Annotated in this window: 40 protein-coding genes and 1 pseudogene (1 of these 41 cut by a window edge); 22 read left to right on the top strand and 19 right to left on the bottom strand. The window is 71.4% G+C overall.

Annotated elements, in window-relative coordinates; all coding sequences use genetic code 11:
- Both DQ384_RS32575 and DQ384_RS43830 read left to right on the top strand, forming a co-directional pair.
- The coding region (locus tag DQ384_RS32575; protein WP_281274153.1) for a carboxyl transferase domain-containing protein at positions 1–307 on the top strand (307 nt) is incomplete at its 5' end.
- Between the two features lie 69 nt (positions 308–376).
- Entirely contained in the window at positions 377–505 is a 129-nt protein-coding gene (locus DQ384_RS43830; protein WP_281274151.1) for a hypothetical protein, read from the top strand.
- On the opposite strand, the gene DQ384_RS32570 is transcribed toward DQ384_RS43830, so the two are convergent.
- The 3 genes from DQ384_RS32570 to DQ384_RS32560 all read right to left on the bottom strand — a co-directional run bounded on the left by DQ384_RS32570 (position 498) and on the right by DQ384_RS32560 (position 2,509).
- Positions 498–1,331: a permease-like cell division protein FtsX gene (locus DQ384_RS32570; RefSeq protein ID WP_114032708.1), complete on the bottom strand. Its 834-nt coding sequence runs from the start codon at positions 1,329–1,331 to the stop codon at positions 498–500. The two genes, DQ384_RS43830 and DQ384_RS32570, sit on opposite strands and share 8 nt — an antisense overlap.
- A gap of 138 nt (positions 1,332–1,469) precedes the next feature.
- Positions 1,470–1,697, bottom strand: coding sequence for a DUF397 domain-containing protein (locus DQ384_RS32565; RefSeq protein ID WP_114032707.1), 228 nt, complete (start codon positions 1,695–1,697; stop codon positions 1,470–1,472).
- Complete coding sequence (locus DQ384_RS32560; protein ID WP_114032706.1) at positions 1,673–2,509, bottom strand: helix-turn-helix domain-containing protein; 837 nt, start codon at positions 2,507–2,509, stop codon at positions 1,673–1,675. The genes DQ384_RS32565 and DQ384_RS32560 overlap by 25 nt, the downstream gene beginning before the upstream one ends.
- Positions 2,510–2,838: 329 nt before the next feature.
- Here DQ384_RS32560 and DQ384_RS32555 point away from each other — a divergent pair, with 329 nt between their 5' ends.
- Together DQ384_RS32555 and DQ384_RS32550 are read left to right on the top strand one after the other, a co-directional pair.
- Positions 2,839–3,090, top strand: a complete 252-nt coding sequence (locus tag DQ384_RS32555; RefSeq protein ID WP_114032705.1) for a hypothetical protein — start codon at positions 2,839–2,841, stop codon at positions 3,088–3,090.
- On the top strand, positions 3,087–3,542 hold the full coding sequence (locus DQ384_RS32550; RefSeq protein WP_114032704.1) for an ATP-binding protein: 456 nt from the start codon (positions 3,087–3,089) through the stop codon (positions 3,540–3,542). The genes DQ384_RS32555 and DQ384_RS32550 overlap by 4 nt, the downstream gene beginning before the upstream one ends.
- Before the next feature lie 136 nt (positions 3,543–3,678).
- Here the strand turns inward: DQ384_RS32550 and DQ384_RS32545 are convergent, their stop codons facing one another.
- A complete protein-coding gene (locus DQ384_RS32545; protein WP_245966938.1) occupies positions 3,679–4,074 on the bottom strand; it encodes a VOC family protein in 396 nt (131 codons plus the stop codon).
- 310 nt (positions 4,075–4,384) lie between these two features.
- Between DQ384_RS32545 and DQ384_RS32540 the strand changes: the two genes are divergently transcribed.
- Positions 4,385–5,341 (top strand): alpha/beta fold hydrolase, encoded by a 957-nt coding sequence (locus DQ384_RS32540; protein ID WP_114032702.1) that lies wholly within the window; start codon positions 4,385–4,387, stop codon positions 5,339–5,341.
- Between the two features lie 11 nt (positions 5,342–5,352).
- A pseudogene (locus DQ384_RS32535) lies at positions 5,353–5,682 on the top strand (AbfB domain-containing protein); the annotation flags it as partial.
- A 184-nt stretch (positions 5,683–5,866) separates the two neighbouring features.
- Here DQ384_RS32535 and DQ384_RS32530 read toward each other — a convergent pair.
- Positions 5,867–6,511 carry an SRPBCC family protein gene (locus DQ384_RS32530; RefSeq protein ID WP_114032726.1) on the bottom strand — a complete coding sequence of 215 codons (645 nt, stop codon included), beginning with the start codon at positions 6,509–6,511 and terminating at the stop codon, positions 5,867–5,869.
- A 485-nt stretch (positions 6,512–6,996) separates the two neighbouring features.
- Here DQ384_RS32530 and DQ384_RS40600 point away from each other — a divergent pair, with 485 nt between their 5' ends.
- The 4 genes from DQ384_RS40600 to DQ384_RS32510 all read left to right on the top strand — a co-directional run bounded on the left by DQ384_RS40600 (position 6,997) and on the right by DQ384_RS32510 (position 10,512).
- A complete protein-coding gene (locus DQ384_RS40600; RefSeq protein WP_147268972.1) occupies positions 6,997–7,272 on the top strand; it encodes a hypothetical protein in 276 nt (91 codons plus the stop codon).
- Between the two features lie 1,087 nt (positions 7,273–8,359).
- Entirely contained in the window at positions 8,360–8,743 is a 384-nt protein-coding gene (locus DQ384_RS32520; RefSeq protein WP_181871544.1) for a group I truncated hemoglobin, read from the top strand.
- On the top strand, positions 8,744–9,865 hold the full coding sequence (locus DQ384_RS32515) for a globin domain-containing protein (protein ID WP_114032699.1): 1,122 nt from the start codon (positions 8,744–8,746) through the stop codon (positions 9,863–9,865).
- The gene (locus DQ384_RS32510) at positions 9,862–10,512 is read left to right on the top strand and encodes a DivIVA domain-containing protein (RefSeq protein WP_114032698.1); all 651 of its coding nucleotides are present in this window, start codon (positions 9,862–9,864) and stop codon (positions 10,510–10,512) included. The genes DQ384_RS32515 and DQ384_RS32510 overlap by 4 nt, the downstream gene beginning before the upstream one ends.
- A gap of 61 nt (positions 10,513–10,573) precedes the next feature.
- On the opposite strand, the gene DQ384_RS32505 is transcribed toward DQ384_RS32510, so the two are convergent.
- The 3 genes from DQ384_RS32505 to DQ384_RS32495 all read right to left on the bottom strand — a co-directional run bounded on the left by DQ384_RS32505 (position 10,574) and on the right by DQ384_RS32495 (position 13,173).
- Positions 10,574–11,560 carry an NAD(P)-dependent alcohol dehydrogenase gene (locus tag DQ384_RS32505; RefSeq protein WP_114032697.1) on the bottom strand — a complete coding sequence of 329 codons (987 nt, stop codon included), beginning with the start codon at positions 11,558–11,560 and terminating at the stop codon, positions 10,574–10,576.
- A 373-nt stretch (positions 11,561–11,933) separates the two neighbouring features.
- On the bottom strand, positions 11,934–12,440 hold the full coding sequence (locus DQ384_RS32500) for a DinB family protein (RefSeq protein WP_114032696.1): 507 nt from the start codon (positions 12,438–12,440) through the stop codon (positions 11,934–11,936).
- 238 nt (positions 12,441–12,678) lie between these two features.
- Entirely contained in the window at positions 12,679–13,173 is a 495-nt protein-coding gene (locus DQ384_RS32495; RefSeq protein WP_114032695.1) for a DUF3145 domain-containing protein, read from the bottom strand.
- A 192-nt stretch (positions 13,174–13,365) separates the two neighbouring features.
- Here DQ384_RS32495 and DQ384_RS32490 point away from each other — a divergent pair, with 192 nt between their 5' ends.
- From DQ384_RS32490 to DQ384_RS32475, 4 genes are all read left to right on the top strand, one after another.
- Positions 13,366–14,397 carry a S8 family peptidase gene (locus DQ384_RS32490; RefSeq protein ID WP_114032694.1) on the top strand — a complete coding sequence of 344 codons (1,032 nt, stop codon included), beginning with the start codon at positions 13,366–13,368 and terminating at the stop codon, positions 14,395–14,397.
- A 43-nt stretch (positions 14,398–14,440) separates the two neighbouring features.
- Complete coding sequence (locus tag DQ384_RS32485; protein WP_114032693.1) at positions 14,441–14,962, top strand: RNA polymerase sigma factor; 522 nt, start codon at positions 14,441–14,443, stop codon at positions 14,960–14,962.
- Positions 14,959–15,486, top strand: coding sequence for a hypothetical protein (locus DQ384_RS32480; RefSeq protein ID WP_114032692.1), 528 nt, complete (start codon positions 14,959–14,961; stop codon positions 15,484–15,486). The genes DQ384_RS32485 and DQ384_RS32480 overlap by 4 nt, the downstream gene beginning before the upstream one ends.
- 146 nt (positions 15,487–15,632) lie before the next feature.
- Positions 15,633–18,227, top strand: coding sequence for a CHAT domain-containing protein (locus DQ384_RS32475; protein ID WP_147268970.1), 2,595 nt, complete (start codon positions 15,633–15,635; stop codon positions 18,225–18,227).
- A 67-nt stretch (positions 18,228–18,294) separates the two neighbouring features.
- On the opposite strand, the gene DQ384_RS32470 is transcribed toward DQ384_RS32475, so the two are convergent.
- The 3 genes from DQ384_RS32470 to DQ384_RS32460 form a co-directional block, all read right to left on the bottom strand.
- Entirely contained in the window at positions 18,295–19,101 is an 807-nt protein-coding gene (locus tag DQ384_RS32470) for a sulfurtransferase (RefSeq protein ID WP_114032690.1), read from the bottom strand.
- Between the two features lie 195 nt (positions 19,102–19,296).
- Positions 19,297–19,887 carry a DUF5998 family protein gene (locus tag DQ384_RS32465; RefSeq protein ID WP_114032689.1) on the bottom strand — a complete coding sequence of 197 codons (591 nt, stop codon included), beginning with the start codon at positions 19,885–19,887 and terminating at the stop codon, positions 19,297–19,299.
- 221 nt (positions 19,888–20,108) lie between these two features.
- Positions 20,109–22,739, bottom strand: a complete 2,631-nt coding sequence (locus tag DQ384_RS32460; protein ID WP_114032688.1) for a bifunctional acetate--CoA ligase family protein/GNAT family N-acetyltransferase — start codon at positions 22,737–22,739, stop codon at positions 20,109–20,111.
- 154 nt (positions 22,740–22,893) lie between these two features.
- Here DQ384_RS32460 and DQ384_RS32455 point away from each other — a divergent pair, with 154 nt between their 5' ends.
- Positions 22,894–23,787: a carbohydrate kinase family protein gene (locus tag DQ384_RS32455; protein WP_114032687.1), complete on the top strand. Its 894-nt coding sequence runs from the start codon at positions 22,894–22,896 to the stop codon at positions 23,785–23,787.
- Positions 23,788–23,950: 163 nt separating this feature from the next.
- Here DQ384_RS32455 and DQ384_RS32450 read toward each other — a convergent pair whose 3' ends face one another.
- The gene (locus DQ384_RS32450) at positions 23,951–26,290 is read right to left on the bottom strand and encodes a RecQ family ATP-dependent DNA helicase (RefSeq protein ID WP_245966937.1); all 2,340 of its coding nucleotides are present in this window, start codon (positions 26,288–26,290) and stop codon (positions 23,951–23,953) included.
- A gap of 175 nt (positions 26,291–26,465) precedes the next feature.
- Between DQ384_RS32450 and DQ384_RS32440 the strand changes: the two genes are divergently transcribed.
- A complete protein-coding gene (locus tag DQ384_RS32440; protein ID WP_220183255.1) occupies positions 26,466–28,973 on the top strand; it encodes a DNA gyrase/topoisomerase IV subunit A in 2,508 nt (835 codons plus the stop codon).
- A gap of 45 nt (positions 28,974–29,018) precedes the next feature.
- Here DQ384_RS32440 and DQ384_RS32435 read toward each other — a convergent pair whose 3' ends face one another.
- Positions 29,019–29,390 carry a VOC family protein gene (locus DQ384_RS32435; protein WP_114032685.1) on the bottom strand — a complete coding sequence of 124 codons (372 nt, stop codon included), beginning with the start codon at positions 29,388–29,390 and terminating at the stop codon, positions 29,019–29,021.
- Positions 29,391–29,567: 177 nt separating this feature from the next.
- A complete protein-coding gene (locus tag DQ384_RS32430) occupies positions 29,568–29,897 on the bottom strand; it encodes a hypothetical protein (RefSeq protein ID WP_114032684.1) in 330 nt (109 codons plus the stop codon).
- Between the two features lie 139 nt (positions 29,898–30,036).
- On the opposite strand from DQ384_RS32430, the gene DQ384_RS32425 reads away from it, so the two are divergent.
- On the top strand, positions 30,037–30,537 hold the full coding sequence (locus DQ384_RS32425) for a beta-class carbonic anhydrase (protein ID WP_114032683.1): 501 nt from the start codon (positions 30,037–30,039) through the stop codon (positions 30,535–30,537).
- A gap of 63 nt (positions 30,538–30,600) precedes the next feature.
- Here the strand turns inward: DQ384_RS32425 and DQ384_RS32420 are convergent, their stop codons facing one another.
- Positions 30,601–32,673 carry a DNA gyrase/topoisomerase IV subunit B gene (locus DQ384_RS32420; RefSeq protein WP_114032682.1) on the bottom strand — a complete coding sequence of 691 codons (2,073 nt, stop codon included), beginning with the start codon at positions 32,671–32,673 and terminating at the stop codon, positions 30,601–30,603.
- Positions 32,674–32,917: 244 nt separating this feature from the next.
- Here DQ384_RS32420 and DQ384_RS32415 point away from each other — a divergent pair, with 244 nt between their 5' ends.
- From DQ384_RS32415 to yaaA, 3 genes are all read left to right on the top strand, one after another.
- Positions 32,918–33,145, top strand: coding sequence for a DUF7455 domain-containing protein (locus DQ384_RS32415; RefSeq protein ID WP_114032681.1), 228 nt, complete (start codon positions 32,918–32,920; stop codon positions 33,143–33,145).
- Between the two features lie 245 nt (positions 33,146–33,390).
- Complete coding sequence (locus tag DQ384_RS32410; protein ID WP_114032680.1) at positions 33,391–34,149, top strand: GNAT family N-acetyltransferase; 759 nt, start codon at positions 33,391–33,393, stop codon at positions 34,147–34,149.
- Positions 34,150–34,315: 166 nt separating this feature from the next.
- Positions 34,316–35,083, top strand: a complete 768-nt coding sequence (gene yaaA / locus DQ384_RS32405) for a peroxide stress protein YaaA (RefSeq protein WP_114032679.1) — start codon at positions 34,316–34,318, stop codon at positions 35,081–35,083.
- Between the two features lie 6 nt (positions 35,084–35,089).
- On the opposite strand, the gene DQ384_RS32400 is transcribed toward yaaA, so the two are convergent.
- The 3 genes from DQ384_RS32400 to DQ384_RS32390 form a co-directional block, all read right to left on the bottom strand.
- Positions 35,090–36,061: a hypothetical protein gene (locus DQ384_RS32400; RefSeq protein ID WP_114032678.1), complete on the bottom strand. Its 972-nt coding sequence runs from the start codon at positions 36,059–36,061 to the stop codon at positions 35,090–35,092.
- A gap of 156 nt (positions 36,062–36,217) precedes the next feature.
- On the bottom strand, positions 36,218–37,933 hold the full coding sequence (locus tag DQ384_RS32395; protein WP_220183254.1) for an RNA polymerase sigma factor: 1,716 nt from the start codon (positions 37,931–37,933) through the stop codon (positions 36,218–36,220).
- Positions 37,934–38,168: 235 nt separating this feature from the next.
- Positions 38,169–40,265, bottom strand: a complete 2,097-nt coding sequence (locus DQ384_RS32390) for a SpoIIE family protein phosphatase (RefSeq protein WP_114032724.1) — start codon at positions 40,263–40,265, stop codon at positions 38,169–38,171.
- A gap of 497 nt (positions 40,266–40,762) precedes the next feature.
- Here DQ384_RS32390 and DQ384_RS32385 point away from each other — a divergent pair, with 497 nt between their 5' ends.
- Together DQ384_RS32385 and DQ384_RS32380 are read left to right on the top strand one after the other, a co-directional pair.
- Positions 40,763–41,050: a hypothetical protein gene (locus tag DQ384_RS32385; protein ID WP_245966935.1), complete on the top strand. Its 288-nt coding sequence runs from the start codon at positions 40,763–40,765 to the stop codon at positions 41,048–41,050.
- Between the two features lie 195 nt (positions 41,051–41,245).
- Entirely contained in the window at positions 41,246–42,841 is a 1,596-nt protein-coding gene (locus DQ384_RS32380; RefSeq protein WP_114032676.1) for a hypothetical protein, read from the top strand.
- 24 nt (positions 42,842–42,865) lie between these two features.
- Here the strand turns inward: DQ384_RS32380 and DQ384_RS32375 are convergent, their stop codons facing one another.
- A protein-coding gene (locus DQ384_RS32375; RefSeq protein ID WP_245966934.1) for an ABC transporter family substrate-binding protein crosses the window boundary here: on the bottom strand, positions 42,866–44,568 show its 3' portion. It continues 64 nt past the right edge of the window; only the last 1,703 of its 1,767 coding nucleotides appear in the window; its start codon lies beyond the right edge, outside the window — the gene reads right to left on this strand; it ends in the stop codon at positions 42,866–42,868.

Genomic DNA, 44,568 nt, shown 5'->3' with positions numbered 1-44,568 from the left:
CTCCCGCGCGCTCGGCGCGACCAAGGTCTTCGCCTGGCCGACCGCCGAGATCGCCGTCATGGGCTCGCTGGCCGCCGTACGGGTGCTCAAGCGCCGCGAGATCGCCGCCGCCCCGGAGGACGAGCGCGCCGCCCTGGAGACGCGGCTCGCCGAGGAGCACGAGAAGGTCGCAGGGGGGCTCGACCGGGCGATCCAGATCGGGGTGATCGACGAGGTGATCAAGCCCGCCGAGACGCGCGGCGCGATCGCCAAGGTCCTCGCCCAGGCCACCCCCGCCCGTGGCGCCCACGGCAACATCCCACTCTGACCCACCGCCTCGACGCCCCGCCCGGCCATACGGGCCGCGGGGCGTCCGCGTCGTCCACGGACCCCGTCCTTGAAATGGTCCTCGCTACGCTCGGGATGCGCCGCCGAGCGGCACAAGGCGAACAGCTTCATGCCCCTCACCCACTCCGCGCACGACGTGCTGGAGAACGAGGTCTGGTTCGCCGAGGCGGTCAGGTGAGCTCCTTTTCGACGCTGTTCACACCGGGGAGCCGACCGGCCGCGCGCCTGACGCGGTCGACGGCGTCGAGACCTTCGAGGACCAGATGGAAGCTCTCCGGGATGTAGCCGGCGGGCTTGGCGTCCGGCGATGTGGCCGACGCCGCCCAATAGGCGTCCTTGATGGCGTGCCCGCGATCCTCCAGATAGATCGCTTCGACACCGTCCAGCGCCCGGACGGCCCGGTGGACGGCGGCCTTCTCGTCCGCGCTCGCCGCGCCGCGCCCGGTGCACCCCGCGTCCCTTTCCAGAGGCTCCGGCGGGCAGAGCCGGATGACCACATCGGTCTTGTCGGCCCAGAAGCTCGTCCCGCGCAGGAAGACGTTCGAGATTCCGGGCATCGCCTCCGTTTTTCGCCGGAAGTCTCCCAGCGTGGTCAGGCCCACCACGAATGATTCCGGCATATCCGATTCACGGATCGCATTGCGGAGCGCCGCGCTCAGGGTCTGGTTCGCCTTGAAGTCCCTGAGCGCCTCCGCGCGGGACTTCAATCGCAGGCCGGACACCTCGGGCAGGCCCCGGAGGGCGCGTTCGATGGTCAGGCGCCGCGCGGCCGTGACCTCACCGTCGCCGCAGTTCCCCTGCGCGCTGTCGTCCCGGCACAGGTACACCCCCGCCTCCCCCGTCCTCGGCCACGGTACTTCGGGCGGCGGCAGCGGCCCCTCCGGCGGCCGGCGCAGCACCCACACCCCCGCGCCGAGCCCGGCGAGCAGCGCCACCACGACGGCCACCACGGCCCACGGACTCCAGCGGACGCCGGGCTGCTCCAGGACTTCTTCGGAGGACATGCGCACGACTGTGTCGCGCCGAACGCCGCAAGGTCAACTCGAAGGCCGTGGCAGGGCTGCCGAAAGAAGAGCCCTCGTTCATGGCGAGGGCTCTACTGCCACTGCTGTTCGCGACAGCCGACGGGCCAAGAGCCGAACCTAGATGCCGAGCCCTCCGGCCTTGACGGCGTTCACGAACGTCGACCACTCGCCCGGAGAGACGACGAGTACCGGTCCCGCGGGGTTCTTGCTGTCCCTGACTCCGACCGCTTTCCGCAGATTCGACGCCACCTCGACGCAGTTGCCTCCGGTGTTGCCGCTACGCGAGCTCTTCACCCATGCGGCCTCGGCGAGGTCCACATTCAGGTCTCTTGCTTCCGCTGCCATTGGTCTCTTACTTCCTTAATCATTTGGAGGGATGGACCAGGGCGGTACGCCTCTGCTCGTATCCTGTCATATTGCCCCCAGACGGCGGCCACAAGTTCATGCGCGGCCGATACCTCACCTGTCCCCGCCGACTCTATGGACACGGCCGTCGGCGCGTCCGGCAATTCCGCGATCGTGAAGCTCGACAACAACCCGTCCGTACACGGGCTGTCGAAAGGGACGATCTGAACCCGCACCGCGGAGCGGCCGGCGATGTCCACGAGGTGGTCGAGCTGTTCGGCCATCACCTCCGGGCCTCCTATAGGACGGTTGAGAACCGACTCCTCGATCAGGACCCACAATTCCGGCGGGTTGTCGCGTTCGAGAATCAGCTTGCGCCGCATGCGGGCCGTCACCCGCTCCTGGATCTCCGCCTCCGGTGCCGCGCGGCCACCCCGGAAGACGGCTCCCGCGTAGCTCTCGATCTGAAGCAGGCCGGGAATGAGCAGTGGATCCCAACTGCGGAGGACGCGGGCGCGGGGTTCGATCTCGTCGGCCCACTCGATGAACCAGCCGGGCCCGCTGGACGGAAAGGTGACCGAGCGGCAGAGGCGGCGGAAGAGGTCACCCGTTCCGAACACTTCATCACACCGGGCCGCCAGATCCGGCTTGGGGGTCCTGTCGCCGATCTCGATGTGCGCCACCAGCGACGACGAGCACCCCAGGCGTTTACCGAGGGCGACCTGAGTCAGGTCCGCCTCTTTGCGGGCACGGGCGAGTTCCCTGCCGAAGCGCTGGAGTGGCGTTAGTCGTGGATCAAATGCATTCGCCATTTTCGTCCGTTTTCATCTCGCCTCCGTCGATGACGCTCACTGACAGATCTATGACAACTCACGCCCGGCATCGGGGCTTTTTGTGGGCCTATTGTCCAGCGGTACCGCCCTTACTTCAAGCCGCTCACAGGCACTCTAGAAGCGCAGGGGCGCCGCGCATACGTCCACCTGACACAAAACGGACACCAAGGCCAGCGCATTCGCCACTTACTGACAGGCGGGAGGCCATCTGTGAGCGGGAATCAAATATGAGACGACATGAACCCGGCCATATCCATCCAGAAGAAAGCGAAACAGTGGGCACGGCCAAAACAGGGAGAACTCAGACCATGGGGGAACAGCGGTACCACCACCTCGTCCGGCTGGCCTGGGCTCTGAACAGGCGAGGACTGCGAGCGGTGGTGGAGTTGCCCCTCAAGAGCGAGCCGGTGCTGGTGGTGCCCCGGGAGGGCGGAGCGCTGCGGGTCATGGCGTTCTCGCACAAGGGGGCGTGGCTCTACACCTGGGGCCGGGGTCAGGGGCAGCGGGTCCAGGTGTCGGCGGACGACGCGGCGGACCGTATCTGGGAGGTCGCCCAGTGACGACGATCGAACTCCTCGGAAAGGCCGACCTCCTCGGCACCCCCGGCTCGATCATGCTCGCGCGGATGTACGTCCGCGAAGTCCTGCTGAGGGCCGGGCATCCGGCCTCTTCCCGAGCAGACGACATCGTGCTCATCGCCGGCGAGGTCGTCGCGAACGCGATCAAGCACTCACGGTCGGGCAGCAGGCCCGGCGGCGTGGTGAACCTGCTGGTGTACGGGGACGCCCGGACGGTACGGGTCGAGGTCGCCGACGAGGGCTCGTCCGACACGATCCCGCGGATCCCCGCCCAGACCGACCCCCTGAGCGAGAGCGGCCGAGGCCTGTGGCTGGTCCGCGAACTGTCATCGGCCTGGGGCTGGCGGCAGGACGACACGGGCCACACGGTCTGGTTCGAACTCTCCACGACGCCGGGCACACCGGCGGGGACTGCCGCGCCGGGAGGCGGATGACGCCGAGGGGTGACGTCAGTCGCCGACGACGGCGTGGCCCGGAACTCCCTGTGACCAGGGCCGTAGGCCCCCGCACGACCGCGGACGGCACGGAGGCGCGGCCACCGTCATCGTCATAGGGCCACCGCGCGAACGGTCAGTCCCAACGCTGGGCGTTGGTGTCGTCCAGCGACCCCGGCGGATCCGGCAGCACGCAGAACATCATGCCCGCCGGGTCGCGCATGACCCACCACCGGTCGTGCACGAACCGCACCCGCGCGGCGCCGAGCCCCTCCAGCCTTGCGACCTCCGCCTCCAGGTCGTCGGTGTGGATGTCCAGATGAACCCGGCTCTCGCCATCCTCCAATTGCTGCACCAGCAGGCCGAACGCCTCACCCGGCAGCAGGGCGCCGTGGTATTCCGGATGGCGTTCGAGCCGGAGAAGAGGCCGGCCGATCGCCCCCTGCCAGAATCGCACCTCCTCGTCATGCGCCTCCGGGGGAACGTCGATCACGACCTTGCGAAGCCTGCTGTAGTGCGGCACCCCTGTCACCTCACGTCATCGTGTGTCGGCGGACTCGGCGCCGACCCACGCGGCACGCGCGATCAGCCGGAGCGAGCATCCGCCCGCACGCTACGACCAACCCGCCACCCCCGCAACGCACGCCGGGCGTGCCGGCCGGGTCATGGGACATGGTCCGCCCAGGTCCGGGAGAGCCGCCCCCGCCCGGCGGCGCCGTGAGTGCCGTTCGGCTCATCAGTAGTGGGAACGAGAAGGCGCCGGCGGATGGGACGCCGGTCGCAGGCCAGGATCCTCTGCCAGGAGGGCGCCAGGCGGATTCGCGATCCTTAGCCTTCGGGACATGGCAATGATCAGGCGGCGGTGGTCGCGTATCGCCCTCCGCTCCGCGTTGGCGCTCGCACTCGTGGCGGTGGCGGGATTCGGATACGAGACGATCGCACGATCCGGGGACGGTGAGCGCCGGCCGCCGCCGGGACGGCTGATCGCGGTCGAGGGCCACCGCATGCAGCTGGACTGCTCGGGCCGGGGCGGGCCGACCGTCGTGCTGGAGGCGGGGCTCGGCGAGTCGAGTGCGAGCTGGGCCGGCATTCAAGCTCAGCTCGCCCAGCACGGCCGGGTGTGCAGCTACGACCGGGCCGGCTACGCGTGGAGCGAGGATGGCCCGGGGCCGCGCACCGCCGGGCGCGCCGCACGGGAGCTGCACGCGCTGCTCGCGGCAGCCGGGGAGGCAGGGCCGTACGTCCTGGTCGGGCACTCCTACGGCGGAGCGGTCGTGCGCCTGTTCGCCGCCGAGCGGCCCGGGGAGACGGCCGGGCTGGTGCTCGTGGACGTCATGGACGAGACCGGCACCGCCGAGCTTGGCGCGGCCAAGCCCTTCATCGCCGCGCAGTTCACGCTCTACCAAGCCGCCGCGCGCCTCGGCCTGGTCAGGCTGCTCGGCGGCGACGCCGTCACGCCGTCGGGAGCGCCGGAGCCTGCCCGCAGGGCCGCCCCGATCGTGTACGGCGCGGGCACCATGGCGACCGCCCGCGCCGAAGGCCTGGCGTCTCTCGACAGCGCGGCCGAAGTGCGGGCGACCGTGCGCCCGGGAATGTGGCGGGACATGCCGGTGGTCGTGATCGCCGCCGCCGGGCAGCCGGATCGGGTGTTGGGCCACTACCGCGACATGGCCGCGCTCTCGACACGGGGCCGGCTGGTGGTGGCGAAGTCGCCTGAGCACTACGTGCAGTACGCCGAGCCGCGCCTGGTGCTGGACTCGATCCAGGAGGTCGTCACGGAGGCACGGCCGTCCAAGTAGATACATTCGACCCCTACCAGGACCAGCTGTGGCGGATGGTCCCCGGCCTCGCCGACTCCAACGGGGTGTCGTTCGAGTCGGTGAACGTTCCCGGCCGCTATCTGCGGCACTACAACTACGCGCTCCGGCTCGACCCCAACGACAACACGTCGATCTTCCGGGCCGACGCCACGTTCTACCGCACCGCAGGGCTGGCCGACTCGTCGTGGTCGTCGTTCCGCTCGTACAACTTCCCCACCTACTACCTCAGGCACAGGGACTACCTGCTGCGCATCGACCCGCTCAGCGCGTCCTCCAGCCTGTCCGACCGGCAGGACGCCACCTTCCGGGTCTCCTCGTAGCCCGCACGGGTTCCCCCGGAGTGTGGACGCGGGCTGTTCAGGGACTGTGAGACCAACGGCTCTGTCTCTCTGGCCGGCGGCTCGACAGACCCGGCCGCGGTTCGCTCTGGGCCGTTGGCGTGGGCTCCGTTCGGGTAACGGGCCCACGCCGGAACCGGGCCGGCTCAGGGATCGGCGGGATGGGTCAGAGCTCGCCGGACTCGATGGCCTGCTTGAGGCCCGCCTGGGTCTGCTGGTGGGAGGCGACGCCGTTGGCGACGACGAAGTCGATGAGCGAGGTGTCGGCGTCGAAGGTGAGTTTCTCGGTCACCTTGGTCGTGCCCTCGTCCGTCTCATCGAAAATGATCTTCTGGTGGGTGACGACGTTCGGCTCCGACCAGGTGTCGGTCTCGTAGGAGAAGTCCCGCGCGTTGACGCGCTGCTGGGCGTGCGTCTTCAGGGTCACCACGGCGCCCTGGTAGGGGACGTCCTCGATGGCCGTGAAGTCGACGTACCGCAGCTTGCCGCACATCCGGTCGTGGTGGGTGACCACCCGCTTGAGGAAGGCGGCCCTGCCGATGTGGTTGGGGATGTGGGAGTAGGCGGCGAAGACGCGCTCGATTGGCGCGTCGATCTCAATGGAGATCGCGGACTTGGCCCGTGTCCTGCCCGAGCCGGGCTTGGGAGGCGAGGAATCGTAGAACCTGTAGGTGTCCCAGGCGGTCTGCCACTGCGCGGCGATCTCCGCGTCGGTCTCGGTGGTGTCGGCGCCGGCCGGGGCCGGCAGGACGACTAGTGCGACGGTCGCCGAGAGAAGCGACGCCGCGAGAAGCCGGAGAAGATTCTTCACGTGCACCTCGAGTGGAGTAGGTCAACTGCGACTGATCTTCTCCCTCAAACGGCCCGCAACGCCTTGACTCGCCTCAAACCGTGATCAATCCGACTCCGACGCCCGCCCACGGCCCCGACCGGCGCCCAGCCCAACGGCCCTCTCCTCCGGCCCCGGGCCGTACTCCTCAGGGAGCGGTACAGGCGCTCGGCGTACTCGGCGCCGTAGTACCTTTCCAGCTCCTCAAGGGTCTCCTCGGTCCGCTGGACGCTCTGACACCCTCAGCGCTCTGCACCGTTTTGACCGGATTAGCGACATGAGGGCGGATAGAGCCAGAACTGGTATCCGCTGATTTCCGGCGGAAGTAGAGCCACAAGCCACCCTCCGGGCTCAATGCTCACATGGGCCTGCCCGAGCGGCACAAATCACGCCAAAGGGGACACTTGGCCGGTTATCGCTAAGCCGGCGCCTCCTTTGGGTGCCCTCCCCGTCCCTCGGCGGGTCTGTTGATCCAAGCTGCGTCCGGGGTCTCGGGCAGACCGGGCACCTGGGCGAGCCGTTGGCCGTTCGGCCGCCCGGAACGCCGCGAAGGTGGCGGCACGCTGGTCCTGAACGGCGCCGGCGGTGCCGAGGTGGGCCGTGCGGGGCGTCTGCGGGCCGATCCCGGAATGGTCGTGTTCGTGGTTGAATACTCGAAGGATCGGCGGCGGAAAGCGCCGATGTCGTGGGCCGGCCCGAACTTCTCGGGAAACGCCGTACAGTACTTCATTGTTTTGACCTGAGCATCGGAGAACGAGTTGTCGTTGCCGACGTTCGGTCGGGAATGACTCTTGGTGATCCCGAGGTCCGGCCGTAGTGCCGAGGCGGAGATCGAGGTCATATCACGCCTACCGTGCAAGTGATGCCTTTACTCCAGGCGAGATGTAGCGGCTTTCTCTGACGAGACCTAGCGGCTTCTCCAACCAGATCAACCAATTGCGTAGATTCGCATTGGTCTTGGGCGAGGACGCTCACCGGCCCGCCAGGAAAGAGGCACGCTGTAACCGGCTGGTGTCGCTCCCGCACAGCGAAGAGCACCACAACGGCCGGCCCTCTGCTAAGCCGTCATGTCCTGCCAAGTGGGCTGATACCCGCTCAGACCGGCCTGATCGTCGTAGGCGTCCGCACGTACAGACGGCAATCTGATGGCAAGGGACGGGCCCCCACACCCACGCCTCAAGGCGCTGGAGTGTTACGCCCTGCACGCGAACTCGCCGCGGGCGTTCGGCTGGATACGCTCTTTGCAGAGCTCGCGCACGTAATCCATCGCACTTAAGCCACGCCGTTGGAGCTCACCTGTCTGCCGCTTCACCACGCCATCGCAGGTCTGCTGACTTTCGCTGACTCCGGCTGTGGGGTTTCACCGGGAGGTGATCGGGGACAGGCAGGTCCAAACCGTCGCGGTGAGGCTCGTCGAGCACCTGCGCGCCCTGGCCGCCGCGATCAACGACGGGGCAGGCCGGGGTCCGAGGGGGCTCCGGACAAGCGGGTGGACCGGTCGTGAGCGCGGAAGTCATACAATTGGCCGAAACGGCAGTTGATGGTGTGACATATGAGGCAAATGCTGCTTAGATGGCCAAGGTCTGAGGCGGTGTCCCACCGTGACCCTGTGTCGCGGCATCCGTCTCGGCGTCCGTGCTCTGGCCTCGACGGAGGGTGACGGCAGGAAACACAGACCATCACTCACCTCTCGAGGGCGCCCTGCTTTCCGGCGTCCCGAGCGCCAGGGTGCGTCCATTCACCATGCCCCGCGTCGTGACCGCGCCGAGTTCGGGGGTCATCCGAACCCTGCCGGCCGGTCCTGCGACGCATGGCCCACTTGGAGGCTCTGTGACAACCACGCCGTCCTTCTACGACCAGGTCGGCGGCGCGTCTGCTGTCGGCGACGTCGTCGACCTGTTCTACGTGCGGGTCCTCGACGACGCCGACCTCAAGCCCTACTTCGCCGGCGTCGACATGCCACGGCTGAAGCGGCACATGGTGGTGCTGCTGTGCTCCGTCCTCGGTGGCCCCGAGCCGTACGAGGGCCGCGACCTGGCAGAGGCGCACCGCGGCATGGGCATCACCCACCAGCACTACGCGAAGGTAGGCGAGATCCTCCTCTCGGTCATGCGGGAAGCCGGGGTGAGCGAGGAGATTCAGCGGCACGTCGTGTTGACGCTGGACAAGGTGGAGTCGTCCATCGTCGCCGAGCCCATCGAGACGGCCGACTGAGTGGACGCGCAAGCCCTGAAGGACAGCTGGCGCCTCGTCGCCCGGTCGGGCGACCAGGTGCCGCTGTTCTTCTACTCGGCCCTGTTCCTGGCGAACCCGGAGACACGAGACCTGTTCCAGGTGTCGATGGCGAGCCAGCGCGACCGGCTCGTCGGCGCGCTCGGGCACATCGTCAGCAACGTCGACCGGGTGGAGGAGCTGGTCCCGTTCCTGCAGCAGCTCGGCCGGGACCACCGCAAGTTCGCCGTGGTGACGGAGCACTACCCGGCCGTCGGCAGGGCGCTGCTCGCCACCCTGGAGCACTTCCTGGGCGAACGGTGGACGCCCGCCCTCGCCCACGACTGGGCCCAGGCGTACGGCCTGGTCGCCCAGGTCATGGCGGACGCCGCCGCCGACGCGGCCAAGACCTCCCCGCCCTGGTGGGACGCGGAGATCATCAGCCACGAGCAGCGCGCCCTCGGCATCGCGGTGATCCGGGCCCGGCCGAACTATAAGTATCCCTACCGTCCCGGGCAGTCGGCGTCGGTCTCCTACGCCCTGCGGCCGCGCGTGTGGCGTTACTACTCCTTCGCCAACGCGCCACGCCAGGACAACACCATCGACCTGCACGTGCGCATGGTCGACGGCGGCGTGCTGAGCTCCGCGCTCGTCATGGGCGCGCGCCGCGGCGACGTGCTGCGGGTGGGAGCGCCGGTGGGCGAAAGGCTGGCGATCTCCGCCGATATCACCGGGGACCTGCTCCTCATCGCGGGCGGCACGGGCCTCGCGCCGCTCAAGGCGCTGGTGGAACAGGTGATGTACGAGGGCCCGACACGCAGGGTCGACCTCGTCGTGGGCGCCCGGACGTCCCGGGAGTTCTACGACCTCGAGGCGCTGTCCAAGATGGCCGCCGAGCACCCCTGGCTGACCGTCGTCCCGGCCGTCTCCCACGACCGCTTCTACCGCGGGACGCGCGGCAACGCGGTGGACGTCGCGCTGCAGGCATGGCGTGGACAGCACGTCTTCGTCTGCGGCTCGGAGGAAATGGCTCAGAGCACCGTCGGACGTTTGCTGGACGCCGGCGTGCCCCACGAACAGATCCACTTCGACGAGTTCACGAGCGACAAAGGTGGGGAGTCATGACGGCAGAGACGCCTTGGGGAGATCGCGCGGAGCGCGAACGCCAGCCCCTCACCCCGGATCAGGTACGCAAGCAGGACTTCTCGCGCACATCGCTCGGGCGCCGCGGCTACAGCGAGGAGGACGTGCGCGCGTTCCTGTACCGGGTCGCGGACGACATGGCGGCCGGTGACAAGGAGAAGGCAGACCTGCGAGCGTACATCGACCGCATGAGGCAGTGGTACAAGGAGCGCGGAATCAACGCCGAGCACGCCGCTCCCCAGCAGCAGGCCCTGAGCGTCGACGCGATCAACATCCTCTCCCGCGCTCAGCAGAGCGCCGACGCCCAGATCGCGGAGGCGGGGGACTACGCGCGGCGGATCATCGGGGACGCCCGCCGGCAGTACGAGCAGATCCTGACGGAGGCGCAACGGCAGGCGGAGGAGGCCGCCGACGCGGCGGTCGGCGCATACCGCTCGGGCGGCGGCGTGCACGGCGCCGAGGCCGAGGAGCTGGAGCGGCGGATCGCTTACCTGCGAACCTTCGCCGACGTCACCCGGGTCCAGCTGCGCGCCACGCTCGAAGGGCTGGCCCAGGAGATCGACAAGCTCGGCCACATCCCTGACCAGGGCGGGCAGGCCCTCAACGGCTTTTCACAGGTACACCGCTGACCGGCCTGCGGACGAGCTCGTTCGCGGGAGCCGCACCGGCCCGGCGGCGCCATGAGCCCGCTCAGGTCGTGATGACGACCTTGCCGGCGGCGTGGCCCCGTTCTTGGTAGGTGACGGCTTCGGGGATGTCCTCGAAGGGGTAGGTGCGGTCGATCACCGGGGTCACCCGGCCGGTTTCGATGAGGTCGGTGAGCGTCAGCAGGTTCTGCTTGGTGGTGGTGCACCGGACGACGTCCGCGAGGACGGCTCTGTGGGACATGAGGGGCGACAGGGCGAGGGTCGCGAACATGTGACCGGCGGGCTGCGTCCAGCGGCCGGGCGGGCCGCCGATGAGGACCTGGGTTCCCTTGCGGGTCAGTGCCCGGCGGCAGGCCCAGGCCGGGTGGCCGCCCGCTATGTCCAGCAGAAGGTCGTAGCGCAGACCGTCACGGGTGAAGTCCCGCGTCCCGTAGTCGATGACCTCGTCCGCGCCGATCGACCGGACCAGGTCCAGGTTGCGCGGGCCGCAGACCCCGGTGACCTCCGCGCCGAAGGCCTTGGCGATCTGCACGGCGAACGTGCCCACGCCTCCCGAGGCGCCGTTGACGAGAACCGTCTGGCCCGGCCGCAGCCGTCCCTTGTCGCGCAGGCCCAGCAGGGCCGTGCCCGCCGCCATCGGAACGGCGGCGGCCTGCTCGAACGACAGGCTCGCCGGTTTCGGCGCCAGCTCGCTCTCCCGAACGCACACGTACTCGGCGAAGCCCCCCTGCTTGGGCATTCCGAACACCTCGTCGCCGGGACGGAACGCCGTCACCTCCTTGCCGACCGCCTCGACCTCCCCCGCCACGTCGGCCCCCAGGATCCTGATCCTCGGCCGGCGCGGCCCTAGCGAGCCGCCCATCAGGCGCGCGGCGTACGGCTGCCCGCGCATGTGGTGCCAGTCGTAGGGCTGGACGGAGGTGGCGCGCACCCGGACGAGCACCTCGCCGTCGCCGGGCGCGGGCGTGGGGACGTCCGCGAGTTCGAGCACGTCGGGCGAGCCGTACGCGCGCAGGACGAAAGCCTTCATGGGATTCTCCTCGTCCACCAGGTGCGGGGGGGCCGGTCCGCGGGTGGAGGGACCGGCGCGACCATCGGGGAAGCGCCACACGCGTCGGCCCTGGCGGACCGGACGGCACCGGGCGTGTTTCCCTACGAGGAAGTGTCGCGTCGACCCGCATGTGGCACTACGGCCGGAAGTACGACCATGCGGTCGGCCTATAGGCCGGATCGGGGGCGGATCCGCGCGAGGCCGCCCGCTGCGGCCCGTGCTCGGGCAAAGGCGGACGGGCGGCCCTGGAAGGGGAGGGCCGCCCGTCCGGGTCCGGGGAGGTCAGGCGGCGGGCTTCTTGGCGACGCAGGTCAGGTAACGAGGCCCATTTCATGAGGGCCCCTGTGCCCTTTCAGGGGCCTACGGTGCCGTCGATCGCCTCGCGGAGGAAGTCGGCGTGGCCGTTGTGGCGGGCGTACTCGTGGATCAGGTGGAGCATCACCAGGCGGAGGGAGACGTCCTCGCCCCAGCGGGGGTTGTGGGCGACGACGTCCAGGGACTCGGCCTCGCGCTCGATGCGGCGCGCGTGCTCGACCTCCGTCTGCCAGGCGTCGAACGCCTCCTTGCGCGTGGCCTCGCTCGCGTCGTAGGCGACCTGGTAGTCGCCCTCGTCGGACCACACCAGCGGCAGTTCCTCGCCGTTGATCACCCGGCGGACCCAGGTGCGCTCCACCTCGGCCATGTGCCGGACCAGCCCGAGCAGCGACAGGGTGGATGGCGGCATGGACCGGCGGCGCAGGTCCTCGTCGGAGAGGCCGTCGCATTTCATGGCGAGCGTCGCGCGATGGAAGTCGAGGAAGGAGCGCAGCATCTCGCGCTCTCCCGCGATCAGAGGCGGGGCGATCCGCTCTGTGGTCACGATTGCTCCTTTCACCCCGGCAGGGCCGCGTCACACCGGAAGGGCCACGCTAGCCCACCCTCCCCGTGCGATCGGACGGCCACTCCGGCGCGCGGGCCTCGCGGACGCCGGGACGCGCCTCACGCCTGCCGGCCGCCCGGGACACGCGGATGGGACGTGTCCACGGGAACGGTCCAGCCAAGACACACCCGGCGCACGCGTCAGGAAACCAGGGGCCCGCGGGCCGGGGCGTAGAAGGTCAGACGGCGGCGTGGAGCCAGCGGACCGGGGCGCCGTCGCCGGCGTAGCGGAAGGGTTCGAGCTCCTCGTCCCACGGCTTGCCCAGCAGCTTGTCCAGCTCGTCCTCCAGGACGGCCCGGCCCTGGGCCGCCATGAGCATGACGTTGCGCAGACGGTCCTCGGGGATCATGATGTCGCCCGAGACGCCGACCACGGCGGTGAAGGCGCCGAGCGTGGGCGTGTAGGCGTTCCGGGAGCCGTCCACCCCCGGCGAGGCGTCCTCGGTGATCTCGAAGCGGATGCGCTGCCAGCCCATGAGGGACGACGTGATCGCCCCGGCGGTGCCGGGACGGCCCTCCCACTCGGCCTGGGTGCGCACCGTGCCGGGCTGGGCTGGCTGAGGGGTCCACGACAGGTCGACGGGTATGCCAAGGACACCCGCGACCGCCCATTCGATGTGCGGGCACAGCGCGGGCTGAGCCGAGTGGACGTACAGCACGCCACGAGCAGACACCGGACCTCCCGTTTCGTACGAGGTGCGCCTTCCCCAACGTCCTCATACTGGGATGATCACAAGTGACTGAGGGAGAGACTACCGTCCGTCGTGGCGGGGCACCAGAGCCGGGTCATACCTAATCACGCTTGCCAACTCTCCGCATAGGGAAAGATACACTCGGTGATTACCTTTCCCTTCTAGGAGTCACCGATGAACGTGCAGGCAGTGGAGCACACGCCGGGGCGAAGTGCCCTGATTCGTCCGGGCGTCCTCCTCAGCCGCTCCCCCGTCGCCGCCGCCCGGTGGACGCAGGCCGTCGAGAGCGTCGAGGGGCTCTACCTGCTCCGGCTCGCGCCCGGGGCCGACCCGTGCGAGATCGCCGCCACGCTCTCGGCCCAGGGACACGAGGTCTCCCCCAACCACGTCGTGACCGGCCAGCCCCTCTTCTTCGGCGGCCCCACCGGCGCGCCACGCCCCGCGCCCGCCCCGGCCTACGAGGCGGGGGCGCCGTCCCGGGTGACGGTCGGGCTGCTCGACACCGGCCTGGTCCGGCACCCGTGGTTCGAGGGGCAGCAGTGGTTCACCGGCCGGCCCGAGGAAGTGCTCGACGCCGACGGCGACGGCCGTCTCGACCAGCAGGCGGGGCACGGCACGTTCATCGCCGGCCTGCTGCTGCGCCAGGCTCCCGGGGTGCGGCTGCGGGTGGCCCGGGTGCTGGACAGCGAGGGCGTCGGCGACGAGGCGGGGGTGCTGCGCGCGCTGGGCCGCCTGCGCGACGTCCGCCTGGACGTGCTGCTGCTGTCGTTCGGGTGCTTCACCTACGACGACCGGCCGTCGCCGCTGCTGGAACGGGCGCTGGCCGGGTTCCCCGACACCGTGATCGTCGCCTGCGCGGGGAACACGGCGTCCTCGCGGCCGTTCTGGCCCGCCGCGCTGCCCCGGGTGATCGCCGTCGGGGCTCTCAATTCCACGGAAACCGGGCGCGCCCGGTTCTCGGCGTTCGGGCCATGGGTGGACGCGTGCGCGCGCGGCGAGGACTTGACCAGCAGTTTCGTGGACTTTCACCCGTTCAGGAACTACGCGTGCTGGGACGGCACGTCCTTCGCGGCCGCCATCGTCGCCGGGACGATCGCCGCCACGGCGCGGCACATGTCCGCGGCCGAGGCCGCCGACCACGTGCTCGACGCGCGGCGCGGCACGCGTTTCCCCGATCTCGGGGTCTTCGTCCCCACGAGTCACTAAGGTTCTCACCAAGAGTATCCAAGAAACTACACAGGGTCGCCCTATGCCTTACGACCTCGATCTTCTCGACGAGACCGCGTGGCGCGGCCTGGTCGACCGCTTCGGGTTCCGCATGTGGGCGGTCGCCCGCGCCTGCGGCCTCGACGCGACCGACGCCGCCGACGCCGTGCAGGCGGCCTGGCTGCGGCTCGTCGAGAAGCTGGACACCATCCGCGACCCCGAGGCCGTCGGCGCCTGGCTGGTGACCACGACCCGGCACGAAGCCGGGCGAATCCGCCGTAAACGGGCGGGCCATCAACTTACCGGGCTGGTCCCCGACCTTCCGACCACCGAGGGCGACCCCGTCGCGCGCATGCTCAGCGAGGAGGACGGGCGGCGGCTCTGGGCGGCGATCGACACGCTGCACGAGCCGTGCCGCACGCTCCTGCGCCTGATCGTCACCCTCCCCGAGGTCACCTACGCCCAGCTCGCGCACCGCATGCGGATGCCCATCGGCAGCATCGGGCCCACCCGCATGCGCTGCCTCAGACGCGTCCGCTCCCTCATGGGGGAGGAGCCCCGATGACCGACCGCGAACCCGGCGGTGAACGCCTTCTGGCGGGCCCGGCCGATGACGAGTACCTTCTGGCGGCTCTCAGGATCGCGGCGGGGGTCGACCCGGTTCCCGAGCGGGTCGGCGCCGACGCGCGCGCCGCCTACGAGCTGCGCCTCCCCGGTGCCATCCTGGCCGGGCCGCTGGAACCCCTGCCGGGGCTCGTGGCCGACGCGCGGCCACTGGCGGGCGTACGCTCCGACGGCCGCCCGGCCGGCGACGAGCCGCGGCTGCTGCGCTTCGGCGCCGACGGGCTGACCATCGACGTGGAGGTCACGGTCCGCGACTCGCACCTCGACCTCGCCGGTCAGGTGCACCCCCTGCCCGTCGGGGGCGCCCGCGTCGAGATCAGGACGCCGCACATCAGCAAGATCCGTTTCCCCACCGAGAGCGGCCTGTTCGCCACGACGGGGCTCCCCCACGGCTGGCTGAGCGTCGTCTGCCACCGCCCCGGCGACCGCCCCGTGGCGACCCGCTGGCAGTGCATCCGCCAGTGACCACCGACACTCCCCGCCCCGCGCCCACGCCTCACCCGGCCGTCCAGGAACCGGTCTCGGCATCCGTACAACGGACAAATCCCTCAGTCCTGCGCGATCCGCCGCCTGCCGAGGCCTCCCGCCTCGTGGCGGCGGCCGAGGAGGCGGTGGCACTGTCGGGGGCCGACCCCGGGCGGGCGCGGGAGCGGGCGGAAGCCGTGCTCGCCGAGGCGCAGGCGCGGGGGCCGGCCGAGGCGGTCTCCGTCGCCAACCGTGCGCTGGCGCTCGCCGCCCGGGAGTTCGGCGACCTCGGGCTCGCGGCCGAGCACCTGCGCCTGGCCATCGCCGCGGCTCGCGACCTGCCCGGACGCGCCGCGCAGGCCCGCCTCTCGCTGGTGACCGTCCGCGCCGACCTCGGCGACCCGGAAGGTGGCCTCCGCGTCGCCGACCTCGCCGAGCGCCACCTCACCGGCCTCGACCGGCATCGGCTGGGCGTGCAGCGCGCGGTGGCCCTCGTCCGGCTCGGGCGGGCGGCCGAGGCCGTGGCCCACTGCGACGGCGCCATCGCAGGGCTCACAGGATCCGGGGACGCCCGCTTCCTCGCCGGGGGCCTGGTCAACCGGGGCATAGCGCACACCTACCTGGAGCACTACGCCGAGGCCTCCCGTGACCTGTCGGCGTGCCTGGCCATCGCCCGGGAGGCGGGGCTGGACCACCTCGCCGTCCTCGCCCAGGCCAACATCCCGTTCGTCGCGGCCAGGCGCGGAGACATCCCGGCCGCCTTCGCCGGGTACCAGGCCGCCGAGCAGGCCCTGACCGGCTACCCGGAGCGGCTCGCCGTGATGCGGGCCGACTTCGCCGAGGCCCTGCTCGCCGCCCACCTGCCCGGCGAGGCCCGCGCCCTGCTCGCCCAGGCGGTGCCCGAGCTGGCGATGGCGGGAGCCCGGGGCGCGCTCGCCGAGTCCCGCCTGCTGCTCGCCGAGCTGGAACTGCTCGTCGGCGACCCCCGTCGGGCGAAGGCCGGCGGCGAACTCGCGGCGCAGGAGCTCGCCTCCCAGCGGCGCCACGCCTGGCTGCCGTTGGCCGAGGAGGTCATCCTCCGCGCCCGGCTCGCGGAGGAACGCCCCGATCCGCGGCTGGTGCACGAGCTGCGACAACTGGCGGGACGCCTGGTCTGGGAGGGGTGGGCGGGGCAGGCGGCCGGAGTGCGGCTGACCGCCGCCGAGCTGGCGCTGACGCTGGGAGACCACGCCACCGCTGCCGCCGAGCTTCGCCTCGTGATCGCCACCGATCCGGCAGGACGCACGCATCGTCTCGTCCGCCACCACGCGACCGCCCTCGAACGCGCCCTTCGCGGCGACCGGCCCGGCGCCCTCGCGGCGCTCCGGGCCGGGCTCGCGGAGGTGACGTCCGGCGGCGAGCGCCTCACCGACCCGGGGATACGCGCGCACGCCGCGCGGGCCGGCGGGCGGCTCGCGGAGTTCGGCCTGTCCCTCGCCCTGGCCGACGGACGCCCCGGAACAGTCCTCGGCTGGGCCGAGCACTGCCGCTCACTCCCCCGCGTCCCCCCGAGCGTCCACGAAGACGTCGTGCCCGTCGAAGGGCCGGGTGAGCCTGTGCTGGTCGCAGGGCTGGAGGACCTCGGGCTGGTCGAGAGGCTGCGCGAACGGTTGGGGGGCGCCGCGCTGATGGAGTTGGTGCGGCACGGTGACCGGCTGGCCGCCGTCGTCCTCACCGCCGACCGCCATGCGCTGCGCGAGCTGGGCTCGTACACGGCGGCGGCCGAGGCCACCGTGCGTATCAGGTACGGCCTGCGGCGGGCCGGGCTTCGTGACACGCACGCCCACAACGAGGTCGCGGCGGAGGCCGAACGCCTGGGCGCGCAACTGCTGGGCCCCCTGGCGGGAGACATCGGGGACAGACCGCTGGTGATCATCCCGACCGGCGCGCTGCACACCCTGCCGTGGCCGGTGCTCCCCGCCTGCCACGGCCGGCCGTTGTGCGTGGCGTCCAGCGCTGCCGCCTGGCTGACGGCGACCACTCGACGACCGAGGACCCACGCGTCCCACGCCGGCGCAGACCCGGTGACCGCCCCCGCAAGCCCTCCTTCTACGCTCGTCGTCGCCTCTGCGGGCCCACGCCCACGGGTCGTGGCCGTGGCGGGGCCTGACCTGCGGCACGCGGAGGCCGAGGCGGCGATGGTCGTACGCGCCCATCGGGCCGGCGGGGTGGCCGTGCCCTCGTCGCCCGGGACGCCACCGCCGCCCTCGCCAGGGTCGCCACCTTGGTCGCCTTCCATGGCCGCGACCGAGACCTTGCGGGTCGGGGCCACGTGCGGGGACGTGCTGGACGCGCTCGGGTACGCCGACATCCTGCACGTCGCGGCTCATGGCCGGTTCTGCGTCCGTAGCCCCTTGCTGTCCAGCATCACCCTGGGGGACGGCCCCCTGATGGCGTACGACCTGCTCCGGCTGGGACGGACGCCGTGGCTGGTGGTCCTGTCGGCCTGCGACGCCGGAATGGCGCACGCGCCGGTGGACGGGGCGCCGCTCGGCCTCGCCGGCGCGTTCCTGGACCAGGGAACGGCCTGCGTGGTCGCCGGGCTCGTGCCCGTCCGCGACGACGAGGCGCTGACGCTCATGACGGCCTTCCACGCCCTGCTGATCTCCGGCCGCACTCCCGCCGAGGCACTGGCCACGGCGAGCCGCGAGACGGGCGTCGACGGGTTCGCCTGCTTCGGCTCGCTGGGGCACCCACTCTGACCGGGCCCGCCGGGCCGCGACCGCCCGGCCGGAACCGCCGGGACAGGGCCGTGGACGGCTCCGGCGTCTAGCCCTGGGCGACCGGGCGGGACGGGTCGGTGATCCAGTTGGACCACGAGCCGACGTACAGGGCCGCGTGAATGCCGGCCAGTTCCAAGGCCAGGACCTCGTGGGCGGCCGTCACCCCGGAGCCGCAGTACGCGCCCACCGGCACCTGGGGAACCGCCCCGAGGGAGATGAAACGCTCCCTGAGGAACTCGGCGGGGTGGAACCGGCCGGAGAAGGGGTCGACGTTCTCGCCGGTGGGCGCGCTCACCGCACCCGGAATGTGCCCGGCGACCGGGTCGACCGCCTCGACCTCGCCCCGGTAGCGCTCGCCCGCCCGCGCGTCGAGCAGCACGCCCTCCTCGGCGAGCGCGCCCGCGGCCGTGGCGTCCAAGATGGGCATGCCGCCGGGCCGGGCCGTGAAGTCGCCCGGCGCGGGCGCGGGCTCCTCGGTGGTCACGGGGAAGCCCTCGGCCACCCACCGGCGGTATCCGCCGTCGAGCACGCGGACGTCGGGGTGCCCGTAGTACCGCAGCACCCACCAGGCCCGTGCCGCGGCGGTGGAGTCGGCGTCGTCGTACACGACCACCGGGACCGAATCGGACACGCCGAGCCGCCGCATCGCGTCCTGGAACGCCTCCGCGCCGGGCAGCGGGTGACGACCCCCGGCGCCGGCCGGCGCGGCGAGGTCCTGGTCGAGATCGCAGAACACGGCGCCGGGAATGTGCCCCACCCGGTAGGACTCGATGCCCGGCGGGCCGGCGAGCCGCCACCTCACGTCGAGGACGACCGCCTCCCCGAGGTCTCCGGGACCGATCAGCGGGCTCATCGGTGCGCCCGTGCTTTCAGCCATGCAAGAACCCCCCTCTGGTTTCGCGGACATCCCGCGGCCGGACCAGCCGCGGAATCTCCGCGGACGACGATCTGTGGACCGGCTCAGTCCCCCATCCACTCGCGCCGCGTACGGGGGCTCCCGCCTGGTCGTGCCGGCGCGGTGGCTCCACCCCGCGCCGGCACGGATCGCTCAGCCCGCGGCGCGGGCGGTCGCCTCGGACAGGGCCTTGGCGAAGGCCAGCACGTTGCCCACGGCCTCGGGGCCGTCGGCGGCCTCGCTGACGCGCAGGGACAGGTCGTCGGCGGTGACGGCGCCGGTGTAGCCGTGGTCGGCCTCGCAGTTCTCGTCTCCACAGGTGGCGGGTTCCAGGTCGACGTGGGAGATCGCCCCCCAGCCGATCGTGAGCGTGACCTCGCTGGGAGGGACTCCCGGCACGTACGACGCCGGGTCGGGCACCACTCGGGTGACGGCCACCGACTGGACGCGGCTGAGGCGCACGGCTTCGGTGGTGGTGGAGGCGTGCGAGGTGGGCATTCCGTCGGCGGGTGGGTGCTCGTCGGTGTGGCACACCAGGAGGCGGGTAGGTGAGAGGATCACCACGGTGACGTGCCGGCGGACTTCCATCGCCGGGTCGAAAGTGGCCTCGTGGTGGACGACGAACGCCGTCACCTGCTCTTTGCCCAGTGCGGACTCCGCCGCGTCGGCCACGAGATCGGGGTAGTAGCCGCTGCGTTCGATGGCCTCGCGCAGACCAGCGGCCGAGACTCGGGTTTCCCTCATGGGTCCATCCTGCCCTGTCTCGGCGCGGTGTTTCACCTCACAGCCGTCCGCCCTGAGGGCAACAGGCGGAGAAGGGCCATTCACAGCACAAGGCTGGTTTCCGGAGAAGTCCCCCAAGCCGCTTGGACGGCGGCCGGCCACGCCTGTCACTCTCTGGATCGCGCCCCTCCCCGGAGGGCTCGGGACCGTGCCGCAGCCGTCCGCTCCCGTGCCCCCTCGGCTCACCGGAGGCGTCGCGGGCCCCGGTCCGGGCGGGGGCCGACCGCGTCGCGGATGACCGCACGCGCCCCGAGGACGCTCACGCCGCCCTCGCCGACGAGTACGGGGTCGAGGTCCAGCCGCGCCACCCCGGGCAGCTCGTCGGCCAGGCGGCCCACGCGGACCAGCAGGTCCTCCAGCGCCTCGACCGCGACCGGCGGGTATCCGTACGCCCCGAACAGCAGCGGCGCGGCGCGTACCGACCGCACCAGCCCGGCGGCGTCCTCGGCCGTGAGGGGCGCCATCCGGAACACCTCGTCACCGAGGAGCCGCGCGGTGATCTCTCCGAGCCCGAACGACACCACCGCCCCGAAGTGCGGGTCGTCCACCACCCTCACCAGCGTCTGCACGGCGGGCTGGGGCGCCATCCGCTGGACCGAGAGCGTCACCTGAGGCCCCAGCCGGGCCGTCAGGTCTTCGTACGCGCGCCGCACCCCGCCCGGATCCGAAAGGCCGAGCCGGACCGTGCCCGCGCGGTGGACCACCTCGGGGTCGGCGGAGCGTACGACGACCGGCCAGCCGAGCCGCTCGGCCGCCGCGACCGCCTCCTCGCAGGAGTGCACCGGCTCGGCCGGCCAGACCTCCAGCCCGTACTTGGCGAGCAGGCCGGTGGCGTCGATCTCCGCGGGTCCTCCGGCCGCGATGACCTCCTCCACCAGTGCCCTGGCGCCCTCGGTGTCGACGCCCTCCAGGTGCGCGGGCGTGCCCTGCGGCCGGTCGCGCCAGGCCGCGTACCGGACCACGTGGGCGAGCGCCCGTACGGCCTCCTCGGCGGCGGGATACGAGGGGATGGACCCCTTGCCCGGATCGCCGCCTTCGGCCGGAACGCGCAGCTCGGGCGGCATGCCCATGCGTCCTTCGAAGGTGGCCAGCACCGGCTTCCCCCTCTCGACCGCCACGCTGACCAACTCGGCGGCGACCTCGGCCGCGTTGCCCGGGATGGGCGGCATGTAGATCGCGACGATGGCGTCCACCTGGCCTTCCATGGCGGCCAGCGCCTCGCGGTACTCACCGGCCCCCGCCCGCGCCCCGAGATTGGCGGGCGGGCACGGCTGCAGGCCCGCCGCCACGCAGGCGTCCACCGCCAGCAGCGCCAGCGCGTCGGAGTTGCTGACCACGCCCACCCTGGGCCCGGCGGGCAGCGGCTGGTAGGCCAGGAGCTGGGCCACGTCGAACAGCTGGATCAGGTCGTCCACGCGGATCACCCCCGCCTGGTCGAACAGGGCGCTGAGCGCGGTGTCCGGCAGGCGCAGGACGGGCGCGGCGTGCCCGACCGGGACGCCGCGCGTGGTCCCGCCGCTCTTGACGACCACGACCGGCTTCTTACGCGCCGTGCGCCGGGCGAGACGGGCGAACTTGCGCGGGTTGCCCAGCGACTCCAGGTAGAGGAGGACGACGTCGGTGGCCTCGTCCTCCTCCCAGTACTGCAGCAGGTCATTGCCGGAGACGTCCGCCCGGTTCCCCGCCGACACGAAGGTCGAGATGCCCATGCCCCGCTGGGCGACCCGCTGGAGCAGCGCCGTGCCGAGCGCACCGGACTGGCTGAAGAAGCCCACCCGCCCCCTGCCCGGCAGGCGGGCGGCCAGGGTCGCGTTGAGGCGCACCCGGGGGTCGGTGTTGGCGATGCCGAGGCAGTTGGGGCCGACCACGCGCAGCCCGTACGAGCGGGCGATGCGCACCAGTTCGTCCTGGCGGGCGCGCCCGTCGGGGCCCGTCTCCCCGAACCCGGACGACACGACGATCAGGCCCTTGACGCCCTTCTCCGCGCATTCCTCGACCACGTCGAGGACGGCGTCCGCGGGCACGGCCACCACGGCGAGATCCACGTCCCCGTCGATCGCCGAGACGCTCTTGTACGCGCGGACCCCCGCCACCGCCCGCACCTCGCGGTGGACCGGGTACACGGGGCCGTTGAAGTCGGCGGCCAGGAGGTTGCGCAGCACGGTCTGCCCGACGCCGCCCGTCTCGCGGCCCGCGCCGACCACCACGACGGACGTGGGGCTGAGCAGCCGCTCGATCGACCGGGCCTCGGCGCGGTGCTCGCGGGCCATCGTGACCTCGTGCGAGGTCACCGTCGTCGCCAGGTCCAGGGTCATGCGCACGACGCCGTCCTCGAACCGGCTCTGCGCGGTGTACCCCGCCTGGCGGAAGAACGCCATCATGCGTGCGTTGTTCGGCAGGACGTCCGCCACGAAGTGTTCGATGCCGCGTTCCCTGGCCGCCGCGCGCAGGTGCTCCATCAGCACCGACGCCACTCCCCTGCCCTGGTGGGCGTCCTCGACGAGGAAGGCGACCTCGGCGCTGTCCTGGTCCTCCATACGGTCGAATCGGACGACCGCCACCATCTCTGTCGCGAGCGTCGCGATCAGCGCCACCCGGTCGACGTAGTCCACGGTCGTGAACCAGGTGACCTCGCGGTCCGAGAGCCGCGGGTGGGGGCCGAAGAAACGGAAGTAGATCGACTGGTCGGAGAGCCGTGAGTAGAACGCGCGGAGGATGTCCGCGTCCTGCGGGCGGATGGGCCGCAGATGCGCCGTCCCGCCGTCGTCCAGGACGACGTCGGCCTCCCAGTGGGCGGGGTAGCGAGGTTCCACAGGGATGAGCGTAAGGGGGGCTCATGTCTGGTTTGTTGGGCAACGCTTGTGCATCGACTATGTCCGGGTGTCCGCTGTATGCCCCACGCCCCCGCTCGAAGCTGTTAGGTTTTCTGTCAGCAGCCTCCTGTAGTGCCAACAAGGTGGTGACATCATGACGCGGGTTGTCGTGGTGGGCGATCTGATGACCGATGCGGTCGCACGTGCCCGCTACCCTCTCGCCAGGGCGAGCGACACTCCGGCCGTCGTCACCATGCACGGTGGCGGCTCTGGGGCCAACATCGCTTCCTGGCTGGCCGTCGAGGGCGCGGAGGTGGCCTTCGTCGGCCGCAGAGGCGCCGACATCACCGGCCGGAACCGCGACATGGAGCTCATGGGCTACGGCGTGGACGCCCGGCTCGTCATGGATCCCGAGCGGCCGACCGGCACCTGTGTCGTACTGGTCACGCACAAGGGTGAGCGCACGCTGCTGTCCGACCCCGGCGCCAACGCGGCCCTGTCTCCCGAGGACCTGCCGCGCGACCTGTTCCATCAGGGCGGCCACCTCCACATCTCCGGGTACACACTGCTGAACGAGGGCTCGCGCGACGCCGGCATCGCCGCGCTCGACCACGCGCGCCGGGCGGGCATGTCGATCTCGGTCGACTGCGCCTCCGCCGCGCCGCTGGAGCGCACCGGCGCCGAGCCGTTCCTGGAGTGGACGCACAGCGCCAAGCTGCTGTTCGCCAACGAGGCGCAGGCCAAGGTGCTGACCGGCCGCGACGACCCGGCCTCCGCCGCCAAGGTGCTCACGGCGTGGTTCCCCCAGGTCGTGATCAAGCTGGGGGCCGAAGGCTCCTTGTGGTACACCAACAACCGCGCCGAGCCGGTCCGGGCACCGGCCGAGCACATCGAGCGCGTGGTCGACGGCACGGGTGCCGGAGACGCGTTCGCCGCGGGCTTCCTCCAGCCCTGGCTCGAAGGCAAGCAGCCCGCCGACGCGCTCGCCGCCGGCAACGCCCTCGCCGCCCGGGCCATAGCCAACCTCGGCGCCCGCCCCCGCCTCTGACCCCTGCCCCTCCACTGGGCTTGGACGAGCACGAGCCTGCCCCTCCACTGCGCCTGGACGAGGGAGAGCGACCTCACGATTCGCGGTCGAGTTCCCGCACCACAGGCATGCCCTCACCCCAGTCGTCCGCGCCCACCGGGATTGGTGGGCGCGTCCACGAATCTCAGTTGGTGACGGCCAGGGCCAGAGGGAGTACGGCGGGGGCGCCGGAACGGCGGAGCAGGGCGGCGGCCATGGTCATGGTCCAGCCGGTGTCGATGCGGTCGTCGACCAGCAGCACCGGGCCGGTGGCGAGGCGCGCCGATGACTCCGGTAACAGGCCACCGCCGCCTCGGAGGCCGGGAGCCTCGCTCGCTGAGACCGCCAGGGTGTGGTCGAGGGCGCGGACGCGTTGGGCGCTGTTGTGCTGGCGGCCTGGCGGGCCGGCGCTGTAGGTCAGGGAGCCCAGGTAGTCCAGCCTGCCGATGGCGGCCAGCCGTTCGCCCAGGCTGGAGATCAAGATCGGGCGGGTGGCCGAGGGAAGGGTGACCACCGACACCGGGCGTTGTGCCCACTTCCAGGCGGTGAGCACCTTGACCACGGCGTCGAAGACCTCGCCGGGGACGGGCCCGTCGGGGGCGCCGTCCGCGAGCAGCCGTCTCAGCGTGTTGCCCCAGCCGATATCGGTGAGCCGCCCGAGCACCCGCCCGGGCTCGGCGGCGATCTCGGGGCGGATGCGCCCGGACAGGCCGAGCTCCTTGAGCCCGATGGGCCACTGCCGCCGGGGCTCGACCTCGACACCCGGACGCTGGAGCCGCTCGCGCGCCCGGCCCACGGCCTCGGCCGGGATTTCCGCCGAGCGGTGCGCGCCCGTGCAGTTGTCGCAGCGCCCGCAGGGCCGGGCCGTGTCGTCGTCGAGGTGTCGCCGCAGGAACTCCTCGCGGCACCGGTCGGTCGCGATGTAGTCGAGCATGGCGCGTTGCTCGGCGGCGCGCTCGGCCGCGACCCGGGCGTACCTGCCCTCGTCGTACCGCCACGGACGGCCGGTGGAGCGCCAGCCGCCCTTGACCCGCTCGACCGCGCCATCGACGTCGAGGACCTTGAGCATCGTCTCCAGCCGGGCGCGGCCAAGGTCGACCCGTGTCTCCAGCGCGGCCGTGGACATCGTGCCCTTCTCGGCCAGGACGTGGAGTGTCGTCCGCACCACGGTCTCGGGAGGAAACGCCAGCGACGCGAAGTACGCCCAGATGTCGCGATCTTCGGGGCCGGGAAGGAGGATCACCTCGGCACGCTCGACCCCGCGCCCGGCCCGGCCGATCTGCTGGTAGTAGGCCACCGGAGAAGCGGGGGCGCCGAGGTGGATCACGAAGCCCAGGTCGGGCTTGTCGAACCCCATGCCGAGGGCGGAGGTCGCGACCAGGGCCTTCAGTCGATTGTCCAGAAGGGCCTGCTCGGCGGCGAGGCGGTCGGCCTGCTCGGTCTGGCCGGAGTAGGCGGCCACCTCGTGGCCCTGGTCGCGCAGGTAGGCGGCGACCTCCTGCGTGGCGGCGACGGTGAGCGTGTAGACGATGCCGGACCCGGGCAGGTCGCGCAGCGCCTCGGCGAGCCAGGCCAGCCGGCGTTCGGCGGTGGGGTGGCGCACGACGGCGAGACGGAGGCTGTCGCGTTCGAGCGGCCCCCGCAGCACGAGCGTGTCACCGAACCGGCCCCGCCGGGCGCCGCCATCGACGGCTTGGACCGTGTTCCCTTCCTCGTTTCCCTCCTCCCCGGCGGCTTCGACGGTGCCGGCATGCTCGCCGTCGGCCTCGGCGGCGCCGACCTCCCCCACCGCCCTCGGCCCGCCGTCGCCCCGTGCCCCCACAGCACTCTCGTCCGGCGCGATCGCGACGGCGGACGCCGGTGACGGCGCCGGGCCCAGTTGCTCGGCGATGTCGTGCGTGACGCGGGCGTTGGCCGTGGCCGTGGTGGCGAGGACGGGCACGCCGGGCGGCAGGCCGGCGAGCAGGCTGCGCAGCCTGCGGTAGTCCGGCCGGAAGTCGTGGCCCCAGTCGGAGATGCAGTGGGCCTCGTCGATGACCACCAGCCCGGCACTGGCCGCCAGCTTGGGCAGCACCAGGTCGCGGAAGTCGGGGTTGTTGAGCCGCTCGGGGCTGACCAGCAGGACGTCCACCTCGCCGCGCTCGACCTCGGCGTGGATGAGGTGCCACTCGTCCACGTTGGCGGAGTTGATGGTGGCGGCGTGGACCCCCGCCCGGGCCGCGGCGGCGATCTGGTTGCGCATGAGCGCGAGCAGCGGCGAGACGATGACCGTGGGGCCCGCGCCGCGCGCCCGCAGGAGGGCGGTGGCGATGAAGTACACCGCCGACTTGCCCCACCCGGTGCGCTGCACGACCAGGGCGCGCCGCCGCTCGACGACCAGCGCCCGGATGGCCGACCACTGGTCGTCGCGCAGCCGGGCCCGGTCACCGGCGAGGGACCGCAGCCGCTGTTCCGCCTCGGCCCGCAGGCCGCTCTCGTCTCGCATGGCTCCTTGGTATCAGTTCCGGGCGACCGTTCGGGGCCGTCGGCGCCCGGCTGTGGATAACCTGCGGCCGTCCACAGCCCGGCCGACCGCCCGGGCGGGGCGCCACAGCGGGCACGCGTGACCGTAAGGGCGTAAAAGGTCTTCGAGTCGCGGAGCACCTCGAACCTTCGGCACAATGTTCGATATGGCCCGACGCACCACCACACCCCCGCTGGAAGACGACTTCGAGGAGCGCATCGTCGACATCGACGTGTCGACCGAGATGCGCACGAGCTTCCTTGAGTACGCCTATTCGGTGATCTATCAGCGCGCGCTCCCCGACGCGCGCGACGGTCTGAAGCCGGTCCAGCGCCGCATCCTCTACTCGATGAGCGAGATGGGCCTGCGGCCCGACCGCGGGCACGTGAAGTCCTCGCGCGTCGTCGGTGACGTGATGGGCAAGCTCCACCCGCACGGCGACACCGCGATCTACGACGCGCTGGTGCGCATGGCGCAGCCGTTCTCCATGCGGCTGCCGCTGGTGGACGGCCACGGGAACTTCGGCTCGCCCGACGACCTGCCCGCCGCGATGCGGTACACCGAGGCGCGCCTGGCGCCGGCGGCCATGCTGATGGTGCAGTCCATCGACGAGGAGACCGTCGACTTCAAGCCCAACTACGACGGGCAGGAGACCGAGCCGACGGTCCTGCCGAGCGCCTTCCCCAACCTGCTGGTGAACGGCGCCGCGGGCATCGCGGTCGGCATGGCGACCAACATGGCGCCGCACAACCTCGTCGAGGTCATCGCGGCCGCACGCCACCTGATCAAGCACCCGAACGCCTCGCTGGACGAGCTCATGCGGTTCGTGCCGGGCCCCGACCTGCCGACCGGCGGCTCGATCATCGGCCTCACCGGCGTGCGGGACGCCTACGAGACCGGGCGCGGCACGTTCCGCATGCGCGCGAAGGCCACCATCGAGCAGGTCACCCCCCGCCGCAAGGGCATCGTGGTCACCGAGCTGCCCTTCAACGTGGGTCCCGAGCGCGTGATCACCAAGATCAAAGAGCTGGTGAACGCGAAAAGGCTGTCCGGGATCTCCGACCTGAAAGACCTCACCGACCGGCACAAGGGCCTGCGCCTGGTCATCGAGGTCAAGAACGGCTTCCACCCCGAGGCCGTGCTGGCCGAGCTGTACCGCCTGACCCCGATGGAGGAGACCTTCGGGATCAACAACGTGGCGCTGGTGGACGGCCAGCCCCGCACCCTCGGCCTGCGCGAGCTGCTGCGGGTCTACGTCGACCACCGCATCGAGGTCGTGCGCCGCCGCTCGACCTACCGCCGCCGCAGGCGCGAGGAGCGGCTCCACCTGGTCGACGGCCTGATCATCGCCCTCCTCAACATCGACGAGGTCATCCAGGTCATCCGCTCCTCCGAGGACTCCGCAGAGGCCCGCACCCGCCTCATGCAGGTCTTCGAGCTGTCGGAGACGCAGGCCGTCTACATCCTCGACACGCCGCTGCGCCGTCTGACCAAGTACGACAAGCTGGAGCTCGAACGCGAGCGCGAGACGCTGAACGACGAGATCGCCGAGCTCACGGCCATCCTGTCGTCGGAGGACCGGCTGCGCCAGGTCGTGTCCGGCGAGCTCGCCGAGGTCGCCAAGACCTACGGCACACCGCGCCGCACGGTCCTGCTGGAGGACGGCGCCGCGGTGACCGCCGGGGCCATTCCGCTGGAGGTCGCCGACGATCCGTGCCTGGTGCTGCTGTCCTCGACGGGCCTGCTCGCCCGCACGGGCGACGCCGCGCCGCTCGGCTCGGGCGACGAGCGCTCGGCCCACGACGTGCTGGTGGCGGTGGTGCGGTCGACGGTGCGGGGCGAGGTCGGCGTGGTGACCTCCGCCGGGCGTGTGATCAGGGTCTCCGTCCTCGATCTGCCCACGCTGCCGCCCACGGCCAACCCGCCGTCCCTGTCGGGCGGCCATCCGGTGAGCGAGTACGTGACGCTGAACGCCGGAGAGGTCGTGGTGGGCCTGGGCTCACTGGATCCCGAAGGGCTCGGCCTGGCGCTCGGCACCGCTCAGGGCGCGGTCAAGCGCGTCGTGCCCGAGTATCCGGTGAACCGCGATGATTTCGAGGTCATCGGCCTGAAACCCGGCGACACCGTGGTCGGGGCCGTCGAGCTGACCTCCGAAGACCACGACCTGGTGTTCATCGCCTCGGACGCGCAGGTCCTGCGCTACTCGGCCTCCTCGGTGCGGCCGCAGGGGCGTCCCGCCGGCGGCATGGCCGGCATCCGGCTGAACGACGGGGCCAAGGTCATCTGGTTCGGCGTCGTCGACCCCGCCCTGGAGTCCCGGGTCGTGACGATCGCGGGCTCGGCGAGCGCGCTGCCGGGCACCGAGATGGGCGGCGGCAAGGTGTCCGACTACGCCGACTTCCCGCCCAAGGGCCGGGCCACCGGAGGCGTCCGGGCGCAGCGCTTCCTGAAGGGCGAAGACCTCCTGGTGCTCGCGTGGGCGGGCCCCGCTCCGGTCAAGGCGGTGACCTCGACGGGCAAGCCGGTCGAGCTGCCGTCCGAGCTCGGACGCCGCGACGGCTCGGGCATCCGGGTGCCCTCGGACCTCGCCGCGATCGGCGGGGCGCTCGGCGGCGGCCCGTTCGAGACCGCCGCCCCCGCACCCGAGGTTCCGGACGAGGATTAGCGCGGGGTCCGCGAGCGGCGTGGCGCGCCCGCGGACCCGGCGCCGTCAGGGGTCGCAGAGGCAGAAGGGGTGACCGGCGGGGTCGAGGAAGACGGTGAACCCGTCGTCGAGCTCACCCGGCTGGTGCGGGTGCTTGGTGGCACCCAGGGCGAGCACCTCGGCCTCCGCCTTCCCGCGGTCGTCCACGGTGAGGTCAAGGTGGAGCTGCTGCGGGTGCTCAGACGACGGCCACTCCGGCGGGCGGTAGTCCTCGGCCCGCTGGAACGACAGCCGGTAGCTTCCGTCCAGGCCCAGCGAGACCCAGTCGGGCCGGTCGACGAGGATCTTCCAGCCGAGGACGGCGGCGTAGAAATCGGCCAGTTCCTTGGGGTCGGGGCAGTCCAGCACGACGGCACGCATTCGGGCGATCTCGCTCATCGGCGCTCCCTCCTGTTCGATCAACGAAGACGACACTATCGAACAGCCGTTGCCGGTGCGAGGTCCGACCTTCCCCTGTCACGGACGTCCGGGCGGGCACTTACGACACGGCCGTCTGTCCCCTGACCTCGTCCCACGCGTCGAAACCGACGCCACCGGAGGGCGGGTGGTGCGCGGTCACCCCCGGGTGGGCACCGCGCCGCCGCGCGCCACGGGCGGGATCGCGGTGAGCAGTTCCCACGGCTCACCCGAGTGCCAGAAGTCGATGAGCTTGGCCACCGCCTCGTCCGGCGCGAATTCGCCGACCCCGTACGGGCCGAAGCAGCCGGCCTCCTTCAGCGCGGCGATCAGCGGATCGTCGGCCGGGAGGGACTCGGCGTAGGAGGCGGCGTCCAGCAGCGCCAGGGCGCAGCGCGCGTTCCAGCCGCCGTCGGCGCTCTGGACCCGGTCGAGCCGCCACCTGGCCCGGGCGCGTAGATAACCGGCCAGCGAATCCGTCGTCCCCACCCTCAACCCTCTCCACGATCGTGCACACACAGTAAGGCCACAATCACAAGAGGTCACACTGGATCACGGGATCTTTACGAAGCCGATTACTTCCACCCCCCGTGTACTGACGAAAGGGGTGTAAGGGAATATGAGCAGCATGACGGGAGCCTTCGACGATCTGCTGACTGCCAACGAGGACTTCTCACGGACCTTCGAGTACTCCGGCCTGACCGGGCGCGCGGCGCGCGGCTTGGCCGTGGTCACGTGCATGGATTCCCGAATCGACCCGCTGAAGCTGCTCGGCCTCAACCCGGGGGACGCCAAGATCCTGCGCAACGCGGGAGCACGGGTGACCGACGACGTGCTGCGCACGCTCATCCTCGCGGTCTACCTGCTCAACGTGGACCGCGTCCTGGTGATGCCCCACACCGACTGCCGCATGGCCAAGTCCACCGACGAGGACGTCCACGAGCTGATCAGCCGCGAGTACGGAATCGACACACGGAGCCTGGAGTTCCATACCGTGGCCAACCAGGACGCGGCCCTGCGCCGCGACCTCGTCCGCATCCGCACCTACCCGTACCTGCCGGACCGGCTGAAGGTGGGCGGCGCGGTGTACGACGTGCACACCGGCAAGCTGATGCCCGTCGAGTTGTGACGGCGGGCCGCCGACCACGGCCGGGGTGAGCGGGAGCCCGGACGCGACCGCGTCCGGGGCCCGTCAGGCGTCGATCGCGTCGCGGTCGACCTCCGCCGCGCTGCCGACGATGAACTCGCGGCGCGGGGCGACGTCGCTGCCCATCAGCAGCGCGAAGATCTGCTCGGCCGTCTCGGCGTCCTCGATGCGGACGCGCCGCAGCGTGCGGTGACGCGGCTCCATCGTGGTCTCGGCGAGCTGGTCGGCGTCCATCTCACCGAGGCCCTTGTAGCGCTGGATCGGGTCCTTCCAGCGCTTGCCCCTGCGCTCAAGGTCACGAAGGACCTTGAGCAGCTCGGCGTCGGAGTAGGTGTAGATGTACTTGTCCTTGCCGCGCCCCGGATTGGTGACCTCGATGCGGTGCAGCGGCGGGACCGCGGCGAACACACGCCCCGCCTCGATCATCGGCCGCATGTAGCGGTGGAACAGCGTGAGCAGCAGGCAGCGGATGTGCGCGCCGTCGACGTCGGCGTCGGCCATCAGGATGACCTTGCCGTACCGCGCGGCGTCCAGGTCGAAGCCGCGGCCCGAGCCGGCGCCGATCACCTGGATGATCGCGGCGCACTCGGCGTTCTTCAGCATGTCGGCCACGGAGGCCTTCTGCACGTTGAGGATCTTGCCGCGGATCGGCAGCAGGGCCTGGAACTCCGAGTCGCGCGCCGCGCGGGCCGTGCCGAGCGCCGAGTCGCCCTCGACGATGAACAGCTCGCTGCGGTCGACGTCGTCGCTGCGGCAGTCGACGAGCTTGGCGGGCAGGGCGGAGTTCTCCAGGGCGCTCTTGCGGCGCTGGTTGTCGCGGTGCTCACGGGCCGCGATGCGGGCCTTGGCCGCCGCGACGATCTTCTCAAGGACGGCGCGGAGCTGGAGCTTGTGGGCGCGCTTGGTGCTCGCGAACAGCTGCTTGAGCTCGCGGGACACGACGTGCGCGACGATGCGGGCGGCCGCCGAGGTGCCGAGGACCTCCTTGGTCTGGCCCTCGAACTGCGGCTCGGGCACCCGCACGGTGACCACGGCGGTGAGGCCCTCGAGGATGTCCTCCTTGGTCACCGGGTCGTCGCCGTTCTTGAGCAGGCGCGTCTCGCGCAGCTGCTCGTTGATCGTGCGGGCCAGGGCGCGCTCGAAGCCGCTGATGTGGGTGCCGCCCTTGGGGGTGGCGATCACGTTCACGAACGAGCGGACGGTGGTCTCGTAGCCCTTGCCCCAGCGGACCGCGACGTCCACCGTGAGCTCGCGCTCGACCTCCGTGGAGGTCATGTGGCCCTGCTCGTCCAGCACCGGGACGGTCTCGTGGAAGTGGCCCGAGCCCTGCAGGCGCATGACGTCGCAGACGGCCTCGTCGCGGGACAGGAACTCGGTGAACTCCGAGATGCCGCCCTCGAAGCGGAACTCGTCCTCGACGACCTGCTCCAGGCGGCTGTCACGAACCGCGATCGTCAGGCCCGGGACCAGGAACGCGGTCTGCCGGGCGCGGACGTGCAGCTCGTCCAGCGAGACCTCGGCGTCGGGCAGGAAGATCTGCTTGTCGAGCCACCAGCGGACGCGCGTGCCGGTGGCCCGGGTGCGCAGGGCGCCGCCGTCGCGCAGGCCGGACTTCTTCTTGAACTTGGCCGTCGGCCCGTCGCCGTCGAAGATGCCGGGGACGCCCCGGCGGAAGCTGATCTCGTGGACGCGCCCGTCGCGGTCGACCTCGACGTCCAGCCGGGCCGACAGGGCGTTGACCACCGAGGCGCCGACGCCGTGCAGGCCGCCGGAGGCGCCGTAGGACCCGCCGCCGAACTTGCCGCCCGCGTGGAGCTTGGTGTAGACGAGCTCCACGCCGGCGAGGCCGCTCTTGGGCTCGATGTCGACCGGGATGCCCCGCCCGTCGTCGCGGACCTCGATGGAGCCGTCCGGGAACAGCTCGACCTCGATGCGCCGGCAGAAGCCGGCCAGGGCCTCGTCGACGGCGTTGTCCACGATCTCCCAGAGGCAGTGCATGAGGCCGCGGCTGTCAGTGGACCCGATGTACATTCCGGGGCGCTTACGGACGGCCTCAAGGCCCTCCAGCACCGACAGGTGACGGGCGGTGTATCCCGTCTCCGTGCTGACTGCGGTCACTCCCACTCCCACCGAGCATCGAACATGTGTGCGTAGCCTACCGTCTTCTTGATGTTCCTCCGTGCCTAGAGTGCCACCATCAGGCGGTTCCGCGGCAGCCGGAGCTCCATTGCCCTCACCTAACGACACATTCTGCTCTCGGCGTATCCGGAAGGCGATTGGGAACGTCCGCATCGGGTTAGATGTTGAGCCAAGTGACTGACGCCAAATCCCCACGTCAGTGGGGTGACCCGAAAGGCGATACGTGACTGGAGCTCTCGCCCCCACCAAGCCGCTTGCCGCCGTGGACCGTTGCGACCGGTGCGGCGCTCAGGCGTACATCCGCGCGTCCCTCCCCATGGGCGGGGAGCTGCTGTTCTGCGCCCACCACGGGCGTCGGCACATCTCGGCCCTCCGCGAGAAGGGCGCCGACATCCAGGACGAGTCGGCCCGCCTCAGTGAGACCCCGACCTCGAACCCCACCGAGCGGTGAGCACCCGCCCACCACTCTGACCCCGATAACCGAGCGACAACCTCATATAGCGACGCGGCGGCCCCGGACGGCGCCCCCTTGCTGGCACCGCCCGAGGTCTGCTGTGTTCATCGCGCGACCGCGCCTGTGGCGCGACCTCCGGTCGCGCGGCTGAGGACGCCCTCGCGCCGGCGTGCCTCCGCCCACACCCGGAAGGGCTCGTCCTCAGCCTTCCTCCCCGAGAAGCTCCCCCCACCTGGGTGGCTATGCTTCCGCGGGTGAGTTCGGGAAGTCTGGATTTCGATCTTCTTGTCCATCTGGCCTGGCCTGCTCCGTATCAGGAGAAGCTCGGCGGATGGGTTCTCCGTCACGCCGATGGTGTGACCAAACGCGCCAATTCCGTCCTCCCGCTCGGGGAGCCCGAGGACGTCGACCAGGCGATCGACGCCGCTGAGCGGTTCTACGCCGAGCGCGGGCTACCGTGTGTGTTCTCCATGGGGCCTGGCGCGCCCGCGTCCCTGGACGAGCGTCTGGAGGCGCGCGGATACCGCGTGGTCGACCGCACGACCTACTTGACCGCGTCCCTGGACGGCCCCCTGGCCGAGGACTCCGAGGAGACCGCCCCCGCGCGGGTGGGTCTGTACGAGGAGCCGTCGCCGGAGTGGCTCGCCGCCTGGTGGGCGGTGGACGGACGCTACGACGGGGAGGGACTGCCCTGCGCCACCCGCATCCTGCGCGGCGTCCCCGCCACGTACGCGGACGTCCGGCAGGGCGGCAGGGCGCTCGCGGTGGGCCGTTCCGTCCTCCAGGGGGACACGCTGGGCATCTACTGCATGGCCACGCTGCCGGAGGCCCGGCGGCGGGGGCTCGCCGGAGCGGTCCTACGCACCCTGACGGCGGACGGCCGCGCACGCGGAGCCGTACGCGCGTACTTGGTCGTGATCGCCTCCAACGCGCCGGCGATCGCCCTGTACACCCGGCACGGCTTCACCCCTACCGGCGGCTACCACTACCGCGTCCGCTGAGCCGCCTCAGGGGTCGCGACGGCTCTGCGCCCCTGGGTGCCCCCTGGATGTGAAGGCCGCCCCCGAACACGGCCCTTCCCACCCCAGCGCCACACCGCGCGCCTCGAAACCGACGAACCACCCAGGCGTGAGGGCGCGCCGGTTGAAGCGCAATAAGCTCGGTCCCGTGTTGATTCTGTTGCCGCCGTCCGAGGGGAAGGCCGTTGAGGGGGCCGGGCCGGCGCTGGATCTTGGGCGGCTGAGTTTCCCGGCGCTCACGTCCGCGCGGGAGAAGGCCCTGGACGCGCTGGCGACCCTGGTCCACGGGCCCGAGGCGGACGCCCTGGCGGTGCTGGGGCTGACGGCGGGGCAGGCGGGTGAGTTGGAGAGGGACCGCGTCCTGCGCACGGCGCCCACGCTGCCCGCGAGCCGCCTCTACACCGGCGTGCTGTACGACAACCTGGGCCTGCCGTCGCTGAGCACCGCCGCGCGCCGCAGGGCCCAGCGTTCGGTGATCGTGTTCTCGGGGCTGTGGGGGGCGCTGAGGCTCTCCGACCGGATTCCGCCGTATCGCCTGTCCATGGGCGTACGGCTGCCGCCCCTCGGCGGGCTGGCGGCCCACTGGCGGCAGTCCCTCACCGAGGTGCTCCCGGCCGAGGCCACGGGCGTGATCGTCGACCTGCGGTCCTCGACGTACGCGCAGGCGTGGCAGCCAGGCTCGCGGGCGGTGACGGTGCGGGTGCTGCGGGAGGCCGACGGGGTCCGCACGGTGGTGAGCCACATGGCCAAGGCGACCCGCGGCGCCGTCGCGCGGTCGCTGCTGGAGTCCGGGGAGAACCCCCGAACGCCGAAGCGGCTGGCCGCGCTGCTGGCCGATCTCGGGCATGTCGCCGAGCTCGGCCCGGCGCCCCGCGACGGCAGGCCGTGGACGGTGGACATCGTCGTCCGGCCGTGACGACGGTTACCCGTTCGTGATCACATTCAGCCGCGAGCACGCCTTGTGGTATTCCCTGCCGGGATCTCCCAGATAGGACCACGGCGTGGTGCTGAACCGGCCGTAGGTGCGGGCCAGGTGCCCTCGGGCCGGCCGCCGCATGTCGGCCAGGTAGAACGCCGCGCCGAACGCGTTGTGCGCCTCGACGGCCCTCGGGTGCGGGCGTCCGCGCTCGCCGTGCCAGCGCCCCGCCGCCGCGGTGATCTCCCGTTGCACGTCGTAGGAGAACCACACGCGCGAGCGCGCCGAGCCCTCCCCCGCGATGTGCTCGAAGTACGCCAGCGGAAGCAGCACGGACAGGGGGTCGCCGCCGACGGCCTGCGCGCCGGCCCTGCGGGCGAAGTCGAACATCTCCTGACTCGTACCGCCCCAGCCGGGGGACAGCGTGACGAGCCGGGCGTAGTGCGTGGCGTACAACGTGCGGTGGCGGCGCGAGGCCTCCTGCCAGAGGGAGTCCTTCTCGTCCCTGGGCCGATCCAGGCCGAGGGCGAGCCAGAGCATGGACGTCCAGGGCACCGGATCGGCGGGGCTGAGCCGCGCCGCGGCGGACAGAGGCTCGCGCGCCGACTCCATGGCCTGGTGGAACATGCGCACGCGGTCGGCCTGGACGGCCCGGGCGCGCACGTCGGGCTTGATCGCCCACGCCTCCTCGACGCGGGTGCGCCCGAGCCACAGCCACAGGTCGGGATTGACCTGATCTCGCCGGACGAGCGCCTCGATGCCTCCGGACAGCCCGACGGCCGCCCTGCTCAGCGCCTCGACCCGCAGCGCGCGCACCTCGGGCTCGCCCCGGGTGGCCACCAGCGCGGGAATGGCGGGTTCCAGATATCCACGCCCGAGAGCGTTCACCGCGTCGTCGAGCACGGTGTCCGCCCAGGGACGGCTTGCGATCAGTCGTGGCCCCCGAGCACGCGCCCGATCCACTTCGATCACACCCATGCCGCGTGAGCCTAGGCATCGTCAAGGCTCATACGGCTACCGCGACGTTACGCTCACGTTAAACGGCTCATTACACACGTTTACGACCGTGCCGGACGGGAAGCCGTGGCGCGCGACGACCCCCGCCGCGGGACGGCGGGGGTCGGAGACAGCGCGTCAGTCGAGGTAGTCGCGCAGGACCTGGGAACGCGACGGGTGGCGCAGCTTCGACATGGTCTTGGACTCGATCTGGCGGATGCGCTCGCGCGTCACGCCGTAGACCTTGCCGATCTCGTCCAGGGTCTTGGGCTGGCCGTCGGTGAGGCCGAACCGCATGGACACCACGCCCGCCTCGCGCTCCGACAGCGTGTCGAGAACGGAGTGGAGCTGCTCCTGGAGGAGGGTGAAGCTGACCGCGTCGGCGGGGACGATCGCCTCGGAGTCCTCGATGAGGTCGCCGAACTCGCTGTCGCCCTCCTCACCGAGGGGGGTGTGCAGGGAGATCGGCTCCCGGCCGTACTTCTGGACCTCGACGACCTTCTCGGGGGTCATGTCGAGCTCGCGCGCGAGCTCCTCCGGCGTCGGCTCGCGGCCGAGGTCCTGGAGCATCTGCCGCTGCACGCGGGCCAGCTTGTTGATCACTTCGACCATGTGGACCGGGATGCGGATCGTCCGCGCCTGGTCGGCCATGGCACGAGTGATCGCCTGGCGGATCCACCACGTGGCGTACGTCGAGAACTTGTAGCCCTTGGTGTAGTCGAACTTCTCGACCGCGCGGATCAGGCCCAGGTTGCCCTCCTGGATCAGGTCCAGGAACAGCATGCCGCGGCCGGTGTAGCGCTTGGCCAGCGAGACCACGAGGCGGAGGTTGGCCTCCAGCAGGTGGTTCTTGGCGCGGCGGCCGTCCTCGGCGATCCACTCCAGCTCGGCGCGGACGTCGACGGGAAGCCGCTCGCCGTCGTTGGCCAGCTGCTCCTCGGCGAACAGGCCGGCCTCGATGCGCTTGGCGAGCTCGACCTCCTGCTCGGCGTTGAGCAGGGGGACCTTGCCGATCTGCTTCAGGTAGTCCTTCACCGGGTCGGCGGTGGCGCCGGCGGCGGCGACCTGCGCCACGGGGGCGTCGTCGTCGTCATCGGAGAGGATCAGGACCTCGTCGTCGCTCTGGACCTCGACGCCGGGCTTCGGCTCCTCCTCGACCTCGACCTCGGTCTCGGCCTCGGCTTCCGCCTCGATCTCGGGCTCCACCTCGGCCTCGGCCTCGGCGTCGGCCTCCACCTCGACGTCGAGGTCGAAGTCCTCAAGCTCGAGGTCGCCCTCGATGTCGAGTTCCTCGTCGTCGTCGGATGAGACCTTGGGCTTTGTTTCGATCTTGGACGTGGGCGACGCGGGCACGGCGACCTCCGGCTTGGCCTTCTTGGCGAGGGCGGCAGGGGTGGCGACCTTGGCGGGAGCGTCAGGGGCGGGCGCGGCCTTCTTCGCCGGCGCGGCCTTCTTGGCCACGGGCTTCTTGGCCGCCGGCTTCTCGACCGGCGCCGCTGCCTCGTCCCCGGCACCGCTCACCACGGCCGTGACGGTATCGGGCTGCTCCTTGGCCGCCGCGGTGGTGGCGGTCTTGGTCTTCTTGACGGGGGCGGCTGTGCGACGCTTGGCCGGGCCACGCGACCTCTTGGGCGCAGCCGAGTCCGCAGCGGTCACCACGACGGTCACACCCTCTTTGCTGAGGTTCCTCAGGAACACAGCGGCGTGCGACATCGGGATGTCCGCCTCCTCGAAGGCCTTGCGGACATCCTCAGACTCGAGGAAACCCTGCGAGCGCCCACGCTCGATGAGCCGCTGAATGACGGGCTCGTTCAGCTCAGACGGCTTCGAGCGAGTCGAACTTGCAGGCGACACGAACACCTCTCGAACGAACGCATGGTGAGAATGGACCCAGGTGCCCGCTAGGGGCGCTTGCTTCTTTCGTGGTGGGCCGTGCGAACCGCGACGTACCTGCCCAGCATTGTGGCATGACCCCGCAGTCCATACGGCCGCCTCACAGCGGTTGCCTTCCACCCTAGGCCGACCGGAACAGTAGTGCGTACGGAAGCGGGTCACCGATACCCGAAAGCAACCCTTATGACTGTTTCATTCAGTCACTCTTTGTGGCGGCCGGCACGTGGACGGCGAGCACCGTGACGTCATCGTCCTGCTCATACCCCGCCAGCATCCTGTCCACCAGGAAGTCAAGCAACATATGGGGATTTCCTAGGACTTCAGGGGGTGCCTCGGCGACGACCGACGAAAGCTCCGCCAGCCCGGCGTCCAGGCCGCGCTTTCGGTTCTCGACGAGGCCGTCGGAGTAGAGCACCGCCGTGTGCCCCGGCGGGACGCAGAACCGGAACTGCTTGCGGACGGCGGGCCAGCCCAGCGGCGTGCCGGGCTCTCCGTCGGACAGCACCGCGTTACCCTGCGGCGATACCAGCAGGGGCGGCGGGTGACCGGCCAGGGCGAGGGTGCCCTCGCCGGTGCCGGGTTCGACGACCATGTAGGCCAGGGTGGTGACCTGCTCTTCCTCCTCGGTGGCGTCGAACACTCTGTCAAGACCGGTCAGGACGGCGGCGGGCGGCGGGTTGGTGAGCGCCAGGGCCCGCATGGCGTTGCGGATGCGGCCCATGCCCGCCGCGGCCTTGACGCCCTTGCCCATGACGTCGCCGACCACGGCCGCCACCCGGGCGTCCTGGAGCACGAAGGCGTCGTACCAGTCGCCGCCGACCTGGACGTGCCTGCTGCCCGAGCGGAACCGCTGGGCCAGCACCAGCCCGGGGATCACCGGCAGGCGGTCGGGCAGGAGGCTGCGCTGCAGCGTCTCGGCCGTGCGGTGCTCGCGCTCGAACAGCGTGGCCCGCTCCACGGCCAGCGCGCACTGGCCCGCCAGGGCCTCCAGGAACACCCCGTCCTCCTGGGAGATCTTGTACGGGCGGGTGAAGGCGAACCGCAGCGCGCCGAGCGCCCGCCCCGCCGCCAGCAGCGGAAGGCCGACCCAGGCGCGCTCGTCGCTGTGGGCGAGGAAGCCCGCGATCACCGACTCCTCGGCGCCGGCCTCGACGAGCTGGGCCTTCAAGCTCTCGGGAGACTCGGCGAACACCGGCCTGCGGCTGTTGACCGCCATGGTCATGACGCTGGTCTGCGAGAGCGGGATCTCCTCGCCGGCGGACGGCATGTCGGGAAGGCCGCCGCTGTTGGTGAGCTTGAGCGCGGCGCGGTCGGTGTCGAGCAGGGCGACGGCCGACCTGTCGGCGGCCAGCGCGGTGCGGCCGACGTCGATGATGACCTGGACTACCTGCTCGACCGTGAGGGCCTCGGCCAGCTGGGCGGTGGCGCCCTGGAGCCGGGCGGTGCGCAGGGCGGCGGCGCCGAGCTGGTCGGTCAGGCGGCCGCGCATCTCTTCGGCCTCGCGCTGCGGGGTGACGTCGCTGTTGGCGCCGACCCACTCGATGACGCGGCCGAGACGGGTGATCGGGACGGCGCGCACCTCGAAGTGGCGGTAACCGCTTGCCCGCGTGCGGACGCGGTAGCTCCACTCGAACATCGTGCGCCCGCGCAGGGCCTCGCGCCACGCCTCGTCGGCGGCCGGCCGATCATCGGGATGCACGGCGTCGAGCCAGCCGTAGGCGAGGTACTCCTCCAGGCTCTGGCCGGTGATGGCGCGCCACTGCGGGGCGTCCTCGACGACGGCGCCGTTGGGCGAGGTGATCCACACGAGCTGCTGCTGGGACTCGACCAGCGAGCGGTAGCGCTCCTCGCTGCGCCGCAGTTCCTCCTCGGTTCGCTGGCGCTCGGTGACGTCCACGCCGATGAGGGCGACCCCGGCGAGGGCGCCCTTGTCGCCGTGGACGGGGTAGAACGAGAGGCTCCAGTGGCGCAGCTCGCCGGCGGGAGACATGCCGCGATAGCGCTGGTCGCCGCCCGCGACGGCCCGGTGCTCGTCGACGACTCTGCGCAGGGCGCCGTCGACCAGTGCGGAGAGATCGGCGGACAGCAGCTCGGAGGCCGTGCGCCCGGCGTGCTCGTCGAACGCGACGCCGCTGAGGTCGGCGAAGCTCTGGTTGACCCTCAGGAACCTGGCGGACGTGTCGAAGAACGCGAAGGCGAACGGCGCCTCCGCGAGCAGGCCCTCCAACAGGGCGGGGTCTGAGATGTCCACACCCGACTCCCGGGGACGGGGCACGGAGGTTTCGGCGCTCATGGTCGGCACCTCCGTCGCGTGCCAGGGTCTCCCACGAGGCACATCTCCATAACTGTGATTGGTAGCGCAGAACTGCACTACATCATCGGTGATGGGCACGCGCGGACGGAAGCCCCGGCCGCGATGCGGTCAACGCATCCTGTCAAAAACGCGCCGCGGTGTGCAGCGAGATCGGCCCACTTTCTCGACCCCCGGCACGTCGCGCGCCGGGAGACCACCAGCTCGATCAAGCCGTCACCTTCCCGCCGTCCCCGCCGTCGTCGAGCGAACGGTACCGTTTCCGTGCCGGGCGGCACGGGCTCGCCCGCGGTCCGGACGCGCTGGGCACCAGCTTCCCACGATGAGGGGGTCTGTGGTGCCGGATGTGCCGGGTAACCCTTACGGCGCAAGGGGTTGACAGCTGCGTGATACAGGATGGAATGAGTACGCACGCTCCCTCAGAGGCCTGGTCCGGGGGATGGATGCCCCCCGGCTCACCGGAGGATGCGAAACCGCCCATGCCTGCTCTTGCAACGCGCCAGACCGGACCCACCGCCGAATCGCGACCGACCGGACCGCGCGAGATCCGGTCCCGGGCGGCCGGGCCGCCGGGGCACGTCAGCGAACGCCTGTCCCACGAGTTCGTCACCGTCCCCGCCGAGACGGTGGACCGGTGCGTGGAGGACGTGTGGGCGTGCGCCGCCCACCTCGGCGTGGACGTCACCACGGCCGTCGTCGAGCGCATCGCCCGCGAGCGTCTGCTGGCCGTCGCGGGCTCGGCGCCGCTCGTCGCCCCGCGCGGGTGACATCCATCCAGACCCCGAGGTGACACTCCCGTGCGCCCCGGCGTGCCGTAACCGGGGCCTTCGGGTAACAGCGGGGTCACCACACGGCGTTCCGTGCATCCTTTGGGCCCGGAATGCGAGAAGGTAAGGGGCGTGAGCCGCCGACGACGCCGAGACCCCAGGGGGACCCCGCCGCCGGACGACGTCTTCGCCGAGATGCTGGTGGCGGCGCGTGAGCTGCTGGCCGTCCGCAGCCCGCTGGACGCCGAGCTGATGGTCTCCGACATGCTGGGCGCCTGGTGGGGCCGGCGGCTGCGCCGCGGCGACGTCGAGGAGTTCCTCGGCGAGGGCCTCGTCGACTACGCCGCCAAGGCGGGGACGCCCGCCGCGCTCACGCTGCTGGTCGCGGTGGCCTATCTGGGCACCGCCCGGCAGGCCGCCAAGGCCGAGGGCGCCGCGCTGGCGCTCATGGAGTCGGACGTCGCCCGGCCGCGCTGGGCCGAGCGCGTCGGGGCGGTCAAGCCGCAGGGCTGTTACGTCTCCAGGGACGCCTACGGCGACCAGGACACCGTGGTGTGCACCTTCGCCTACCGCGGCGTCCCGCGCACCGCTCCGGCGGCCGTGGAGGCCGCGGCCGAGGGCGCGCAGGAACCCAAGGGCGACGCGGGGCCGCAGGGCCCGGCCGAGGATCCGCACGCCCTGGTGGTGATCGTCGACTACAACATGCGCGGCATGGCCCGGGACGCCTGGGTCTCCTCCCAGGTGGACACGCTGCTGGAGAAGGCCGGCATCGAGGCGGCGGGCAATCCGATGCTGCGCTTCGAGGAGCTGGAGCCCCAGCAGGCGCGGGCCCTGCTGGAGTTCGCGATGAAGGCCACGGCCGAGACCCTGGGCCGCCGCAGGTCGACCAACGTCGTCAGCGACAGCTACAGCGCCTACCACGCCTTCGCCAGGGCCCGCATCAAGGCGCTGCCGCCGGGCCGCAAGCGTCCCGCCCCGCTGTTCAGCGAGGCCCCGTACAGCCGCGACCGGCGGGCGATGCTGGCGGCCGAGTTCCTGGCCTCCGACGCCGCCGAGCACCTGTCGGACCCCTCGGCGGCCTCGCGGTGCGCCGACCACATCATCGACTACGGCTGCGACCAGGACTTCAACCGGCCGCTCCGGGTCAGCCCGACCAAGTGCGAGACGTTCCTGCTGGACTGGCTGCCGCGCAAGGTCCTCCTCGACCCCGCCGAGCAGGACGCCATGCCGCACGTCCTGCTGTCCTGGGTGCGCTTCGCGGCCCCGAGGACGGGGCTGCCCGACGAGGGGCTCCGGGCGACGCTGGACGCCGTCTACGAGGCGATGGGCCGCTTCACCGAGGCCTACCGCGATCCGACGACGTTCGGTCTGGACCGCTCCCTCGTGCGCAGACTGCTCCCCGACGGCGATCTCTCGGCCCTGCCGCGGCGCGCGTTCGCCTTCCCGTTCCTGGACGGCACGCGCGGCGAGGTCGACCTGTCGTCCCTGCGCCCGGCCGAGGACGCCGACCGGCGCGTCCTGCTGGAGATCGACCACGCCGCCGAGCGCGACCGGCCGGACTTCGCCGAGCATCTGGCCTGGCACGAGGAGATCGCGACCCGCCTGTGGAACGGCGATCCCGAGCAGATGTGGGAGGCCGCGCAGCGGCTGCTCGACCTCGGCCACGACCGCCACGACGTCCTGCACGTGCTGATGGAGATCGCCGAGCGCATCGGCGACCACCCCGACGAGCTGGCCGCCGCGCTGGACGACATCGCCGACATCCCGGACGAGCCTCCGCCCGCGCCCTAGCCGCGCCGCCCGGAGGCCTGGAGGTCAGCGCAGGAAGCCGATGTCGGCGTATTTCAGCGTGTAGAAGCCCGGGGCGCCGATGTTGGCCAGCGCGGAGTTGACCCCCCAGTTCTGCGGCCGCTGGTACAGCGGCAGCACGTTGACCTTCTGCCAGATCAGCCGGTCGGCCTCGTTGGCGTCGCCCCGCGCCCGTTCGGGGTTGAGGTCGGAGGACGCCCGCCGCATCGCCAGGTCGATCTCGGCGGAGCCGGACCTGCCGAAGTTGGCGTTCCACTGGACCTTGCCGCCCGGGCCCTTGGTGGCGTCGGCGTAGGTGCCGTAGCTGCTGGAGATCGGGAACGGCGTGCCGATGTAGGAGAACGGCGCGATGTCGAAGTTGCCGGGGATGATGTACTTGGCGAAGAAGTCGTCGCTCGGGACGGACTGGATCGTCACCTTGACGCCGATCTTGCCGAGCATGGCCTGGGTCAGCTCGGCCTCCCCCTTGCTGAGCGGCAGCCCGGACGGGATCACGAACCGCACGCCGAGCTCCCTGCCGGCCTTGACGCGGGTCGGGCTGGCCCGGTGCCAGCCGGCGGCGTCCAGCATGCGCTCGGCCTTGGCCGGGTCGTACTTGCCGAGCTCGCCGGCGTTGTCCCGGTAGCCCTCCTGGGTGTTCATGTAGAAGTGGTTGTTGAGCAGGGCGCCGTCCCAGCCCAGCCCCTGCAGGTCGGACCGGGTGATCGCCGAGCGGTCGAGACCGAGGGCGATCGCCTGCCGCACCCGGGGGTCGGCGAGGGCCGGGCTCTCGCCGTTGAAGGTGAAGTGCCGGAAGTCCGGGCCGGCGGCCTGCCGGATGACCGCGCCCCTGGCGTTCCTGGCCCGGGCGTAGTCGGGAGCGGAAGGGCCGACGTCGAACACGTCGAGCTCGCCGTTGGTGAACGCCCCGACCAGCGCGTCCGTGGCCAGCGACCGGTATATGATCTTGTCCAGCTTGGCCCTCGGGCCCCACCAGTGGTCGTCGCGGACGATGGTGATCGTCTTGGCGGTGGGGTCGAACCCGCCGAACCTGAACGGCCCTGCGGTCACCGGGACGCGGTTCAGCCAGCCGGTGTTGAACGCGTCGGGCGTCGCGTTGGTCGACTTGGGGTACAGCGGCCAGAACAGCGCCTGCCACTCGCTGAACGGGTTGTCGAAGGTCACCAGCACCTCGTGGTCGTCCCTGCCGCGCTCCACCCTCCCGATGTCCTGGTAGCCGGTCGTCGCCGCGACGTGGAAATCCAGGTTGCGGCCGCTCAGGGCCTTCCACTGCGCCTGGTAGTCCTGCCAGGTGATCGGCCTGCCGTCCGACCACCTGGCCTTGGGGTTGAGGCGGTAGGCCACCACCTGGCGCGGGTTGGTGGCGATCACCCGGGCGTCCAGGACGTAGTCGGTGTTCGGCACCGGGGTGGCCTTCTCGTCGGAGCGGAAGGCGGCGGGCATCAGGGCGTCGATGACCTTCTTGACCTCGGCGAGGTTGCCGTCCACGTGGTTGAGGTTCCACTGGGTGGGCGACTCGGTGATGCCCCAGCGCAGCGTGCCCCCGTCCCGGACCCGCTCGCGCGGCGCCGGGTTGATGTCGAAGGCCTTGATGACCGCGGGCACGCGGGCGGGGGCCGCGCCTCCGGCGCCCTTGCCCCCGCAGCCCGAGAGTGCCGGCGGCGCGGCGGCCGTGAGCAGGGCGAGCGCGACGGGCACGCCCACCGTCC

The sequence above is a fragment of the Sphaerisporangium album genome (assembly GCF_003323745.1).
In the GTDB taxonomy this organism is placed as follows: Bacteria; Actinomycetota; Actinomycetes; order Streptosporangiales; family Streptosporangiaceae; genus Sphaerisporangium; species Sphaerisporangium album.
This window is presented reverse-complemented; position numbering and strand designations above follow the sequence as displayed.

Coding starts and splice junctions, on each gene's coding strand:
- DQ384_RS32570 (WP_114032708.1), bottom strand. CDS start 1,331: ATGTCCTCCGAAGAAGTCCTGGAGCAGCCCGGCGTCCGCTGGAGTCCG.
- DQ384_RS32565 (WP_114032707.1), bottom strand. CDS start 1,697: ATGGCAGCGGAAGCAAGAGACCTGAATGTGGACCTCGCCGAGGCCGCA.
- DQ384_RS32560 (WP_114032706.1), bottom strand. CDS start 2,509: ATGGCGAATGCATTTGATCCACGACTAACGCCACTCCAGCGCTTCGGC.
- DQ384_RS32555 (WP_114032705.1), top strand. CDS start 2,839: ATGGGGGAACAGCGGTACCACCACCTCGTCCGGCTGGCCTGGGCTCTG.
- DQ384_RS32540 (WP_114032702.1), top strand. CDS start 4,385: ATGGCAATGATCAGGCGGCGGTGGTCGCGTATCGCCCTCCGCTCCGCG.
- DQ384_RS32510 (WP_114032698.1), top strand. CDS start 9,862: ATGACGGCAGAGACGCCTTGGGGAGATCGCGCGGAGCGCGAACGCCAG.
- DQ384_RS32505 (WP_114032697.1), bottom strand. CDS start 11,560: ATGAAGGCTTTCGTCCTGCGCGCGTACGGCTCGCCCGACGTGCTCGAA.
- DQ384_RS32490 (WP_114032694.1), top strand. CDS start 13,366: ATGAACGTGCAGGCAGTGGAGCACACGCCGGGGCGAAGTGCCCTGATT.
- DQ384_RS32485 (WP_114032693.1), top strand. CDS start 14,441: ATGCCTTACGACCTCGATCTTCTCGACGAGACCGCGTGGCGCGGCCTG.
- DQ384_RS32480 (WP_114032692.1), top strand. CDS start 14,959: ATGACCGACCGCGAACCCGGCGGTGAACGCCTTCTGGCGGGCCCGGCC.
- DQ384_RS32470 (WP_114032690.1), bottom strand. CDS start 19,101: ATGAGCCCGCTGATCGGTCCCGGAGACCTCGGGGAGGCGGTCGTCCTC.
- DQ384_RS32465 (WP_114032689.1), bottom strand. CDS start 19,887: ATGAGGGAAACCCGAGTCTCGGCCGCTGGTCTGCGCGAGGCCATCGAA.
- DQ384_RS32455 (WP_114032687.1), top strand. CDS start 22,894: ATGACGCGGGTTGTCGTGGTGGGCGATCTGATGACCGATGCGGTCGCA.
- DQ384_RS32450 (WP_245966937.1), bottom strand. CDS start 26,290: ATGCGAGACGAGAGCGGCCTGCGGGCCGAGGCGGAACAGCGGCTGCGG.
- DQ384_RS32440 (WP_220183255.1), top strand. CDS start 26,466: ATGTTCGATATGGCCCGACGCACCACCACACCCCCGCTGGAAGACGAC.
- DQ384_RS32435 (WP_114032685.1), bottom strand. CDS start 29,390: ATGAGCGAGATCGCCCGAATGCGTGCCGTCGTGCTGGACTGCCCCGAC.
- DQ384_RS32425 (WP_114032683.1), top strand. CDS start 30,037: ATGACGGGAGCCTTCGACGATCTGCTGACTGCCAACGAGGACTTCTCA.
- DQ384_RS32410 (WP_114032680.1), top strand. CDS start 33,391: ATGCTTCCGCGGGTGAGTTCGGGAAGTCTGGATTTCGATCTTCTTGTC.
- DQ384_RS32400 (WP_114032678.1), bottom strand. CDS start 36,061: ATGGGTGTGATCGAAGTGGATCGGGCGCGTGCTCGGGGGCCACGACTG.
- DQ384_RS32390 (WP_114032724.1), bottom strand. CDS start 40,265: ATGAGCGCCGAAACCTCCGTGCCCCGTCCCCGGGAGTCGGGTGTGGAC.
- DQ384_RS32385 (WP_245966935.1), top strand. CDS start 40,763: ATGCCTGCTCTTGCAACGCGCCAGACCGGACCCACCGCCGAATCGCGA.
- DQ384_RS32380 (WP_114032676.1), top strand. CDS start 41,246: ATGCTGGTGGCGGCGCGTGAGCTGCTGGCCGTCCGCAGCCCGCTGGAC.